Below are 57164 nucleotides of genomic sequence, written 5' to 3'. Positions count from 1 at the left end.
GACCAGATTTCGGGGCCCGACCTTGTCGCGGTACGACTGGTCATTCGGGAACGAGTACCAGTAGGGATCCGACATGGCGTCGAGGTGGTACAGATATCCGAAGAATTCATCGAAGCCATGCAAGGTGGGCAGGAATTTGTTGAGGTCGCCGAGGTGGTTCTTTCCAAACTGCCCGGTCGCATAGCCCTGCGCCTTGAGCGCGGAGGCAATCGTCGCGGCCTTGTCCGGCATGCCGACATCGGCGCCCGCCTGGCCGACCGTCGTCAGGCCCGTGCGGAGCGGAATCTCGCCCGTGATGAACGCGGCGCGACCGGCCGTGCAACTCGCCTCGGCATAATAGTCGGTGAACATCATGCCTTCCGACGCCAGCCGGTCGAGGTTCGGCGTCTTCCCGGACATGATCCCGCGGTGGTAGGCGCCAATGTTGAACCAGCCGACGTCGTCGCCCATGATGACGACGATATTCGGCTTTGCTTCCTGCGCCAGCGCGGGCCCATGTAAAGCAGCATAGACAGTAGACGCTAGCAATCCGATGCAAATTTTTCGCAAGGCACTCATATTTTCATCTCCAGAAACGTTTGAGTGTGCACGATTCCTGCGCATTTGAAGAAATGTGAAACTCAGCGCAATATTGATGAATGTGATGGTGTCGCTTTTCTTGCGGCGTGGGATATTACCACTCGACGAGATTATTTTGATCATAAAGTCGTGTTCAGCCACCTGACATTCCGCTAGGGCATGCCGGGGCGACGCTGGCGGTAAAAGCTGAGAGCCGCGAAGAGTGTGTTGCTCACAAGGGCGAGGATGAGGCAGCGGGGCGTGTTACGCCCTCGCAATGGCCGGTAGCTATTCAGGCCGGCGTCAATCCTGTCGCCACGCTTTGTAGGTAGCCCGTCGGCGTGTGCTTTGCAGAAAGCTGCGGCCAGTCGATCAATGTCCGCGCTGCGGCTCATACCGCATCAGCAGATAGTCGCCGTCTGGGCTATCTCCGCGGCCTGCTATTTGCCAACCATTGCGATGATAGAATGAGACAGCCTGCTCGTTCCTCTCCAGGCATTTCAGGGAGCCTGTTCCCCGAAAGGTACCTTGGGCAGCTTTGAGCAAGGCCTGGCCTATTCTGTGGCCCTGGGCCTCCGGTTCAACGAACAGGCTATGCAGGAAATCATCGGCGAGGTAGATCGCCGCAAAGCCGAGAAGCCGCCCGTTTTCCTCGGCAACCAGTATTTCCTCATCCTCCGTCACGACGTCAAAGTCCTCGAGCCGCCATTCCCGATCGTCCAGCCAAAGCCAGTTTGCTCGACGCGTCGCCAGGAATAGGGCCCGCAGGGATGGACGGTCCGCTTCCTCAAATCGACGGATTTGCACCATCGTCCGATTGGCTGAAAAACGGTTGTTCAAACTTGTCTCGACGTTCTGGGGAACCGGTTGGGGCAGAGTTTGAGCCCAAATCCCAACGACTGCGCCCCTGGGCTAGCCGGCGGGGCCAAGCATGGGACGACTCTGCGCCGTCGCCGGTGGGCTGCCGACGACGCAGAGCTAGATTGCGGGGTGGATTGAAAACGGCTCAATCCACCCGTCATGCTGAGACTAAATGGATCGTTTCGTTCTAGCGGTGCCAGCCGCCGGAATGGAATTCCCAACCGTTTCCACGGACGACCCAGCCCGGCTGACGGAAGTGCCAGCCCGGGCGGTTGCGCTCCCAGCGGCCGCCGACCCAGACGTAATTCCGGCGCTGATGGCTCCAGACCCAATGGCCGGGAACCCAGACATAGCCACGGCGCGGCGGCGGCCGGCGCTCATGGCGCGAGCGCGGCGGGGCGCGGTTCGGGCGGTTGTTGTTATTGTTGGGGCGGTGGTTGTTGTTGCCTGGACGATTGTCCGGGCGCCCTTGCGCTTCGGCATCGACGGGCGCGACCACGGCGGCAACCGGGATCAGGACGCTTGCGGCCAGCAGGCTGCGGAGCAGGGAGCGTCGAGACAGCATTTTTATGGATCCTTTTTGCTTTGGTGGTTCACGTCGTGGGGGCCGTGCCGTGGGATAGAGGTCGGCCGCACGCCGTGCGACTCAACCGCCTCGTTAACACGTCAGGCCAAGATAGCGAGCCGATACAGGCAGGCGAGGGGCCAAAAGTCCCAAAGCGAGGCTTCACGTCCCGAATTCGCGCGGTTGGTCGGCCGGCGATGGCGCTTCGGGGCGCCGCCCGGCCTTATCCGTAGGTATCGACCCTCGTCAGCGGAGGAAGAAGCCGATGACGAAGGCGTTGGCGATGTCGATGAAGAAGGCTGATACCAGCGGCAGGATAATGAACGCCATCGGCGCCGCGCCATGCACCTTGGTGACGGCCGTCATGTTGGCGATTGCCGTTGGCGTCGCGCCGAGGCTGATGCCGCTGAAGCCGGCCGAGATCACCGCCGCCTCATAGTTGCGCCCCATCGCCGGGAAGACGACGAACAGCATGTAGAGCACGGCGGCAATCGTCTGGATGCCGAGAACCAGGACCAGCGACGGGCCGAGGTCGCCAAGCGTCCAGAGCTGCATGCTCATCAGCGACATGGCGAGGAAGACATTCAGCGAAAGGTCGGAAATCACCGCCAGGGAGCGGGTGCGGGTCGGCCAGTTGAGCTGGGGCAGTACGCGCGGGATGGTGTTGGTCAAGACGATCGCCACCAGCAGGCAGGCGACGAACAGCGGCAGGCGAATGCCCAGTTTTTCGAAGATCTCGTCGAGCGTGAAGCCGATCAGCACGGCCACGTTCAACACCAGGATGGTGCGCAGCAGGCTGATATGGCTGAGGTCGTCGGCGTCGGATCCTTCGGTGCTCTTCGGCAGGCCGACCATCGGCTTGCTACCGGTCGGGCCGCTCAAATTGTAGCGGGCGATCAGTAGCTTCGCCACGGGGCCGCCGACGAGGCTGGCGACAACGAGGCCAAGCGTCGCCGAGGCGATGCCGACTTCCATGGCGCTCTGCAGGTCGAACTGGTTGGCGATGATCGGCGCCCAGGCGATCGTCGTGCCATGGCCGCCGATCAGCGACGCCGAGCCGAGCAGGACGGTGATGCCTTCCGGCAATCCGAGGACGGCGACGCTGCCGGCGGCGATCAGGTTCTGGATGACCAGGAAGACCAGCGTCAGCGACAGCAGCACCAGCAGCGGCTTGCCGCCGGAGAGCAGGTCATCCAGCTTGGCATTGAGGCCGATGCCGGTGAAGAAATAGAGCAGCAGCATGTCGCGGGCCGCGAGGTCGAAAGAGATGCTCATATCGAAGACGCGGTAGGCGATCAGCGTGACGAGAGCCGCCAACAGGCCGCCCGTCACCGCTTCCGGGATATTCCAGCGCCGCAGCGGCGCGATCCAGCGGTTGAGACCGGTACCGACGAAGAAAACGACGATGGCGATCGTCAGGCTGAGAAATCCGGGAACGGAAACGGTCGTCACTGTGGCCGGTACCTTTTTACTGCGTCATGCGGGCTTAGGATCGTTCGCTGGCGAGCGCCGGGACGATCGCGGCGGAAGCCGGCCAGAATCATAATTGCCGGCGCGACCGCCGCGCCCACGATAGCAACCATGACGCGATGGAAATAGTATGCCTGCCATGCGGCACGCTGGCCGGCGTCTATCCTCGCTCGCCCCCCTCCGGCGGATGCGCGTCCTTTCGCGAAGGAGCCGCGACGGCAGGGCCGAACGTTCCATCGCGGAAGGCTACGCGGCGTTATTGATCTGCATCATTTGTCACCTACAAGCGGGGAGGGTACAATTCGCCGGCCGCACTGTCTCGTCGGCACCTGCCAAGGGGGACGCATGATTCGTGCTCTGCAATCGACGACGGAAGCGCATACCGGGACATCTGCCGCGTTGATCAAGCCCTCTGAATTCAGCACGAAAACTCTGCCCATTCGCCACCAGTTCGAGGCGTGGCGCCACCTGATGTCGCCGGCGATCGACTTCGATATTCCAGGCGGCCGCGAAAAGGGCTTTGCCGCGGAGCAGACCGTCTGGGACGTCGGCGGATTCGCGCTGACCCGCGCGAAAATGCCTGGCGATGGCCAAATGCGGTTCTGGCAGCACATCAAGAAGGATCCGCTCGATCACTGGTGTTTCGTGTTGGTGAATGACAGCACGGGAACGCCGATAGGCGGTCCGAGCTCCCGCCAGCTGTTTTTTCGCTCGCTTGGCCAGAGATTCGAGGGCTCGGCCAACGATACAAGCGTGCTCAGTCTCTATGCGCCGCGCGAGATGTTCGGCGACGGACTCAGCAGCATTGACGGGGTGTCCGACTCCGTCTCCAACAACGGCATCGGCGCGCTGTTGGGTGACTACTTCACCAGTCTCGAGGCGAGACTGCCCGGGATTGCCGTTGCGGATTTGCCCAAGGTCGTCGAGGCAACGCGCTCGATGATCGCCGCTTGCATCCGACCGAACGCCGAACGTTTGGAAGTCGCCCAGGACGCGATCGCCGCGACGCTGATGGAGCGGGCCCGCACCATCATCCGGCAGAACCTGCGCTCGGTCACGTTTGGCCCGGACAAGCTCGGCCAGACGCTCGGCGTTTCCCGCTCGCGACTGTACCGCATGTTCGAGCCTTTCGGCGGCGTTGCCCGTTATGTGCATCGCCAACGGCTGCTCGCGGCGCATGCGGCGCTCTCCGACGTGACCGACAAGCGCCCAATCATCCAGATCGCCGAGGGCTTCGGTTTCAGCGATGCCTCCGGCTTCAGCCGTTCCTTCAAGCAGGAATTCGGACATAGCCCGAGCGAAGCGCGCCTTGCCGCCGCGGTGGGCCGGCCGATCCCATCCAGAATCGTGCCTATTTTCAGTCCCGCTGCCTCGGATTTCGGGGATGTTCTCCGGCGGCTCTGCGCATGATGGCGCGCCGCGTTTCGCCAGTCGTCGGCGCGGCGCGACGACGCGGCCGCACGGGGCGTTTGGGATGCGACGTACAGGGTTGGGATGCCTCGCTCATCCCTTCGAATTGGCAAGCCGCTAGATTTCCCGAAATGCCTGGTCTGCACCGGGCGACGGGCGCGAGTTCTCAAGGGCCGGTTGTGCCGACAAGGGTCAGTTCAACCTTGACTGCCTGCGGGTCCGGCCTCAGACAAGCGTTAGTTCTGCGCCAGATGGCGTGTTGGTCGCGGGGGGACTGGTTGTCGATTGGGACGCCTTTCCTCGCGCATTTTTTCTTAGGGGTATTTCGTGACGAAACCGGCCGATAGTCGGAAGAGCACGCGCGGTCTGGTGCGCGTCGCGGCTCTTCTCCTTGCCGCGGCGCCGATCCTGGCTGCCTGCCAGAGAGAGACCGAAGCGGAGGCGCCGGAAGTGCGCCCCGTCCGAACCGTCCTCGCCACGCGCGAAAAGACCGGCGAGAAGGTTGTTCTCACCGGTCAGATCGAGGCCCAGAACGAAGCGGCCATGGCGTTCCGCATCGGCGGCCGCATGATCGAGCGGCCGGTCAATGTCGGCGACCGTGTCGAGGCCGGCCAGCTTCTCGCCAGGCTGGATCCCGTCAACGAGTTGAACGCGCTGCGTTCGGCGCAGGCCGCGAATGTCGCTGCCGAGGGCCAGTTGGTCCAGGCGCGCAACGCCTATGGCCGGCAGGAACATCTGCTGCGCAACGGCTTTACCACCCGCGCCAATTACGATCAGGCTCAGCAGGCGCTGCAGACCGCGCAGGCGCAGGTCGACAATACCGAGGCCCAGCTTGAGATCGCGACCGATCGCGTCGCCTTCACGGAATTGAAGGCCGACGTCTCGGGCACGATCACCGCCCGCGGCGCCGAGCCCGGCGAAGTGGTTCAGGCCGGGCAGATGATCGTCCAGCTCGCTCGCCAGGATGGCCGCGACGCCGTCTTCGACGTGCCGGCGCAGTTGCTGCGCACCGCCCCCAGCGATCCGGTGGTCAGCGTTCGCCTGACCGACGATCCGTCGGTCACCGCCGTGGGCCGCGTCCGCGAAATCGCGCCGCAGGCCGATGCGCAGACCCGGAACTTCCCCGTCCGCGTCGGTCTGGACAACCCGCCGGCCGGTCTCCGCCTCGGCTCGACGGTCACCGGCACGATGGTCATGGACTCGGTTCCGGTGATCGCCATTCCGGCGACCGCGCTGACGACCTCCGAGCAGAACCCGGCCGTCTGGATCGTCGATCCGGTCGCCTCGACCGTCTCGCTGCGCAATATCGAGATCGTCCGCCACGACCCGGCGACGGTTGTCGTATCCACCGGCCTGGAGACAGGTGACATCGTCGTCACCGCCGGTGTTCAGGCGCTTCATCCGGGCCAGAAGGTCCGTCTGCTCGGGGCCGCCAAATGAGCGGCCTCAACCTCTCTGCCTGGTCTCTCAACCATCGCTCGTTCATCGTCTACTGGATGATCGCGGTGATGGTTGCGGGCATCGCATCCTTCATAAGCCTTGGCCGCAACGAAGATCCGCCGATCACCATCAAGACGATGATCGTGCATGCCGTCTGGCCCGGCGCGACGATCGACGACACGCTCAACCAGGTCACCGAGCGGCTCGAACGCAAGATCCAGGAAATTCCCGAGGTCGATGACGTTCGCTCGTCGACCAGCGCCGGCAGCACGACGCTGTTCGTCAACCTGCGCCAGGAAGTGACGTCGGCCGAGGTTCCCGATGTCTGGTACGAGGTTCGCAAGGGCATGGGCGACATCCGCCAGACGCTGCCCAGCGGCGTGCTCGGCCCGTTCTTCAATGACTCGTTCGGCGATACGTTCGGTACCATTTACGGCTTCACCGCCGACGGTTTCACCCATCGCGAACTGCGCGATTATGTCGAGGCCGCCCGTTCGCGGCTGCTGCAGGTGCCGGATGTCTCGCAGATCGAGATCATCGGCGCGCAGGACGAGAAGATCTATGTCGAGTTCTCGACCAAGCAGCTCGCAGGGATGGGCATCGACCGCACGGCGCTGCTGAATGCGCTCCGGGCGCAGAACGTTGTCAGTCCGGCAGGCGTGCTCGAGACGGGTGAAGAACGCATCTCGATGCGGGTTTCCGGCGCGTTCGAGAGCGAGCAGGACCTGCTTGGCCTCAACGTCGTCGCCAATGGACGGTTGATCCGCCTGCGCGACATCGCCGAAATCCGTCGCGGCTATTCGAGCCCGCCGCAGCCGCAATTCCGTGTCGACGGCAAGCCGGCGATCGGTCTCGGCATCGCCATGCGCGAAGGCGGCGACATCCTCGCCCTCGGCAACAACCTCCGAAGCGCGATGGCGGAGATCACCGCCAACCTTCCGCTCGGCGTCCAGCCGACGCTGGTGGCCGATCAGGCCGTCGTCGTCGACGAGGCTATCGGCGATTTCACCACCTCGCTCTGGCAGGCGATCGCCATCATCGCGGTGGTGAGCTTCGTCAGCCTCGGCATTCGCGCCGGCACGGTGGTGGCGCTGGCGATCCCGATTTCGCTGGCGATGGTGTTCGCCGTCATGAACATCGTCGGCATCGACCTGCAGCGCATCTCGCTCGGCGCGCTGATCATCGCGCTCAGCCTTCTGGTCGATGACGCGATGACGACCGTCGACTCGATGACATCGAGACTGGCCGCAGGAGAGAGCAAGGAAGACGCGGCGGCCAATACGTTCAAGACGCTGGCGCTCGCCATGCTGACGGGTACGCTCGTCACGGCGGCCGGCTTCGTGCCGATCGGTTTCGCCCAGAGCTCTGCCGGCGAATACACCTTCTCGATCTTCGCCGTCGTCGGCATCGCGCTGGTCGTGTCCTGGCTCGGCGCGGTGATCTTCTCGCCGCTGATCGGCGCCGTGCTGCTCAAGGCGCCGAAGGACAAGCCCGATCCGAACAAGGTCAGCATCATCGTGCGGGTTTTCCGCACGATCCTGCTTACCGCGATGCGGATGCGCTGGATCACGATCGGTTTGACGATCGCGGCCTTTGTCGGCGCGCTGCTGCTGATGCCGCATGTGCCGCGACAGTTCTTCCCGGCCTCGGACCGTACCGAGTTGATGGTCGACCTGCGCCTGCCGCAGAACGCGTCGATCTATCAGAGCGGCGACGTCTCGGCCCGGTTCGACGACATCATGCGCGACGACCCCGATGTCGAGCGCTGGAGCACCTATATCGGTCGCGGCGCGATCCGCTTCTACCTGCCGCTCAATGTCGAGCTGCCGAACGAGTTCTTCGCCCAGGCGGTCGTGATCGCCAAGGACGTCGATGCCAGGCTTCGGCTGGAAAAGCGTCTCGAGACCAAGCTCGCGGAACAGTTCCCGGATTCGGTATCGCGCGTCGCACCGCTTGAACTTGGGCCGCCGGTCGGCTGGCCGGTGCAGTATCGCGTCAGCGGTCCGGATGTCGATCAGGTGCGGGAAATCTCCATGCGCCTGGCCCAGATCGTCTCCGCCAACCCGGACACCAAGCGCGTCAACTTCGACTGGATGGAGCCGGCGCGCATGGTGCGCGTCAAGATCGACCAGGACCAGGCGCGCCTTCTCGGGCTTAGCTCGCAGGCGCTGGCCTCGGCGCTCAACGCCGTCGTGACCGGAACCACGGTGACGCAGGTTCGCGACGATATCTATCTGGTCGATGTCATCGCGCGGGCAACCGACGAACAGCGTGTGTCGCTCGCCAACCTGCAGACGCTGCAGGTGCCGCTGCCCAATGGCCGCACCGTACCGCTGAGCCAGTTCGCGACCTTCGACTTCGGCCAGGAGTATCCGCTGATCTGGCGTCGCGACCGCGTGCCGACTCTCACGGTACAGTCCGACGTTCGCGCCGGCGGTTCGCCGGAGGCGGTGGTGGCCGAGCTGACGGATTCGGTCGAAGCGCTGCGGGCCACTTTGCCGGCGGGCTACAACATTGCCGTCGGCGGCGTCGTCGAGGAAAGCGCCCAGTCGCTGCAATCCGTGATGGCGGTCGTGCCGATTATGCTGTTCCTGATGGTGTCGTTCCTTATGGCGCAGCTGCAAAGCTTCGGCAGGCTCCTGATCGTGCTCTGCGTCGTGCCGATGGGCCTGATCGGTGTGGTGGGCGCGTTGTTCCTGTTCAACCGGCCGCTTGGCTTCGTCGCCATTCTCGGCATCCTCTCCCTGCTCGGCCTGATCGCGAAGAATGCCGTGATCCTGATCGAGCAGATCGAGGCGGAGCGGAAGCGCGGTCTGCCGATCTGGGATGCCGTGGTCGAGGCGACGGTGTCGCGTTTCCGGCCGATCATGCTGACGGCGATTTCGACCGTTCTCGGCATGATCCCGATCGCGGCGACGATCTTCTGGGGCCCGATGGCGTTTGCCATCATGGGCGGCCTGCTCGTCGCGACGATCCTGACGCTGGTGTTCCTGCCGACGCTTTACGTGACCTTCTATCGCGGCAAGGAGGGCGCGCCGGCTCCAACTGCTCCCGCCGCTCCGCTGGCTGCAGCGAAGGCCTGAGTTCCTGCCGGCGCCTTCGGGCGCCGGCAGTTCTGTTTGCTGGCGCCGGCTATCTGTCGGAAGCTTGCTGAACGAAAAAGGCCGCGGTTCTCCGCGGCCTTTTTTCGTTTTGTGCGCGTTGATGCGGTTAGGGAAAAACTTCGGCTGCGGCGGTGGATCTCCCTGAGGAGACCTTTGCAGAGCCCCGCCCTCAACATCCTGAGGAGGCCCTCAGGGCCGTCTCGAAGGACGCAGAGCCGTCGCGCAAACCCAAGCAGATCCTGCCCTTCCGTCGTGCGTCCTTCGAGACGGCTTTCTTCGAAAGCCTCCTCAGGATGTTGGACATGGGGTGCTGCAGAACTGCCTTTCGGCGTTCCGCGCCAAAAACGACGCCCGCTATTTCCGGGCGGCGCTTTCAAAAATCAGGATAGGGGCCGACAGTACCGCGCCCGCTGCCGAACCGAGCACCTGGCCGGCGCCCAGCGTCGTCGTTCCCAACGTGGTTGGGCCGCCGAGGCTTGAATCGCTAACCGACTGGCCCTGGATCAACCGGTCGCCCATCAGCTGCACGACCTCGGGGCTGGTAGCGAACTTGCTGTGATTGAGGCGGTCGCCGTTCTGCAGCGCCGTCAGGTCGAGGATGGTGATACCGGTCGATGTCTCCATCTGCGACAGATACGGCTCCCGGGTGATGTCGACCGCGCCGAGACGCGTCATCCGGCCCGAAAGCAGCCTTGACAGGCGAAGCGCCCGATCGTTCTGCGAGACGAACAGGGTGATGTGCGGCCGCTTCGGCCCCATCTCCAGCACCTGCTTGCGGAAGACATCGATGTCGAGATCGGGCGAGGCAAGGATGAGGTTCGATACCTTGGCCGGGACGCGGCCTTCCTGCAGCGCGATCTGGCGCAGCGCCTCGACGGCGAGCCAGCCGCCCATCGAGTGGGCCATGATGGTGACGTCGGAGACGGCAGGGCTGCTGGCGGCGGCGCGGATGACGGCTGCCAGCTCGCTGCGCGAATAATTGGCGCTCTCGCGGTCGTAATTATAGTCGAATACGCTGCCACGCGACGGCCATGAGAACAGGATCGGCGCCACATTGGCGTCGGTGTCATGGACGATCTGAGCAAAGCGGAAGACGCTGTCGGCGAATTGCGTGTTAAAGCCATGCACGAAGATCAGCACCCGGCGCTTCTTGCCGGAGGTTCGCTTGAACCAGTCCTTCGCCTCGCCGACCTGCATTGGCGTCACCTGGGTGGTGACGAAATCGCGGGCGGGGTCGCCGGGTACTCGGCTCGGCCACTGGATCGAGCCGACCGCGCGCTTGTCGGGGATAGAGACGACGATGTTGCTCAGTGTCAGATCGGGTCCGCGCTCGCCGTTGAAATAGACGCCTGGCGCCTCGGCCGGGGCGCGCGTGGTGGCGACCAGCAGGTCGACCTTTTGCGCGACAGCCGCATTCGCCTTGACGGGCGTCAGCACGCCCTGCGGCCGCGAGGCGCACGCGGAAAGTCCAAGCGCCAATCCGAGGATCAGGACGGCCCTGGAAAAAAGACAGGCAACTGACGACACACGACCCCCGCAACACAGTCTGATCAGAGAGCGCCTTGCTGGACGTTCCGACGTTACTGTTACACGGCGCGTCGAGTGGGGAGAAGCGGGCGCGGGTACCATGCGGCCATTGATCGGCCTTGCGGCGGGCATGACCGAATTTTGCCGGGGTTCGTGGCGGATTTGCCATCGAGGATTGCGCGAGGGAGGCGGTTCCATCGCGACGAAAAAAGCGCGCGGCCCTGGAGCCGCGCGCTGAAGAGTTTTGCCGAAGGGTTCGCGTCTGCCCGATCAGGGCGCAGCGGCCAGGGTCAGCTGCGTCACGCCGACGGCGATATTGATGCCGATCTCGCCCTCGACGGAAACCGGCTGCAGTGCAAAGGCATTGCCCGAGCCTCCGACCAGCGCATTGGCGCCGAGGCCGGGGCCGAAGGCGGCGTCAGCGCTGGCACCGACATACTTGCCGGCAAGCGCGCCAACCGGCGGCGCATTGTTGGTCTGGGTGATAACGCCCCAAATCAGATGACCCTGCTCGATGCCGCCAAGCGCGACGCCGAAGGTTTCGATCTTGCCGGTGTAGCCGGTGGTCGGTCCTGCATCCTGTGCCGGCTTGAACTGGCAGGTCATGGTCTGCTTTTCGACCAGGATCAGGCCGACGCCGCCGGACACATCGCAGGTGAGCGTGCCGACTTTGGTTTCGGACTGCGCCATGGTGGCGGGGGCAAACAGCAGCGACGCGGCAATGGCGAGGCCACCGGCGGGCAAAATGGTGCGGAAGGCAAGGAACGACATGGAAAAGCCTTTGCTAAACGATGGGGTCAATGCAGAGCCGCGACTAGAAATGGACGCCGAGGCTGGTGAATACGCCTTGCTGGGTCATGTCGTAGACGAAGCCGTCTTTCTCGTAATCCGTGTAGAGTACCCGGTATCCGAGCGCGGTCGAGATCGTCTTCGTCCAGTTGTAGCCGACGGCGGCAAAACCCTGAGCCGTGAGATTCGAACCGACGTCGAAGCCGCCGACATCGGCGAGCGCGTTGAGGAACCAGCGCTCGTTGAAATCATAGTGCATGGTGACGCCGACGGTCGGGTCGATCCACTGCTTGGTCCGGTCCTCGTCGAAGGAGAAGGCCGGGTCGGCGGCGTCGAAATCGAGCGACACGTTGAGGCGCTGATAGCGGAAACCGGCCGTCGCACTCACATCGAGATTGGGGATGTTGAGCGGGATCTTGTAGCCGACGATTGCCGAGGCCGTCAGTTGCTTCTGGACGAAGTCGAGATGAGCGCCCCGATCTCCGACCGAGTCATTCTGCCCGACCTCGGTCCACATCAGGTCGGTGGCGATCATCCAGTCGCCATATTCGGCGATGAACGACCCCATCACGGCGCCCTTGAGTTCCTCGATCGCTTCCCACGGCGTGACGTTGACGTTCTGGGGCGGCAGGCCGAGGACGCCGGCATCGCCGCTGACGCCCGCGGCCCAGCCATAAATGGTGGCCTGGAAGCGCCAATCCTGCGTCGGAGCCACGGGCTCGACTGGCACCGGCGCCAGATCCGCAGCAAGGGCCGGAGTGGCTATCGCTGCCAGCACCAGCGGGACATACAGGCAGGATGCTCTCATTTTCCCCTCGTCTTCGTTCTCTACGGAAACAGGCGCAACATCTTTGGTCGCCCGAGACTTCGCTCGAAGGATCCAATCATGCCTGTTTCGCTAACCCCACAGCATCGATCCAGTCAGAATCACTCCTGAATTCAAACGACGCGACTATTCTTATTAACACAGGTTTACCTTGTGAAGACGGCATCGATTGCCGTTTCGGAAAGGCCGATGAAGACGGTCGGATTTCATGTTAGCGTTGCAGGGAAGACAACATTTCGCGGGATGGCGAGCCTTGGTCCGTCGAAGGCTGCTGCGGGAGTGCGCCACGTGCAGCCTGGTCGACGAGGTCTAGAGGGCGTCACGACGAAGGGCCGCGAGCAGGGGCGCGGCGCGGGCCGCTCTATGAGGCTCTGCCGGGGGCATGGATGAATTCGATCGCGGTTAGTCTCGTTGCCTTCGTGGCGATCTTCGGTGGTGTCTTGTGTGGTCTCACAGCTTCGCGGTTGTTGCCGGAGCACCATCTCGGCGCCGAAACGCGCAACGCCGTCGGCGTTTCCATGGCGGTTGTGGGAACCATGTCCGCGCTGGTGATCGGTCTCCTCATATCGACCGCCAGCACGTCCTTTTCCGCCCGCACCAATGCCATCGGCAATCTGTCCGTCGATATCGTTCGCCTGAACCGCTCGCTGGTCCGCTATGGGCCGGACGCCAGCGGCATACGAGACACGATTCGCACCTATGCGCAGGCCAAGGTTGGCGAATTGTCGGCCGGTGTCGATCGGCACGAGATGGGAATGCAGACGTTGGAAATGCTGGAAAGGGTCAGCGATCAGATATTTGACCTTCGTCCGACGACCGACCGGGAACGCCAGATCCAGGCGCAGGCCGTGCAGCTCGTCAACGAAATTCAGGATGCGCGTTGGCTGCTGATCGAGCGGGACACGAGCGCCGTGCCGGGGCCGTTTCTGGTTCTTCTGATCTTCTGGCTGTCCATCCTGTTTGCCAGCTTCGGCCTGTTCGCGCCGCGCAATGTCACGGCAATTCTGGCGCTTTTCCTCTGTTCTGTCGCCGTCGCCGGCGGAATTTTCATGATTCTCGAGTTGGCGTTGCCATCGGAGGGGGTCGTCACGCCCTCGCTTGAGCCGATGCGCGCCGCCATCGCCGAACTCGGTCGCCCCTGATGCGGAATGAAATCGTTGGATCCGCCGGCATTGGGGCGAGGGCGTAGCGCATCGGAGCGGAGGAGCTTCCGCCGGAGGCCATGGCGTCACGCATCCGTCGTGTTTCGTCATGCAGTCCGGTTCGGCTGCCAAAATTTGTTGGTGGTCATCCAAGTTGGAGGTGTTGGTTCAAATCCTGTTGATGAGCGCCCTCGATCTGCCGTTCCCGATATAGCTGGCCAATTACGGGGCATCTTTGCGGATTGACAGCGCCATGCGTTCCCCGCAATCTCATTAGGCCATCAACGATATCCGCGTGCCGGTGCAGGGAAAGCTATCGGCTCGGTGAAACTTCGGGGATGGGCGTCGACAACGAACACGTGTTTTCTCTCTCTCCAGGGGTCGGTTTCATCATGTCCAGTTGGTCTCGTCGTCTCGTCGCGTTGTGCGGCGCCTCCGTTATCGCGCTTGCCAGCCAGGCGGCGCTTGCCAAAGACGTCAACGTCGCGGCGATCTCCGGCTATTTCTCCCAGGGCTTTGGCGTCGCCATCGTCGAGGGCTTGAAGAAGGCCGAGAAGGACCTCGGCGTGAAGGTCAAGCTGGTCGACACCGGCAACCGCGCTCTCGACTATGAAGAGCAGTTCAACAATCTCGCCAAGGGCGGCGAGTACGACATCGTCTTCGTCATGGGCTGGGAGCTCGTCGACGCGCTGCAGAAGACGGCTGAAGCTTATCCGAACACCAAGTTTGTGTTCATCGATGGCGTTCTCGATTCCAAGCATGTCGTCTATGCCAACTTCGCCCAGAACGAGGGCTCGTTCCTCGCCGGCGCTCTCGCCGGTCTGATGGCCGAAAAGGGCAGCGACATCGACGGTCTCGGCGACGGCAAGGCGATCGGCTTCGTCGGCGGCCGCGACATCCCCGTCATCCGCGATTTCATGGTCGGCTATGAGCAGGGCGCCAAGACCGCGGCTCCCGACGTTCGCCTCGACGCCGTCTTCGCCGGCACGTTCGACGATCCGGCCAAGGGCAGCGAGCTGACCATGGCGCTCTATGGCCAGGGTTCGGACATCGTCTACAACGTCGCCGGCCCGACGGGCGAAGGCGTGTTGCAGGCAAGTGCCGCCGCCGGCAAGTACTCGATCGGCGTCGACGTCAACCAGTGCAACGTCGCCCCGGGCCATGTCATGGCCTCGATGCTGAAGAACGCCAACGTCGCCGTATTCGACCTCGTCAAGGACGTCGTCGACGGCAAGACGCTCGAGCCCGGCAGCGTCCATACGGCAAACCTGAAGACCGGTGGCGTCGAGCTGCTGCTCTGCCCCGATGTCGCCGACAAGATCCCGGCTGACGTCAAGGCGAAGCTGGAAGAGCTGAAGGCCGACATCGCCTCCGGCAAGATCAAGGTCGCGACCACCACTCAGTAAGGCGCGTTCCGCCTGGACGCGGCCCTCTCTTTTCGAGGGGAGGGCCGCTGCCGGCGAAACTGGCTTCGGCTTGAGGGTTGCGGTGACGGAACGGACGCATGCCATAAGCGGCGTGCGCGCGCCCGCTTGCCGCCCGTCCGCCGAAACGGCCTCCGTGGTGCGGCCTCGCGGATCTTCCGCCAAGGGCGCACCAGCGCGAAACGGTCCCAAGGACATCTGCCATGTCAGTAACCCCAGCCACGCCCCTGGCGATCGAACTGAAGTCGATCACCAAGCGGTTCGGCGCCTTTGTTGCCAATGAGGACGTGAACCTCGCCGTCGAAAGCGGCAAGATCCACGCGATCATCGGTGAGAACGGAGCCGGCAAGACAACCCTGATGAACGTTCTGTTCGGGCTTTTGCAGCCGGACGAGGGCGAAATCTGGATCGATGGGGAAAAGAAGTCGCTTCCCAACCCGGCCGCGGCGATCGCCGCCGGCATCGGCATGGTCCACCAGCATTTCAAGCTGGTTCCCTCGCTGACGGTGGCGGAAAACGTCTTCCTCGGCATGGAAATCCGCAAGGGCGGCCTGATCGACCACGCCGCGCAGATCAAGAAGACCGCCGAGCTTTCGAAGCAGTTCGGCCTGCAGGTAGATCCCAACGAGCGCGTCGGGCTGCTGTCGGTCGGCATTGAGCAGCGTATCGAGATCCTCAAGGTGCTGGTGCGCGGCGCCCGCATCATCATCCTCGACGAGCCGACCGCCGTCCTGACGCCGCAGGAAAGCCGCGAGCTGTTCCAGACGCTGCGCGGCTTCGTCGCCCAGGGCATGACCGTCATTTTCATCTCGCATCACCTGGAAGAGGTGATGGAGGTTTCCGATACCGTTTCGGTGCTGCGTCTCGGCAAGAATGTCGCCTCGCGCCCAACGGCGGAGCTGACCAAGTCCGATCTCGTCCAACTGATGGTCGGCCGCCTCGTTTCCTTCGACCGCCTGCCGCGGACGCCGACCATCGGCAAGACCGTGCTTGAAGTGGAAGATCTCTGGTGCCGTGACGAACGTCAGTTGCAGGCGCTGCGCGGCGTCTCCTTCGGCGTCAAGGCTGGCGAGATCGTCGGTATCGCGGGCGTTGCTGGCAATGGCCAGACCGAGCTTGCCGAAGTGCTTTCCGGCCTGCGCCCCTCGAGCCATGGCTCGCTCAAGCTCAATGGCCGCACGATCACCGGCCTTTCCGCCCGCGACATCCGCGCTGCCGGAGTCGGTCACGTTCCCGGCGACCGGCTCGTGCGCGGCGTCGATCGCAACGCTTCGATCTCGATGAACCTATTGATGGGCCGCCAGGATCAGAGCCCCTGGTCGACGCATGGCATCATCAATCGACGCTACCTGCTGGAGCAGACGCAGGCGCTGATCAAGCGCTTCGACATCCGCACTCGGGGGCCTGAATCGCCGGCCAAGAGCCTGTCGGGCGGCAACATCCAGAAGATCGTGCTGGCCCGTGAATTCACCGGCAGCGCCGATTGCCTGCTGATCGACCAGCCGACGCGCGGCGTCGACATCGGCGCGCAGGAGCAGATCCATGGCGAGATCATGCGCCAGCGCGATGCCGGCAAGGCGATCTTGCTGATTTCCGTGCAGCTCGACGAACTGATCCGGCTTGCCGACCGCATCCTGGTGATGTTCGGCGGCACCATCATGGGCGAAATCTCCGGCGACCGTGTCGACGAGGAAGAGATCGGCATGCTGATGGCCGGCGTCGTTCCTGAGCCTCGTCCTAACCAAGTGGGGGCCGCATGATGTCGGACCGCTTCGACAGTCTTCTCGGCCAGGGGCTGGCCATCCTGTTTGCCCTCGGCCTCGGCGCTCTGGTCATCCTCACCGTGGATGAGAGCCCGATGAAGGTGCTGGTCACGCTGCTCAATGGCGCGTTCGGCAGCCCCGAGCGCATTGCCGGCACGCTCCTGCAGACGACGCCGATCCTGATCTGCGGCATCGCCGCCTGCATCTCGTTTCGCGGCGGCCTGTTCAATATCGGCATTGAAGGCCAGCTCTTCATGGGCGGCTTCTGGGCCACCTGGGTCGGTTTCTCGTTCAACCTGCCGCCGATCCTGCACATGCTGCTCGCCATGTCGGCGGCGGTGATTGCCGGCATGGCGTGGATCGCGATCCCCGCCTTCTTCCGGGCGCGCTACAAGACCAACGAGGTGGTTTCGACCATCCTCGCCAACTATGTCGCGGTCCTGATCACCTCCTATCTGACCATCAACATCTTCAAGCGCTCCGGCGGCCAGTCCGAGACGCCGCCGATCTTCGAGAGCGCCTATCTGCCAGAACTGTTTTCGTTCTCGCGGCTGAACTGGGGCCTTATCATCGGCCTCGCGCTGGCGATCGGCGTCTATCTGTTCTTCACCCGCACGTCGCGCGGCTATGCCGTCACCGAGATGGGCGCCAACCCGAAATTCGCCGAATATGGCGGCATCGACATCCGCAAGCAGGTCTTCCTGGTCCTGATCGCCTCCGGCGCGGTCGGGGGACTCGCCGGCGGCGTCGAGGCGCTGGGCGTGCATCACCGCTTCATGGAAGGTTTTGCGCCTGGCTTCGGCTTTGACGGTGTCATCGCGGCGCTGCTCGCCAATGGCAACCCGATCGGCACCATCTTCACGGCGCTGTTCTTCGGTGCGCTCAGGAGTGGCTCGCTCCTGCTGGAAGTCGACACCACCGCATCGCGCGAAATCATCACCGTCATCCAGGCGCTGATCATTCTGGCCGTCTCGGCGCAGATCACCATCCGCCGCAAGGCATCGGATTCGACCGCGGGAGAGCGTCGATGGAAGTTCTAGAACGTCTCCTCAACATCTCGCTGGTCATCGCGACAATCCGCACGACGGCGCCGATTCTGCTCGTCGCATTGGGTGGATCCTTCACCACCAAGGCCGGCATCTTCAACATCGGCCTCGAAGGCCAGATGCTGGTCGGCGCCTTCTTCGCCGTGATCGGCACCATCGCCACCGGCTCGCCCTGGCTCGGCGTGCTCTGCGGTGTTGCGGCGGCGCTGACGCTGGCGCTGATCTTCGCGCTGCTGGTCGTCAGCTTCAAGGCGAACGAGGTTGTCGTCGGCCTGGCCCTCAACATTCTGGCGGGCGGTCTCACCGTGTCGCTGATGAAGGCGATTTTTGGCACGCGCGGCTCGATCTTCGGCCATGGCCTGGTCGGCCTGCCGGCGTTGAAGCTGCCAAACGTGAAGGATCTCGGCTGGTTCGGGCAGATGATCTCCGGCTATACGCCTCTGGTCTATGCCGCCTTCATTCTCGTGCCCGTACTGATCCTCTTCTACAACCGCTCGCGGCTCGGCCTCTATATCCGCGTCGTCGGCGAGAAGCCGGAAGCGGCCGAGGCGCTCGGCATCTCGATCACCCGCATCCGCTATATCTCGTCGCTGCTCTGCGGCCTGCTGGCAGGCCTCGCAGGCGCCCATCTGGCGCTCGGCTACACGACGATGTTCACCGAAAACATGTCCTCCGGCCGCGGCTTCATGGCGGTGGCGATCCTGATCTTCTCGAACGGCGATCCGCTGAAGATCCTGCTCGGTTGCCTGCTGTTCGGCTTCTCCGATGCGCTGTCGCTGCGTCTGCAGACGCTGGGCATCTCGTCCTATCTCGTGCTTGCCGTGCCCTATCTGGTCGCGCTGATCGGCCTCTTCGCGCTGTCCTACCGGTCGCGTCCCCGCCTGATCCAGGAGACGCTCGCCAGCATGGGACGCGTTCTTTCCGTCAAGTCCAACACCATCAAACCAGCTACCGCCACGGACGCTTCCAAGCCGTGACGAGGGGATAAAATGGAACGTATCATTCTCGACGTCGACTCCGCGGGCGACGATATTCTTGCAGTGCTCTTCGCGGCGATCTCGCCGTCGATGAAGCTCGAAGGCATCACCACCTGCACGGGTGCCGCCGGTCCGATCGACCAGGTGACCAATGTCGTCCTCAACACGCTGGCGCTCGCCGGCAAGGGCGACGTGCCGGTTGCCAAGGGCGCCTGGCGCCCGATCGTCGGCAATTCCAAGGAAGACATGCAGGCGCCGGTGCATTTCGAGAAGCGTCTCGTGGCGCGCTTCGGCGACCGGCTGAAGACGTTCAACCCGCCGGCACCGACGCCGACGCTGAAGGTCATCGACAAGCACGCGGTCGACTTCATCATCGACACGGCGATGGCCAATCCCGGCGAGATCACGCTGGTCGTCACCGGCCCGATGACCAATGCCGCCATGGCCTTCCTGCAGGAGCCGGCACTCGCCAAGGCGCTGAAGCGCATGGTTCTGCTCGGCGGTAATTTCATCACCCCCGGCAACATCACGCCGCTGTCGGAATACAACATCTGGGCCGATCCCGAGGCAGCGCGCGTCGTGCTGAACCAGGGCGTCGACACCATCTTGGTGCCGCTCGATGTCTGCGAAGACAACCGCGCCGCCGCCAGCATGCTGACCCGCGACGACCTCTATGATCTGAAGGATCAGGGCGATCATCCGGTTCTCCAGATGATCCAGGATTCGTTCCCGATCTATATCGACATCTGGCGCGAGTTCTTCGATCTCGTCGGCTTCCCGATGGACGACATCATCACCGTCGCGCTCGCCTTCGACCCGACGCTCTGCACCATGACCGAGCCGCTGTACTGCGACATCGTGCTCGACGGTCGCGTGGCGCGCGGCCAGACGGTCGCGTATCGCGGTCGCCAGCTGCTTCCCGGCGGCGGTCCGAAGACGACCCGTATCTGCACCGACATCGACGGTCGCCGTTTCATGAAGCTCTTCAAGGAAACGATCGTCCGCTACCAGACGGCCAAGGCGTAAGGGCAAGATCATGACCACCGACATCAACAGCATCCGCCCGACGCCGATCCTGCTGGATTGCGATCCCGGCCATGACGACGCCATCGCGCTCGTGATGGCGCATCGCTCGAAGGCGATCGACCTCATCGGCGTCACCGTCACCTGCGGCAATGCCGAGCCGGAAAAAACCGTCTCGAACACGCTGCGCATCCTGGAATTCATCGGCGCGCAGGACGTGCCGGTCGCGGCTGGCTGCGTGCGCCCGCTGGCGCGTCCGCTGGTGCTCGGCACCGCCGACGGTCCGAGCGGCCTGGAGGGTTCGCCTTACCTGCCGCAGGCGACCAAGAAGGTCGAGCCGATGCATGCGGTCGACTTCATCGCCAAGACCCTGCGCGAGCAGGATGAGCCGCTGCGCATTGTCGCGACCGGCCCGCTCTGCAATCTCGGCCTGTTCGTCCTGAAGTATCCGGAGCTTCTTTCGAAGATCAAGGACATCGTCTGGATGGGCGGTGTGTTCTGGCGCAAGAGCGAATACATCACGCCGACCGAGTTCAATGCCTTCTGCGATCCGGAAGCGCTGAAGATCGTGCTCGACAGCGGCGTGCCGATCACCATGGTCGGCCTCGACGTCACCATGAAGGTGTTGGTCGAGGAAGCCCAGTATCGCGAGTTCGAGAAGATCGACACCGAGCTCGGCCGCGTCGTGCTCGACTGGCTGAAGTTCTACGAGAAGCTGCACCGCGACTCGATGGGTGTTGGCGGCGCGCTGCACGACCCGCTGGCGCTGGCGCTGATCATCGACCCGACGCTGGTCAAGACGCGTCCGGCCCATATCGGCGTCGACCTGACCGGCACCTACACCTTCGGCGCGACGGTCGCCGATTACTGGAACGAGCGCGGCCTGCCGCCGAATGCCCAGGTCTGCGAGGAGGTCGATTCCGACCGTTTCTTCGACCTGCTCTACAGCCTGCTGCGCGACTGATCGCGACGGCGCGCATGGCGCCGCTAGCGCGAAGCGGCCAAGCCTGATCGGGCCGGCCGGCGGATGATCCGCCGGCCGGCCTTTTTGTTTGGGCTCAGGCCGGCGTCGCCAGCAGCCGGTCGATGCGGCGGCCTTCCAGCGCCACCACCTCGAAGCGCCAGCCTTCCCAGGCGAAGCTCTCGCCGACCTCCGGCAGGTGGCCGAGATGCTCGAGCGCGAAGCCGGCCAGCGTCGTGTAGTCGCCGTCGGCCTGCATGTCGCCCGTCTGCAGAGTCCGTTCGACGTCGTCGATCGGCATCCGCCCATCGATCAGCCAGCCGCCATCCTCGCTCTGGGTGGCGTAAGGCTCCTCGTCGCCGGCGAGTTCCGGCATGTCGCCGGCGATCGCGACCAGGATGTCGGTCAGCGTCACGATGCCCTCAAAGGTGCCGTGCTCGTCGACCACGATCGCCATGTGCACCGTCGAGCCCTTGAAGCGCTCGAGCAGCGTCAGCACGGGCATCGTCTCGGTGACATAGATCGGTTCGCGGATGGCGGTCTCGATCGCGAGGTCGTCCTCGTCGCGGCCGACGAGGTCCTTGGCGTGGACGATGCCGAGGATCTGGTCGACATCGCCCCGGCAGACCGGGAAGCGCGAGCGGCCGCTTTCGCGCATCTCGGCCAGGATCGCTTTCGGGTCATCCTCGACATCGAGCCAGATGGCATCGACGCGCGGCACCATGATCGAGCGCACCGGCCGGCCGGCCAGCGACAGCACCTGCTCGATCATCAGGCTTTCCTCGGCGGTGAAGGCGCTTCCGCCGCCACCGGTCGAGACGATCGCCGCAACTTCTTCCGAAGCCTGCGGCGCCGAGTGGCCGCCACGCAGCATCCGCAGCACCGCCATCGAGGTTCGGTCACGCAGATCCGCCGTGGTGACGCGCTTGACGACGTTGCGCCGGCCGAGCTGGTTGGCTGCCTCGATCAGGATCGAGAAGCCGATCGCCGCGTAGAGATAGCCCTTCGGGATGTGGAAGCCGAGGCCTTCGACGATCAGGCTGAAGCCGATCATCAGCAGGAAGCCGAGGCAGAGGATGACCACGGTCGGGTGGCGCGAGACGAAGGCCATCAGCGGCCGGCTCGCCAGCATCATGACGCCGATGGCGACGATGACGGCGATCATCATGATCGACAGGTGCGAGGCCATGCCGACGGCGGTGATCACGCTGTCGAGCGAGAACACCGCATCGAGCACGACGATCTGCACGATCACATGCCAGAACACGGCATGCGCGCCATTGCTCGACTTGGCGCCGTGGTCGCCTTCGAGCCGCTCATGCAGCTCCATCGTGCCCTTGAACAGCAGGAAGGCGCCGCCGACGATCAGGATGACGTCGCGCCAGGAAATGTCGGAGCCGAGCACCGTGAACAGCGGGTAGGTCAGCTTGACGATCCAGGAGATCGAGGCGAGCAGCCCCAGACGCATCACCAGAGCCAACGTCAGGCCGATGACGCGCGCGCGGTTGCGCTGGTGCGGCGGCAACTTGTCGGCGAGGATCGCGATGAAGACGAGATTGTCGATGCCGAGCACGATCTCGAGCACGATCAGGGTTGCAAGTCCGGCCCAGGCAGCCGGATCGGACATCCATTCGAAAATCATTGAGGGGTTCCCGTGACCGGACGGTAGGACCGGTCCTCCTGTTGAGACGGCGAAGCGGCAGGCGCTGTGGCGGTCAGTCTGGCATATGGCCACGACGTCGGTGCGACAGCGCCGGTCCGGTGCAATGAGGGTGGCGACGATCGGTGCGGAAGCTCGGTCCGGGCGGCGTGGCGCGCACGGCGTCGTTCGCGCAAGGGATTGCGCGTGATGCGGTGCGCGAGGCTGCCGCAGGGCGGGCCGGATCGGCCTATGCCGCGGCTGCGGAGGGAGCTTGGCTTGGATCGGGCTGGCCCCCTGGCCCAGAACGGGGAGGGGGCGGTGGTACTATCGGGGTCGTCGGATGGCATCAGCTGACGGAATCCGGCAATCGGGACATGGGTTGGCGCGATCTCTCAAGGGGTGGACGGTTCGTCCGAGACGCGCAGTGTAGGGGCACGCGCGCCAACGGTCCATGCCTATCGCAGTTCATGCCCATCGCGGCCCATTGCGGATCGAGGACCGAGCCTAGAGCCAGCCCTGCGATTTCGCCGCCTGCAACAGGGTCAGCACGACGATCAGCACGGCGAGCACGATCGATCCGGTCGGCGGCCAGGACGAGTTGCGGCGGTTCCTGAACATCGGCTCTCCCGATTGGCCGTGAATCCTTTCCACGGCGCCTCGATGGCGGGACCATGCCACAGGCGGTTGCCATGCGCCAAACGCTGCTATGACGACCTGCCGTTTCGGTACTGCGTACCGGCACCCACAGCTCGCGCAGCAGGCCCGGTCTGATCCTGCGGTTCAACTCTGAGTATGCCGGCTAGACGCCGGCGCAAGCATTGACGTCACAGCGTGGAGAATGTGACAAGGTTTGAACGCAATAGCTCTTGGAGCGGCAGCATGTCTTTCGTAGACATTTTCGCCTGGATCGTTCTGCTCGTCGTGATCGCCACTCTCGTGGCAGTGATTGTCACCTTGGGGCTCATGCCAGGTCGTATAGCGCGAAGGCGCGGCCATCCATGGGCTCAGGCGGTAGCCGTCGGAAGCTGGGCGAGCTTGGTCTTTGGATTTGTCTTCTGGCCCCTGGTGTTGATCTGGGCCTATGTCGACTTCCCGGAAAAGAAGGAGGCGACCAAGTGATCGTCGTCCTTCTCAATGGCTACATCGCTCTCCTTGTCCTTTTCGTCTGGCTCAAGTTCATCCCTTTCAACTTGTTTTGGAAGGTATCGCCGGTCATCGTGATGCTCGCGCTTCTGGTCGGCCTGTTCATTCCGATGGGATGGGGCGCGCCGTCTGGACCGGCGGCGGTGCAGCGCAATTCCGTCCAGGTCATCCCATCGGTGGCTGGCGAAGTCATTGACGTTCCGGTCACCGCCAACACGCCGCTCAAGGCCGGGGATATTCTGTTCCGCATCGACCCCACCGTTTATGAGGCGCAGGTTCGCGGCATCGAAGCTCAGCTCAAGCTGGCGGAGTTGCGGTTCAGCCAGTTCTCCGAGCTCCAAAGCAAGGACGTCGGGCGGGCTTTTGATGTGCAACAGCGCGAGGCCCAGCGGGATCAGCTCCAGGCAGAACTCGACGCTGCCAAATGGAACCTCGACAAGACGACTGTTCGCGCGCCGACCGACGGCTATGTCACCAACCTTGCCCTCCGCAAAGGCGCGCGCGTCAATGGCCAGTCGCCCGTGATGGCCTTCATCGACACGGCCGACACCCTCCTCGGCGCCGAGATTTCGCAGAACAACGCGCGCTACATCGAGGCTGGCCAGCCTGTCGAGGTCACGTTCAAGATGTTTCCCGGCCGGATTTTCTCCGGGAAGGTTGAGACGGTAATCCAGGCCATCGCAACCGGGCAATCGCAGCCCGGCGGGCTTGCCGTGGCGCCATCGGAGATCCTAGCGGCTCCGTTCGTGGTGCGCTTCAAGCTCGATGATCCTTCAATCGGCCTAAGCCTTCCCGCCGGAAGCACGGGCACGGCCGCCATCTACACCGACCATGTCCAGGTGGCGCATGTCATTCGCAAAGTCGTGCTCCGACAGAGCGCAATCCTGAACTACGTCAACCCGTTCTAGGCGGTTGGGGGCGCTCTCGACGTCCCAGCTTGTAAGGATTCGCGCCGGCGTCAGGCGATGACTTTCCTTCAGAACAACGCCGCTTCGAAGCGACAGCGCGATGAAGAGGCCGTAGCCGAACAGCAGCGGCGTTCGGCCTTATTCGACGACGGTCTGGCCAGCCTCTACGGCAAAATGACTACCAAAAGCTGTCTGTCGATCAGCTGTCTGGCGAGTTTATCATGCCATAGTCGTTTAGTTTCAAGGAGTTGTGGTGGTGCTGCAAGAGAGGATTGAGCTGGCCTCTTTTGTGTAGCACCCGTTGATATCTCAGCGCTTTTTCTCCCTCGCGAACATCCTTTGTGTGAAGATCGGGTGTGAGTGTCAAGGGTCCGCGAACGGCCGTGCTTAGGCGGGGAGCGGATTGGCAGGTTTCGGCCGGCCACGCTTGGAAAGCTGCCCTTCACTTGGTCGATGGGTTTCGACGGCAATGCACCCAAAAAACATTTCACGCGTCTGAGAGGATGGCATCGTCCGATGACATCTTACCAATTATCTTTACCCTTGTTTTGGATGAGCTTCTGAGCCTTTGCCGCGAGCATTGCCTTTTTCTGATCGATTAGTTCCGCCAGCGCATCTTCCAGCAGCTCGAAACAATCTAGCAGCGCCTGCGCATCGGCCTCCCCCTGGTGACTTCCGTAGTCGCCCACATGTCGCAGGGCATCTAGGGCGTCTTTGTGCCCCGGCTTCATTGTGTCGAATTCGTCAATTCGTTCTGACAAGTCGAGGGTGTGAACTTTGACTTTCTTCCCTTTGCCCTTCGTCGGCACCTTGAAATGGTCCATCAAGCGCTCCACGAAAATGCGCAGTCTGTTCGCAGCAGCAGCCTTGTCCACCCAATACAGCTCGAAACCCTTTTTCAGTTGCTTCGAACACTCAGACGGAAGATTATGAGAAATGGGAATGATGTTGGGCGCTGGGCGAACGTACCCGCAGACAAGTATGCTCTCCCAAGACTGAGTGTTCCGCTCGTAGTCATCTTGCATCCACGCCTGGCGATCGCCGCCGACCACCACAATTTCTCCGCATGTGGCAACCTCGCACTTCATAAGCGCGACAAAACGTTCAACGGTCCAGTCAGGCTCGGAGTCCTGATGGTCTTGCTCTTCTTTGGAATATTCGGTTTCTTCCCACCTTGGAAAGTCGGGCATCGTCAGTAGTGAGCCGCTTTCACATTGCGGACAGGTCCATTTAGGCAGAGCCGTAAACCCAGCATCCCACAAATCGCGTCTCATTTGCCGTACCCACTAAATCGGAGATGACGCTTGCCGCGCTTCTCGGCCGTCAACCAAATGCTCTGTGACGCGCTGCTCCGCTGAAATGCCCTGCTATCTTGGGTGACTATCGACCAGCGGCGGAGTTTGTCTTCTGCTGGCCAGCATACTTTATGTCGCAGGGGGAGCAATCGTCGTTTGCCCGAGCGGGTTAGCAAGGTCCGAGGCTGGGCTTGGAGCTGGCCAAAAAGAAAACAGACGGTCGAACGTGGGTGGGAGAACCAGCGCTGGTCCTTCTGGCAGGAAGCGTCTGCGGGACTCCATAGGCGGGTATTGGCAGCTCGCTGCAAGGATGTGGCGGCGACCCGCGCTTGCCCGTCCACGGACTCCGTACGCGCCTCTATGCGACTTCCAGTGCTCTGTACACGCTCCCCCGACCGATCCCAAGGGTCTTTGCAATCTCGGTCGGGGTCTTCCCCTCGCCGTGCATCCGCCGCACATCGTCCGCCTTGAGCTTGGCGGAAGGCTTTCTGCCGAGATACTTCCCTTCGGCCTTTGCCTTGGCGATACCTTCTTTCTGGCGTTCCAACATCATCTCCCGCTCGAACTGGGCGAAGCCTGCGAAGATGTTCAGGATCAGCCGGCCCGTCGCGTTGCGAGTGTCGACCGTCTCGCCTCCAAGGTTCAGCACGCGAAGCCCGACGCCTCGCTCTTCGAGTTCCTTCACGATTTCCCAGAGGCCGACTGTGGAGCGGGCCAAGCGGTCAACCTTGGTGACCACGAGGGTGTCGCCTTCTCGGGCGAACGACAGGGCGAGCCCGAGCTGCTCCCGGGGCGCGACGGAGGAGACGTGTTCAGCGAACAGGCGTTCACACCCAATCGCCTCAAGGTCACGTTTCTGGGCCAGTAGGCCAGCTTCCTGTTCCGAGGTCGACGTGCGTGCATATCCGACGAGCATGGTAGTCTCCGATCGTCCAGAAGGGTCTAGACCATTGAGTCGGATTGCGTCCAAAATGTCAACCCCATTCATTTGGACGAATTTTGGGGGGCTTGCGGACACGTCCGCTGGGGCAGGACCTATTGGGCACTCAAAGCAGAGTGGTGCATACGGCAAGCGGTGCCGCGCGACAGCGGTAGGCCTGCTGGCTAAGTCGAGCTTAGAGCTTCTGATCGCCTACGGCGCACTTCATTCAGACGGTCGACGAGAGTGGGGGCTTTGTTGGTCCCCATTCGATTCTGTATGAATCGCAGTTGCTGATCGTCCACGCCATAGATGTAGTGATCAGCATTCTCTACCACAGCCTGATTGATGTTTCGAACCAGTTCGGTTTGTGAGCGGTTCTTGATGTGGTCGGCATAGCCCCGTTCTTTGACCGCCAGGAAAATCTCATAAGGGCCGATAGGGAGGAGAATACAAGAATCCCAGCCCATCATATGATGCGTGTATATCAGCGGGCGATCGGAAGTCAGGAGCGAGAGCCGAGCGTGCTCGACTTTCAGCACTGACCAGTGGAACGATACCATCGCACGGGCGGCTGTTTTGTGATCCATGATCCGTCGCAAAACAGTAAAGGCACCCTTCTCAAAGAGAAGGTCGTCCGAGCTTCTGATGTATTCAAGAACCGATTCCGGGTCTCCAGCGGCTTTCGCCTCCGTGTACTTTTCCTGAAGCTCGGGAACGCCTGCCAGCCAATCCCCCTTTACGTGTTCCTTCACCTTCCGAATGTCTTCAGGCATGCGCGACATGAGACTCGCAAGGAAGCCGGCCCACGCCTCGCGCTGCTTAGCGGTGAAAGTGCTGGCGGCGTGTTGGTCGCGCATGATTTCCAGGGCTTCGGCTGCTCTGCTATCGACCGGAGAGAGGAAGGTGCGCTCAAAGGCTACCGCCTCTTCTTCAGGAAGACCTTCGATGGCATAAAGTCGCTTGATATAGCCGGTGGCGTCGGGGTGCTGTCGCTTGGGTACGACGTTGTCACGGTGCGGTTTGCTGAATTGGCATACACGTTGATCGCTCCCCGCCCACCGCTTGAGATAGAATACGGGCAGGAAGTGATGCTTATTCGGCTGGTTGGTCATGTCGAATCGATACCTACAAGGCCCAACCATATCTGCTTCGACTTGCTGCACTTGGACGGAATGCAATTCAGGTTCCTAGCGGCAAGGTGGCGGAATGCACGCGGCTCGCCCCGTGCTGCCCTCTGGCACGGGGCCGCAGGGGGGGATACCGCTCGCTCTTATCTTCATGCCCTCGGACAAATTCTGGAAACTTTTTGGGTCGCTGACCCCGGGCCTCTTGGGACCCGACGTTGATGACTACGGTCCTCCGGGGCATCGGGCCTGATCTCGGCCTCTCTTTCCCGCAGCCCTGTATGAGGAGGGTCTCATCACTCACTATGCCTGCATCAAGACCTGAGGAGTGATGAGATAGAGCCTACAGCACATGCTGTATCAGAGCCTTAAGAGAGCCTACCTACATACCTAATGAATAGGGGTATAAACTGGGTTAGTATCTAGTCGAGGTAGTTAGTTCGTGTTTGGCAGAGTTCCGCCATTTCCTAGCATCCAGCTGGCTTCTTGCCCTGCCCCCGGGGCAGGTTGCGCAGATCGCCTTCTGGTCCGACTGGAGCGCCTCCAGATCAGCGCCTAGCAGTTCCTCCTGGACGTCTGGGCGGGGTCACGCATGGCCTCTGCACTCCTTCTATCGCTCGGTACAAGCTCCCCCCCCCTGCCAATCCCCAATGCTGTCGACTGAGGTCAGGGCGCGGAGCCAGAGGGTAGGAGGCAAGCTGCAAGCCAGCCGTAGGCGGAGCTGCAGGACGGCGTGGAGAAGGAGCTGCATTCCATCCAGACCAGCGGCGGCAAGGAGACGGGAATGAACGTTGCTCGTCCGCGTTGCCTCTGCACTAGTGGCGCATGGGGAAAAATTCGCGCGCTCTTATCATCATACGGGCTGACAAAATTCTGAAAACCTTTTGGGTCGCTGACCCTGAGACTGTTGGGGCCCGATCTTGACCACGGTCTTCCGGGCATGGGGCCTGATCTCGGCCTCTCTTCCCTCAGCCCTGCATGAGGAGGGTCTCATCACTCACTATACCTGCATCAAGACCTAGGGAGTGATGAGATAGAGCCTACAGCACATGCTGTATCAGAGCCTTAAGAGAGCCTACCTACATACCTAATGAATAGGGGTATAAACTGGGCTAGCACCTAGTGCAGGGTGTTTAGTCGCGGCTTTGGCAGAGCCCCGCCATTCCCGCCCATCTAGTTGGCTTTTTGCTCAATTCCATGCAGGTGGCGCAGAGCGCCTTCAGTTCCGGCTGCCGTCCCGTCCATGATCGCCTCTAGAGCAGCGTCTAGAAGCTCCTCCTGGACGGGCGGGGCGGCGTTCTGCTTGACCTGTCGCATCGCAAGGGGGACATGGCGGACTGCCGTCTGCGCTGTACGGGAGGGCAGCGATGGGGGTAAAGCTGACCGTCGCCAAAGCGCGAGATCGCTTCAGTCTTCCAAGAGAACGATCATCACTTCAGGCCTTCCGCCATTCCAAACGCAGATCACAAGGCACGCGTCACGAACAGCCTCCCGTCCGCTTCGGTTACTTTCTACAGTGCGTTCTCTCGATCAATGCGGCAGACTCTTGGGTGGCCGTAGGCGGAGTTTGTGCAGCGTTGGTAGAGAGGTAGCCGGCGGTCTCTTCATGCCCGTCAGAGGCTCGCTCCGGGCCTTCTAGACGTCCTCTGAATCTGATCTAGGCGGCACCCCTCGGCAGTGTCTTCATGGCCTCGGACTTGGCCTTCAAAAGGCAGTGCCACACTGTCGCGTAGCAGAGCGCGACGCTAAGTCATGCGTTTTCGCCAAACTCGCCTTCAAACGCGCGACCTGCCGTTCGCGAGCAATCGACCAGCTTCCTTTGAGTGTAGTTAAGGCGCGCATACGAAGAAAGCCCGCGCAGGTTTAGCAGGACATAATCTGTGATCCTGTCTACGTCCTTTTTGGCTGCATGCTGAGCGACATAGTTCCGAATGGCGCTGCTCCCCTGCTTAGCAAAGGTAGCGGCCAATTCGCGTGCCTGAATGTCATCCGCTTGCATCGCTTCAGTGACCATGCAGCCAAGCTGTTCTGGGTCGCGCGTATAATGCCGAGCCGCCGCGACCATCAACTCGGTGAGGGCCTCTGCTGGCGGTCGGCCCGCTTTCAGATGCTTCCCAATCGGCAGAAAGTCGGTCACGCAGTAGGATTGCAGGACACGCTCAAATAGTCCCAGCTTGCTGCCATAGGCGGCGTAGAGGCTTGGCGGGTTGATCTCGAGAGCCTGCGTCAGATCGGCGATGCTGACTGCATCATAACCCCGCGCATGAAAAAGCCGTCGTGCGATCTCGATGCCTTGCTCTCGATCGAAAGCGGGCCGGCGTTGTCGGGGGGCTTTGGTAACCATCAGGGTTCCTTTTCTGGCGATTTTTATAGCGGTTCCTACAGCGATCGCAAGAAGCCTAGCCCGACTAATGTAGCGATCGCTATAAACTTCTTGCTCACGCCGATGATGGCCTTTATATAGTGATCGCTACATCAATCCACGAGAGTTAGGAATTCCCATATGTCGTTTGATCAGAAGGTCGCCATCGTAACAGGCGGTACGTCGGGCATCGGTCTCGCCATTGCGCTGGAACTCGCTTCCCAGGGAGCAAAGGTTATCATCACCGGTCGCAGCCAGAATAAGCTCGATGCGGCGTTGAAAACGTTGGGTGGCAGCGCCGAAGGCGTGGTTGCAGAGGTCTCAAGCCTCGTCGATCTCGATCGGCTCTACGCCCATGTGAAGGCTGAACTTGGTCGACTTGATCTCTTGGTCGCCAATGCGGGCGCAGGCGAGATCGTGCCCCTCGCATCGATCTCGGAAGATCACTTTCATCGTGCTTTTGATGGCAATGTGAAAGGCGTGACGTTTTCGGTCCAGAAGGCGCTCCCGCTGATGAGTGAGGGCGGAGCGATCGTCAATATCGGTTCGACTTCTTCCCTGCAGCCCGGTCCCGGCCTAAGCGTCTATGGCGGTACCAAGGCCGCGCTGCGCGCGATGGTCCGGGGTTGGGTCGTTGATATCAAGGGGTCGGGCGTTCGCATCAACATCGTGAGCCCAGGTCCGACAGAGACCGCCTCGCTCTACTCTTTCTTCGGCGACCATGCCGAGGAGGCGCTGGCCTATCTCAACGGTCGCAGCACGATTGGACGCATCGGCCAGCCGGAAGAAATCGCCCGGGCGGTCGCGTTTCTTGGCAGTGACGCTGCGAGCTACATTAACGGCACCGAACTCTTCGTCGACGGCGGCGCTTCGCAGGTCTGATCGGCCGCTTAATCACGAGATTTCGGAGACTTCGCAATGGTACGCTCCACTAGCGACGGCGCCCCCATGGGGCGGCGCACGCTCGCCCTTTGGACAATCCTTGCCGCGCAATTGATGCTGCAAATGGATTTCCTGATCGTCATTGTCGCCCTGCCACAAATCCAGCAAGACCTCGGTTTTGACCCATTGGCATTGTCTTGGGTGCCCAATGCCTTTGGACTGGCTTTCGGCGGGCTCCTGCTCCTGGGGGGCCGACTAGGTGACATACTCGGTCAGGTCCGGGCGTTTCGCACCGGCCTTATCATTTTCGTTCTTGCATCTCTGCTAGGCGGCCTTGCCCAAACGCCGACGATCTTGGTGGCAGCACGGGTTGTGCAGGGAATAGGTGCAGCGCTTGCCGGCCCCAGTGTGCTCGCGCTCGTTATGGTCCTGGCTCGCAACGACGCAGAGCGCGCCAAGGGCATGTCGTTGTTCATCGCCGTCTCGTCAGTCGGCGCTTCGGCCGGCCTGATCTTGGGTGGTCTCTTAACTCAATTCCTGTCGTGGCGCTGGTCGCTTCTGATCAACGTTCCTGTTGGCGCGGTTGTGATCTTTATGATCGGTCGACTCGTCACCGAGACGCGGCCGCGTCGCTCACGCCTTGATGTTGTCGGTGCCATCACCGCCACCCTCGGGTCCGTCGCCCTGGTCTACGGCTTTATCAGCGCGGCGGAGAGCGGCTGGCTAGATGTCACCACCTTGTCCGCTTTCGCGCTGGCGTTGGCCCTGTTCGTCCTGTTCTTCCGGACGGAGAAGAAGCATGCAGCCCCGCTACTCCACCTAGACCTTCTAAGAGATCGTGGCCGTGTCGGCGCGCTTGGCGTCATGGCGCTAATCGTCGGTATGCATTTCTCTGTCGTGTTCCTGCTCGTGCAGTACCTGCAGCAGGTCCTGGGATGGACGCCACTGTTCTCCGGACTGGCTTACCTGCCACTCACGGCGACAGTCTTCATCATCAGCCACTTCGTGCCGAGACTTATGAACGTCTTCGGCGCGCAAGCGCTTCTCGTAACGGGTAGCCTTCTGGTCGCTACAAGCCTCGTCGGGTTTGCGCTGCTCGGTGACCGCAGCGACTACTTTCCAGCAGTTCTGGTGCCTCTGCTCATCCATGCAGCCGGCATTGGACTCGTATTTGCGCCTGGGACTGTCGCGATAATGCATGGCGTCCCAGAGGAGCATGCCGGCACCGCATCCGGCTTGCTGCAAATGGATCAGCAGATTGGTGGCGCGCTCGGCATCGCGGTCATCACCTCAATCTACGCATTCGGCGCAGTACCCGGGCAGTTTGGCTCGGGCTTGCCCGCCGCCTTCATCGGAGCTGCCGTGATCGCGCTTTTCGCCGCGATCCTGGCAATGCGCACTGTCAGCCGACGTCTCCAAGCCCAGAACAGCACTGCTGGCATTCACCCGGCAAGCTGAAGCAGCCCAAGCCGACGCATCATCTCAGAAAGGATCGTCATGTCTACCAACGCCACCCTACAGCCAACCGCCCTCGAACGCCTCGTGATCGAAAGCGAAATCCGCCGCCTTCTCGCCACGTACGTCCACAACCTCGACTTTGGGAAAATCGACGCAAACGCCGACCTGCTGGCGCATGCCAAGCTCAAAGTCATCGATACCTTCGTCAGCGGCCGCGATGACGTGGCGCACTTCCTGAAGACCAACCTTCAATACCATGACGACGACACGCCTCGGACTTGGCATTCGGTGTCGAATGTTCTCATCGAGATCGACACCGTCACCACTGCGCGGTCTGTCAGTTATTTTACTGTCCACCAAGAGTTGTCGGGCCTGCCGTTGCAGCCGATCGTGACCGGGCGATATCTCGATACCTTCGAGTTGCATGAAGGGGCATGGCGTTTTGCGTCGCGCGAGGTCGATCCTCGGCTGTTCGGCGATATCAGTCGCCATGTGGCGACGACAGCTGAAAACATCACGAGCTAGTGACAGCTATGACCAACAAGCGACAGGCACTGGTCACCGGTGCCAACAAGGGTATCGGTCTGGCGATTACCAAGGGGCTTGCGCAGTCCGGCATGTCAGTGTGGTTAGGGACACGTGATCGCTCTCGCGGCCAAGCTGCCATTCAAAACCTTCTGGATGAGGGATTGGATGTCCGCTTGCTAGAGATCGACGTGGTGAATGAAGTCAGCGTCCAGCGGGCGGCGGAGGCAGTTAGTAGGGAGACCGGCGCGCTGCATGTTCTCGTAAACAACGCTGGCATCATCCTTGACCCAACGGCACCGCCTAGCAAAGTCCGGATGGAGGACGCCAAGGCGACCTTTGAAGTCAACCTGTTCGGACCTATCCGGGTCACCCAGGCGTTCATCCCGCTGCTGACTGCGGCGGAGGGAGCGCGAGTCGTGATGATGGGCAGCGGCGTCGGTTCGCTCACGCTCATTGCCGACCCCACTTCCATATACTCGAGCGTAAATCTGCTCGCTTACACCGCTTCGAAGGTTGCCCTTAACGCGGTGACCGTGTCGTTTGCTAAGGAGCTTGCGGCGTTCGGCATAAAGGTGAATGCGGTCGAGCCAGGGCACGTGCAGACGGACCTCAACGACAATACGGGCGTCCTCACGCCTGAGGAGGGTGCTGCCACGGCTATCAAAATGGCGTTGATTGGTCAGGATGGGCCTACTGGTGGCTTCTTTGGAGGTCACGGCAGACAGCCCTGGTGATCCAAGGGAACAGGTCAAGCGGCACCAGTCGCCGTGTCGCTTGCTCATGCGTGCGTTAAGGCACTGACGAAGTTTGGGGGCTTGTGGGCGACCATGAGCCCTCGGCTTCTTTGAGCCCGACGCTCTTGACCGTCGCGAAAGTGCGAGGTCGCCCGGCACCCTCTTTCAGTGCTTTGGCTGGTTCAGCGCGCAGACTCTGGGATCGCTGTAGGCGGGGTTTGTGCTGCATCGGTAGTGGGTAGCTGGCAGTCTGTTCATGCCCGCCAGTGACTCTCCCTGCGCCCGCAACGACTCCTCTGGAGGTGGCTCTAGGCCGCGTACTTCGGCAGCGTCTTGATGGCCTCGTATTTCGCCTTCAACGTCACGTCGCCATAAGCCTCGCCTGCGGTGCGGGCCGCGTGGTCTTGGATGGCATCTGCGATGCGAGGTTGGATGCCGACCTCAATGCACACGGTCTTGAAGCGGTGCCGCCAGCCATGGTTTGGCGCGACCTTGCCTGCGATCACCCCGAGGCCGTTGACCCATTCTCCCACCGAAGCCGCCACGGCATTGGCGGGGTTGACTTTGGGTGATGGCGGAAGGCCTTTGCGGGGGGCGCTGCGGGGCTTCGTCCGGTGGAACAATGGACCGGCTTTGGAAGCCGCGACGAAGGCCAAAAGGCCAAGCTCAACGAGTTGCGGGTGGAGCGGGATGTCGCGGTAGTGACCGCTCTTGACGCTGCCTGCCTCCGGGTTGATGCGTATCACTGGGACGCCATCGCGTTCGGAGAAGTCTTCCTGCCGCAACTGGCATATCTCAGCAATGCGAGCCCCGGTGAAGGCGCAGAGCCACGGTGCCCAGCGCTTTGCAGCAGCGGTCTCTTCGTATTCCTGATCGGGCCTTCGGTACTCGTTCGCCGCCTTTAGGATGTTCAGCGCCTCCTCATCCGTGAAGCCTTTCCCTCGCGTCCTGACGCCCTTGGCCAGCTTGACCTTCACGCCTTCAACGGGATTGAACGGCAGCTTCACGTTATCGACGGCCCACTGGAAGCAGGCCCGCAGCGCGGCGAGGTCGCTGTCTCGCACGGTCTTGGGTGACCTCCCTTCCACGAGGAGGCGGTAGTCTTTCCAAGCGATCAGGTCGGACTTGGTCACGCGGGTCGCATCGTCATGTTTCAGGAAGGCGACGAACTTTGCCACGATGGGTCGCCAACGCTTCTCGGCAGCAGCGCCCTGTCCGCCTGCCTTGAGTATCGCCAGATGCCCATCGATCAGGTCTGTTACCGAGAGCTTTGCGTGGGCTTTGGGCTTGGCCTCCTCGCTGGGCGGGAAGCGCCCGGCTTTGGGGTCGGGGGAGTAGTCGCCGTAGACATTTCGAACTGCGGCCTTGTTGGCGTCGACCACTGCAGCGCGCACGCTGTCCAGGAGGAGGCGACGCCCGTCGTCGTCAACGATCATGCCTTCGCGCGTCAGGACGCTGTCCGCCATCTTCCCAAAGACCGCTTCAAGCAAGGCGTACCAGTCGACGGGAGGCGTGAGGTTGGCGAAGCTCGGGGCGAGCTTGGCGAACTCCGCCTTGGTGTAGAGCAGCGGGACAATGCCAAGTCCTGCCTGATCGACGAAGTGGCGCAGCGCGGTCTTGATCTTATCCGGGGAGCCATCGGCGGCCGTGATCGTGCTTTGCATGCGTTCCGTTTCGCCGACAAGCTCCGTGAGCTTCTCATCCGTATTCCCGGCGACAATGTCGCGATAGACGATGCCTGCCAACGCCTCCGCCCGTCTGTGGGTGAGGGGCTGCGGCCCTTCGCGAACGGCTGACCAGTACCGCAGGACGGTCGCCAAGGCTGCGCTGTGCCGCGCCTTCGCTTCTGCGGGGTCGCGGGTTCGCAGGCTTGCCTCGACGAATTCCCCGACCGTGGTGGAGATCATGTCCAGACCTATAGGAAGATCGATCTTCCGGCCCTTCACCTTGGGCAGGACATCGGCAGGAACTCGCACCTTGAAACGGAGGATGCCGGATGCGGAATGTCGGAGTGGACGAGCCATTGCCAAAGCCAAGTGTGTGAGCCTTCTGTGTGAAGGCGAGGAGTTGGTAAGTGGCTGGTCTATCTCATGTTCTTGAAATTAATCAAGAAAAGGTGGTGCTGCAAGAGAGGATTGAACTCCCCGATTGTTGCCGTTACCCATTGAATTTACAGCATTATTTCGGCCGTAGTCGACGCCGTGTGTACTGGCAGGGTGGCCGTATGGCAAGGCCCTTTGCAGTCCTGACTGTTGGGTGAAGATTGGTATCCTCATCCATGATGATGCGGCTCACCGCTCAGGCGTGGCGGCCAGTGCGCTGATCTAGGGGTAACCTCTACGAGGCCAGCAGCGGCAGCCAACTCTTAACAAGGCGTTAACAATGACAGAGTCACCTTGCGCGACGGTGTTGCATTTCTGTCATAGCGCATGATCCTGCCTTCGGTAATAGTGAGTACAGGAATCGCGAGATGAGGTTCCCGCTGCTTCTGCTGGCGGCCCTGGGGTGGGCGCCAATAAAAAACGGATGTAGCTGAGCGGGCTTTAGGACTGACTTCGTACGGGCTGACGAGAAGGGGTGATCCTGCGGGGTCTACTCGGTAGCGACGAGAAGAATGGCTAAATCTCTTTGTATTACCTTTTTGGAGGTCAGAACATGAACTTTAAGACCCTTCTCCTCGGCTCTGCTGCAGCTATGCTGATGGCTGGCGGCGCTCAGGCGGCGGATCTCACGGTCGCCGAGCCGGTTGACTACGTGAAGGTCTGCGACGCTTTCGGTGCTGGCTTCTTCTACTCGCCGGGCACGGACACCTGCATCAAGATCGGCGGCTACGTCAAGTTCGGTACGTCGTTCGGCGACCGTTCGGGCGACCTCAATCTGGTAGGCAACTTCAACGGCGCCTATCCGGACAGCAACTGGGGCAACTTCTTCACGGAAGTCTCCATGCAGGCAACTGCTTCGTCGGTCACCGAATACGGTAACCTGACCGGCTTCATCGACCTGCGCGCTGCCACCAGCAACTCGCCGGGCAACAGCCAGGGCGCGACGCTCGACCAGTACATCAACAACACGACGAAGTCGGCTTACGTCGATAGCGCCTACCTCGAGCTCGGACCGCTCAAGGCTGGTTACTTCACGTCGCTGTTCGACTTCGGCCGCGGCTACAACGACACCGGCATGTTCGGTTCGGACTCGACCGTCGATCACATCCAGCTGACCTATGCCGTCAACGGCTTCGGTCTGGCGATCTCGGTTGAAGACCAGCGCGACCGTGGCCAGCTCGCTCCGGGCCTCGGCTTCGAGGGTACGGTTGAGACCCAGAATACGCCTGACGTCGTTGGTGCCGTCACCTACGCTTCGGGTATCTTCAGCGCCAAGGTTGCCGCTGCCTACACGAACCAGGCAGTTGAGCGTTCCTTCACCGGCGTTGTCCCGGCTGATGACATCTATGATGGCCAGTCGGGTTGGGCTGTCGGTGGTGGTCTCGAGCTCGCTCTTGACAACGTCTCCGCTGGCGACCGCTTCTTCGTGTCGGCTGCTTACGGCGACAACGCCAACTCGTTCACCGGCATCGCCGGCGGCACGTCGGTGGCTGGCTTCATCGGCCCCGTCCTGAACGACACGGTCGCTGCAGCTCCCGGCACCAGCTGGAGCGCGCTTGCTTCGTACAAGCACGTTTGGACCCCGGCTGTCTGGTCGTCGCTCTCGGGCGGTTACGCCAGCTACGATGGTTCCGACTACCTGGACAACATCAGCTTTGACGCTTGGCGCGTTGGCTTCACGACCGTCTACACGCCGGTCAAGGGTCTCGACCTCGTCGGCGACGTGTTTTACACCGACGTCAATGTTGACGATGACCTCAACGTAGCCAACACCGATGGTAGCGGCTGGAACTTCAACCTGTTCCTGAAGCGCTCCTGGTAATCTGACCTAAGGGTCAGTTATCGAAGGCCCGGCGGAGAAATCCGTCGGGCTTTTTTTGTTTGCGGCAGTGAAGATGAAGAAGTTCGCAACGGTAACTGTGGCTGGTCAGAAGCTTGAACTGGACGCGCCAGGCCTCAAGATCCATCGGAAGGTAGGTCGCGAGCCCTATGTTATCTGGAATGCGCCTCCCCTCGCTCTCGCGGCGGGTTTTCTCCCTAAGTCGGTCCGCCTGCATCCCAACTGGAACGACCCGAGCGATTTTGAACGTATTGCCGCGGCTTGTCGGGACATGCAGCAAAAGGCATTGACGTGGCTTACTGGCGGCGAAGTCCATGCCACAGTGCCAATCCCAGGTTCCTTGGGTGCGCTGGTCGATCTCTACCAGACGGCGAATGACTCGCCCCTTCGTCAGGTCAAGGCAAGCACCGAAGCGACCTATAGGCGCTGGCTGAAGCTGCTCTCACCGTTTGTCGCAACCCCTCTTGCCGAGATTGATCGTGTCCTGCTCATGGAATGGTTCACGGAACTGGGCACCCCGGTCGCTGCGGATGCTTCCCCGCGTGACCGTCGCGCGAGTTCGGGGATCCAAATACTCAGGTTACTGTTTCGGTTTGGTGCCGGGGCCAATGTTGATCCATGTGTGCACCTCTTCGAGCTGGCGATGGATCGCGAGTTCGACATGAAAGTCGCACGGCGCGAGCCGATGACTTATGAGCTGGCGTCACGCTTTATTGACTACGCGTTATCTGTCGGAGAGGCGCGGATAGCCTTGGCCCAAGCTTGTCAGTCGGAGCTTGGCCTCCGTCAGGCCGAAGTTATCGGGGAGTGGACCCCTATTGGGAATGCGAGCGAGGTTGGCCCGGGCGATATCATTTTTCAGCGCCAGCGTTGGGGGGGCGGGCTCACTTTCGAAATGCTCGACGGGCAGCGCTTAGTCCGAGGGAGTGACGAGGCGGAACTGATTGGTGACTTAAGGGAGTGTCCGCTCGTGGAGCTCTGTCTTCTGGCGATAGCCGAACGAAGAGGCCCTTTCGTCGTAAGAGGCGACGGTCGCCCGTTCGACCGTTTTACCTTCTCAAGACATTGGCGGGCAGTCGCTACGGCAGCAGGTATTCCTCCTGATGTGTGGAACATGGATAGTCGCAGGACTGCCGGTGGATGCTAGCGTGCCGGAACCGGGCAGGTAACCCAGGTCACCGCCAAGGGGCGGCGATCCGCTGAACGCGTCCCATCACAAACTGTCGTGGCCTCGTCGCCAGAGGCCGGCATGAGTTCGGTTTTGTTTTTCCCAGAGAAATGTGAGCCTGCACCTCGACGCGCGTCGAAACGTATCTCCCCCCATGCCGCCCCTCGGGCCCCATACAGCGGGGCACGATTGGCTCGGTGGTTGTATGAGCTCTTCATGGGTCGTCGGGCGCACCCATGGCGATGATGCGGCGCTGGCCGACGAGCGCGCATCGGCCGCAGATCGACACCCCAAGTAGCAGCCCGAACGTCTTCTCCCGAGGTCGCCGAACCACGTCATGCGAGGGGCATACGGAAAACCCCTCTGAAATACCCGTCGCAAAGCCTAGGCAATCCCGTCCCTCCGAGGCATCAATCATCACGTACGTAAAACACTTGATTTTGGTATGAGTTGCCGTCTAGGTTCTGGTCACAGCACGGACGCCACCGTGCCCCGGCAAGGAACCTAGCATGACCAAGCGTGTCGCCCTCTACCTCCGCGTCTCGACCTCCGGCCAGACGGTCGAGAACCAGCGCCGCGAGCTTGAGGCTGTCGCCCAGCGCCATGGCTGGCAGGTGGGCGCTACCTTCGAGGATGCCGGCATCTCGGGAGCCAAGGGGCGGGACAAGCGCCCAGGACTTGATGCCATGATGAAGGCAGTGGCTCGCCGCGAGATCGACATCATCGCCGCTTGGAGCGTGGACCGCCTCGGCCGCTCGTTGACCGACCTTCTTACCTTCCTGGGCGAGCTTCATGCCAAGAGTGTCGACCTCTACCTGCACCAGCAGGGCCTCGACACGTCGACGCCAGCGGGCAAGGCGATGTTCCAGATGATGGGCGTGTTCGCCGAGTTCGAGCGCGAGATGATCCGCGAGCGGGTCAACGCTGGCCTCTCCCGCGCCAAGGCCAACGGCGCCAAGCTGGGCCGCCCCGCCAAGGGAACGGAGAAGGACCGGAAGAAGGCGGCCGAATGGGCCAGCGTTCATGCCGCCGTGCTAGAGGCGAGAGCAGCCGGCAAGGGCAAGGTGAAGATCGCCAAGGAATTCCGTATCGGTGTCAGCACGGTCGATAGGATCGTGAGAGAGGCGGCTTCGGCCCCATGATTTTGCCGGCAGATCAGATCCACCATCCACTGGAGGCGCGACAGGTCGCGGGGAGGCATCTCGCTTTCGGTGCCGCTTCGTCCTCGGGATCCAGAACTTGGCGTGGAGTTCACAGCTCGTGACATGTCGCATGCCGACAAGTTCACGGTGGGCATCATGGCCATTGTCGCTCACAAGGAGCGTGAGGCCATCTCCCAGCGCACAAGGAGGCCCTCGGAGCGGTGAAGCCGCGAGGCGTGAAGCTCGACAACCCGAATGGTGCGAGCCATCTCCTTTGCCCAGGCAATGAGGTCGTTGCGGCGCTTAGGGAGGGCGCACAGAGGCCCATGCGGACGCGCTGGCAGGACGATAGCGGCGCTGCGGGAACGCAGCGTGACCAGCGCTAACGGCCTCGCAAAGGCCCTCAACGATGCCCATATCGCGACACCTCGAGGGGGCGCTGGACGGCCCGTAGCGTGCTGAACGTGATGGCGCGGCTGTAGTGCAACGTGCGACACGCCTATCCGTATCAAAGGCTAGACTTGAGGCGCTCATCAGTTCCAAGGGTTCCAAGGAATGCATCAAACCGCCCCAGCCTACGCAAGGCCACAAGAGAGGGTCCACCGCTTCCTTCTGCGCCCCGAACATCCGAGGGGGTGCAGCCGAAATGAAACTTGAAGGTTCGAGAAAACGTTGATGCGTCGTGAAAGCCGAAGCCCGATGCAATCACACTGATAGGTCTTGGATCTCCGGCTTCCAGAGCGTGACGAACGGCTTCCACCCGCTGTCCCCGGAGGTACGCGTCCACGCCCCCTAGTCCATCAAACAGGCGATAGAGACTGGATCGGGAAATGTGGAACGCGCGACACAGGTCCGACGTGCTCAAGGCGGGAGATGTGACGTTCGCCGCTATGTACTCTTGGATCCGCGCGAGCAGTATCGCATCCACAGTGGGACGTGCCAGTTCAAGTCGTTCGCGGGAGGGCGACAGGCCGAGAAGCATCATTGCCTTCAACGCATCCCGTAGCGCGACCGGATCCGCATGGAGCCCCTCTTGGAGCCGGGTCTGGAGTGTGAGGACGAAATCAATCAACAGTCCTTGGACGCCATGACCCTCAATCGGTGCCTTAACGGCATCCAAAACCCCAGGGGTCTCACGGAAGATGTCGCGCGGGACGAACATGCTGACGACATGCGTATCCGCACCGGAGCCCATGAACGACCGCCCCAGTGATGAGACCGCCATCTGGCGCGATTGATAGGCATTCCCGATGGCGTCACGAATAGGCATCATGAGAGACCAATGGTCCGCAGCGGGTCGCTGGACATTACTCCAGGTCCGGGTATGTCCTTGGCCAGGCATAGTCATCGAAGCGATGCTGATGCCGCCCACGTCCCATGCTTGCAAGGTGGCGGCAAAGCCTGGCTTCTCGCCTTCATCTCGCGGTCGAGAAACATCGATGGTCTGCTCCATCGCGCCGTGCCACGCATCAAACTGAAGCCCGATAGGCTCGGCGCCAGTTGAAAAGCGGAATGACTCGATCTGGGCTTGGGGGGGGCTATCAGGCTTTGACCGTGGGCCTGGACGGCTGGCATTATGCGGCACTTGCTAGTCTCCCCGCCCCACTCGTCGCAGGCGCGTGCTAGGCGAGCCTTTGAGTCAGGCCCGTCTTCACCAAGTCGGCACCTTCTCGCATACAATGAAGTCGACGCTCTCGGCTAGGCCAAGAGCGCCGCTAGGTTGCCACCGGCTAAGACGTGCGGCTACGAAAGCCAGCTTACCGGCGGCAGCGAGCAGTGTAGATGTTGCCGTTTCGATCACGATACTGGCAATCTCCGTTCCGCAGGTTGCGTACCAGGACGCCACCAAGCGCGCCGGCACCCGCACCGATCACCGCGCCTCGGCCGCCGCCCGCGATGCCACCGATCACTGCACCAGCGCCTGTGCCAACGGCCAGATCCCGTTCTGTAGTCGTGCACCCGCTCAGTGCACCGATAGCTACGATGGCGACAATGACTTTCAACATCTGAACTGGCCCAGCTTTCATGAGAGCGTTTAAACAGTGAATTCCTAATCATAGGCAGCTTTAGGTGGCAAGTGGCAACGCCAGGTAGCAACGCTACGTCGGGGAAAGTGCCCAGCTTCCTTCCGTCGAGTGCTCGTGCTGCGTGCGCATGATCCTCACGCAACCTATCAGCTAGCACTGCCCTGCTTGATCCCGAGATATTGCCGCTTGTATTGGCGTGAGCACCGGAGTTGCCACAGGCCGAGGCAGGCATCGCGTCTTCGGCAACACGCGGAGCCCGTCGCCTCGGGCGTGGAGTTCGCCGTGGGTATCATGGCTATGGTCGCTCAGAAGGAGCGCGAGGCCATCTCTCAGCGCACGAAGGAGGCCCTTGCAGCGGCCAAGGCGCGAGGCGTGAAGCTCGGCAATCCGAACGGCGCGATCCATCTCCGGGCCTCGGCAATCACGCTGCCGCTGCTGCGCTCAGGGAGGGCGCACAGGACCGCGCGGACGGGCTGGCAGGGACGATAGCAGCGCTGCGGGAACGCGGCGTGGCCAGAGCCAACGGGCTCGCAAAGGCCCTCAACGAAGCCTACATCGCGACAGCTCGCGGGGGACGCGGGACGGCCCGTAGCGTGTTGAATGTGACGGCGTGGCCGTAGTCGCGGGGGTGTGCGCATCTTTGCGCAGACTCCCTACGTTTACCCGCAGGACGGCCAGAGGTACCCGCGCGACGTCGAGCGCTGGCGGATGAAGTGGGGTCACTCCCCACTTAAGGTCCGTGGCCTCTCCCTTATCAGCGCGAGCGGGCCGCTCCTCAGATCTGAGGGATGGGGGTGCTCAAATTTGAGCAAGCCCTCTACGTCCGCACAGCGGATGTCTCCAATTTTGGAGATACCCTTGCCCTCCCAGCGCCCTGAGCGCGGATGGTCGTCTTCACCCGTGATGGTGAGGTGTTCGCCGACAGCCGCGACGTGGCCGCTATTTCCAGCGGCGCCGTCCTTCGGGACATTGGCGCGCTGACATCGACCACTTCCTCACGTGCCCTCAATCTTGAGGAGACATGGCCAAGCGTGCCCCAACTCGACACGACCACCGCCCCCGTTGCACTCCCAGCCCGCTATGCGCGGCAGGTCGTCTTCTCCCGCCATGGCGAGGTGTTCACCAAGTGCCGTGACGTGGCAGAGTACTTCGGGAAGCTCATGCGTACTTACTCCACGACATCGACTTGATGGTCTCGGACGCACCCGAGGCATCATCCAATTTTGGGTTGTCCAGTATTCTGAGGCTTGGTCGCATGTGTCCCCAGTTTTGGGGAGACATGGGCGAGCGCGGCGATGCTGCGTGGTGGGCGCCCCCGCCGTTTCTTCACGAAGTATGGCCTGTCGAATAACCGTTACCTCACGGTGCCCGGCATTGGCCGTTTGATCCGGGGAGATGGTGGCCCTTGGCTGATATCATCGCGTTCAAGGGAGCTCTCTAACAAATTGTTTGAGTGGTCCCGGCAGCCGCGTCGCCTTCGGCCGCAGTCTTCCTGACCCGCAAGGGCGTGAAACTGCTGCTCATGGCCTCGACGAAGCCGCAGGCCGAGGAGTTCCGCGCGTGGCTGGCGGGTGGTGTTGTCCCGACCATCGCGGACCCAAGCGGCTATCCCCTGAACGGGGCCGCTCGGGAGACGGCTCACGCCGATATGCGGACCGCGCTGCGGATGCCTGAGGCGATTGGGGACCACCTATGGACCCTTGAATAGGGACCACTCTAGGAGGGGGCACGATAGATGAGAGGAGGGGGATTGATGGAGGTGGTCTTCTCCATGAGCTTCCCCTCCGATGGACTATCCGAGATACATTAAAGAGGAGACCTCCGATTACCCACCACCAATAGACCACTGAATACCCCCCACCCTAGGAGAGGGAAGATAGGGGGAGGAGAGGAGGGAATGATGGTGGACTATGCCCGATAGATGGACCTCAAGTGGACCTCTCCCATTGACTATCAGTGACACCGAGAGGGAACGCCGCCGACATTCATCCACCGATGGTCCCCACGGATGAGCATTCGTCGTCCGCGGCTGCGCTCGTCCCCCTGTCGCTGTTCTTTTGCTCATGGCGTATCGGGCACGCCCTCGACAGCCCCCAGGACACACGTCATATGCACCCGCTAGGACCTTCCGGCAGCACTCCGAGGGTCCGTTTCCGATGCGGCCACCGCAGGAACCTCATGACGCCTGAACGACACCGCTGGTTTGATAATTGGCTCGGCGCACAAGGCCCCACGCTGCGCCAGCTTGTTGCCGAGATCACGGCAACTGTCGATCAGCACGAGCGATTAGCGGGAAGCCGCACGCGTCAACGCCGCGAGAGCGATCTGCGGCACCACCTCGCCGCCGTGGAAACAACTGTCGCGAACCTTGCCTATGCCGTGGTCATGCCCCCGGACACCGGCCGTGTGGCCATCCTCACCGGTAACGGCAGGAAGGGCGGAACGCGCTATGATAACCCCGCCCTCGGCAAGCCCTTCCGGGGACTCCTGAGCCGCCTTGGTGACCTTGGGGTGGTGCGGTGGGTGAACTCTCCGCAACGCCGTGAGGCGTCTTCTCTGGCCCCCACAGAGTCGTTCTCGCGGACGGTGCGGGCAGCGGGGATTGATCTGGCTGACTTCTGTCGTCAGGCTGAGGAGGAGTTGGTCATCTTGTCCCGCAAGACTCGTCAACGCGTCAGCGACGGAGTGGTGACTGCCCGGACGCTGGTAGATTACGACGATACGGCCGAGTCCATCGCCATCCGGGATACCGTGCGCGGCCTGAACGCCTTCCTTGGAGAGGCCGACATCACCTTCGTCGACGATGGCAATGGTCCTGTCGACTCGCATAGCCGCGCCATGGCCCGTTACTTCACGCTGGTGGACGGTGACGGAGAGCCCCGGTTCGACCGTAATGGGCGGCTCTTCGGCGGCTTCTGGCAGAACCTCAGGACGGACCGGAGGCAGGGGATACGGATCGAGGGGGAGTCGGTCACCAATCTCGACTTCTCCTCCATGTTCCCTCGGCTGGCCTATGCGTCTGCCGGGGCGACCGCGCCGGATGGCGACCTCTATTCCATGTCCGGCCTGGAGGGGCACCGCAGGGCTGTGAAGATGGCGGTGAACTGCCTTCTCATGGACGACTTTCACCGCTCCACATGGCCCTCGGAACTGGTGACGAGCACAGATGATGGTGATGCAACGGCCATCCTACCGCCCGGCTGGACCGTCAAGCGGACCAAGGACGCCATCCTCCATAAACACCCGGCGCTTCGTCCATGCTTCGGCGTAGGCCTCGGCCTGACGCTCATGCACACCGAGAGCCAGATCCTCGTTCGTGTGCTGGAGGAGATGAAGGCGAAGAAGCTGGTTGCTCTTGGCCTCCATGACGGCCTTCTCGTTGCCCGCTCACGGGCTCATGAAGCGAGGCTGATGATGGAGGTGGCATCTCGCGAGGTCACGTCCACGGGCATCCCGGTCACCGTGCAGGCGTGACCCTCTCCGCCCCCTCCTACCACCTATAAGACCCGTAAGATCCCGACTCCCTGACAGCTGCGCACACGCCGGGGAAAGCTCACGAATCGGGCAGGTGGGCATGCACTAGTCCATCGCAGGGATCATCGCTTCATGCTGATGCAATGATCCCGCCGACTCCCGCCCGGTGATCAGCGCGCTCGGGCAAGGGTTGCGGGCATGCGCCTCGGGGCTCAGAGGAGCTCGCAGAGTGGTATGGCGGGCTTTTCTGGTGCGCACCCACGCCCCGCAGCTAACGAGTCCTAAGGTGTCTCCTGACGCCTCCCAGACGCTAACGCTGATGATGGGCAGGCCGGGCAGCCCTTGAGGGTGGTTCATCCCACTTACAGGCGACCGGGTGCATCCTTTGGAGCGGCGGCGGTGGGGGCTTCCAGCGCGTATTCTGGGAACGCCTCAAGCGCTGCCGCCTTCGTTGCCAGCGAGACGGTGCCGTACTTGCGGCCTTGGGTGGCTTGAGCGTGCCCACAGATGGCGTCCGCAACCTTCTCCGTCATCCCGCCGTCGAGGGCGATGGCTTTGAATGTGTGTCGCCATGAGTGCGATGGCGAGATCTCAGGGTCATTCACGCCGATTGCGCGCACCCACTCTCCCAATCGCCCGCGCGATGTATCGATACCTCGCCTTATAGCGTCAGCGTCGTTGCCCGTGACATTGACGAAGAGGTGACCCGCTTTTGCGTTCCGGACGAAGTCAAGCAGGCCCTCAGCGACGAGGCAGCGATGGATGGGAGTTCTGCGACCCTTGCCCGTCTTCACAGTGCCTGCACTGCCACGGACATGGAAAAAGGGGATGCCGTCTTCGCTGCTGAAGTCCTCTTTTCGCAACTGGATCGCCTCGCCGGGCCTTACGCCAGAGTAGGCACAGATCCATGGCACCCAGCGAATAGTGTTCAGGAGAGCATCCCCCCGGCCTCCCGGCTCAGCGTAGATGGTCCTCGTGGTGTTGAGGATCGTCCGACACTCGGGCGGATGGAAGTCTCGGCCCTCACGGTCCCGGTCCTCCTCAGTGCCCCTCCGCTCGCGTCGCAGGCCCGCCAGTGGGTTTGCTTTCAACCAGCTGCGCTTGTGAGCGAAGGTAAACATGCGCTTCACGGCTGCAAGATCAACCTTGCTCGCGGATGTCGCTGAGATACCCGCTGCAACGCGATGGTCCGCAAACAGCGTTGCATCGCCGGGAGTGACCGTCTCCATGCCACGGCTTTCGATGAAGGCGTCGAAGGCCTTGATGGCTGGCTCCCAGCGCCGGACCGTGGACGAAGCAGGAGTGATAGTTGCTTTGAACTTCGCCCAGACATCGAGGATGTTGAGGCCGAGGCTGGCAGGATTTGCAGAAGCGCTTCCGGGCGGTGTAGGCGCTGGGGACCGCAAGGGTGCAAGTGCAGCACCTGGGTCCGGGAAACGCGCTGCCTCCGGGTCAGGCCGGAAGTCCCCCTCGCTGAACCGCTTCATGAGTTCGCCGCGTTGAACGAGAGCGCGGTCGATCTCCTCGATCAGGGCAGTCCTGGACTCGGGATGCGCCACGATGTGGAGCTTCGCCAACTCGAGATCGACTTGCGGGCCGACCCACTGCTCCAGCTTGCCCTTGGCGCGGGCTTCGGCGTGCAATCTGAGGGCATGCCTCCAGATGCCGACTTCTCCCGGCTCGTTACTGAGCTCTTCCAGATTGTCGTTGTAGACCGTGCCCGCGATAGCCACGACCTGCCGCCGACTGAGTCGCATCGGACCGGCCACAACGGCTTGGAGATGGGCTGACAGGGCAGCGGAAGCGGCTGTGTAGCGTGTCTTCGCTTCGCTCGGTTCGCGGGTGCGCAGCGATGCCTTGGTGATGTCTCCAACCCGCACGGCGACATGCTCATCGCCGACCGGCAGCATCGCGGTCGTGCCCTTCACCTGCGGCAGTAGGGCGCGCGGGACACGCTTGCGGAGATAGAAAATTCCGGAGTCGGGATCACGCCACGGGCGGGCCATCTGAAGCACCATAGTGTACCGTTCCTGTGTCCAAGTGGAACGGCCGAACCCCTTGTGGGGCAATAACTTATGTAAAATCAAGGGGATGAGTGGTGCTGCAAGAGAGGATTGAACTCTCGACCTCACCATTACCAATGGTGTGCTCTACCACTGAGCTACTGCAGCGCCGGCGGGTGAATTTCCCGGACGGCGGTTTACTGCCACAGTGGGGCGGTGGGATCAAGCGCCTCGCGCTCCACTTCCCAGCCTTTCGTGCTGGAAACGCGAATTCGACCAAATAAGTGCCAAAAACGGCCCGCCGGACCAAAGTCATCCACAGGCACACGCGCCGCTTCGAGCCCAAAGCCGTCGAAACACCGATTTGAGTTTTCGTATTGGAGTGTGTCCTTGGGGCGTGCCGGCCGCACGTGGTTTCGGGCTGGCCGCCCCCGACTTCTGCCGACATTGGCGACGCTCGATCCTTGATTATCGTTCGTATGCCGGGATCTCGCGAAGTTCCACATCGTTGCGAGCCCCGCCTCAGGCTTCGATATGCTGGCAACCAGCCACGAAACGCGATCGAAACGAGCCGATTGCGTCTCAAAAACAGACTAGGCGGAAATGGCTTTGAACGAAGCGGGTGTCGCGGCCTATATGAACGCTAGACCTCTCTTTTGATGTCGTTTGCATTGCGACCAGATCCAAGTCCGAGCTGCCATGACCCGTGACCCTGCCAACAAGACGCCACTTCCGACGAACGCCAGCGTGGCGGTCGAAACAGCATCTGTGCCGACCTTGGCCCCAGAGCCTGACAGCGCGACCCAAAGGGCGGAAGGTCTGGAAGCGGCCGAGCCGAACGCGGCTCACAAGGCCTCTGTCGCCCGCGCCGCAAAGGCGCGCGAGGATCGGCTTGCGGCGGCGCTGCGCACCAATCTTTCCCGCCGCAAGGCCGCCGCCAAGGCCTCTCGCGAGGGCGAATAGCGCCTCGCACAAGGGTGAATAGCGCGATCCCGCCAAATCACACCGCCCCGCCTCCGGCTTTTCCTTGTATCGGCCTCATTCCTGCATTAGAGCGACAGACCATTCGGGGTGGGGCACATCTTCACGGATCGCCGCCGCTCGCTCCCTTCGCTTCGGAAAGGCTTGGCTGCTCATGGACAGAATCCGCATCGTCGGTGGCGCTCGTCTGAACGGCACAATTCCGATCTCCGGCGCCAAGAACGCCGCGCTGCCGTTGATGATCGCCAGCCTGCTGACCGACGAGACGCTGACGCTGGCCAACCTGCCGCGCCTCGCCGACGTCGCGCAGCTGAAGCGCATCCTAGGCAATCACGGCGTCGACATGACGGTGTCCGGCAAGCGCCTCGGCGAAGCCGAGCTTTCCGGCGAGACGGTGCATCTGACCGCCCGCACCATCGTCGACACCACCGCGCCCTATGAGCTGGTCTCCGCCATGCGCGCGAGCTTCTGGGTCATCGGCCCGCTGCTGGCGCGCGAAGGTTTTGCAAAAGTGTCGCTGCCGGGCGGTTGCGCCATTGGCACGCGTCCCGTCGACCTCTTCCTCGAGGCGCTGCAGACCATGGGAGCCGAGATCGATATCGAGGGCGGCTATGTGATTGCCCGGGCACCAAACGGCTTGAAGGGCGCCCGCGTCGTCTTCCCGAAGGTGACGGTCGGCGCGACGCATGTGACGCTGATGGCGGCGACGCTCGCCAAGGGTGAGACGATCATCGAGAACGCCGCGCGCGAGCCGGAAGTGGTCGACCTGGCCGAGTGCCTGATCAAGATGGGCGCCAAGATTTCGGGCGCCGGCACTTCGACGATCCGCATCGAGGGCGTCAGTCGCCTGAATGGCGCGCGCCATTCGGTCATGCCGGACCGTATCGAAGCCGGCACCTATGCCATGGCCGTCACCATGACTGGTGGCAATGTTCTGCTGGAAGGTGCGCGTGCCGACAGCCTGCTCCGGCCGATCGAGATCCTGCGCGAAGTCGGCGCCGAGATCACCGAGACCAATGAAGGTCTGCGCGTCTATCGCAATGGCGCCGATCTGCAGCCGGTCAATATTTCGACCGAGCCGTTCCCGGGCTTCCCGACCGACCTGCAGGCGCAGCTGATGGCGCTGGTGACGCGGGCCGAGGGCACCTCGGTGATTCGCGAGACGATCTTCGAGAACCGCTTCATGCACGTCCAGGAACTCGCCCGCTTCGGCGCCGAGATCCATCTCGATGGCCAGAAGGCGACCGTCGTCGGCGTGCCGCGGCTGAAGGGGGCGCCGGTGATGGCGACCGATCTGCGCGCCTCGGTGTCGCTGGTGATCGCCGGCCTCGTTGCCGAAGGCGAGACGATCGTCAACCGCGTCTATCATCTGGATCGCGGCTTCGAGCGGCTTGAGGACAAGCTGTCGCGCTGCGGCGCGACGATCGAGCGGATTACCGGCTGAGCCCGGCGCGAATCGCGATTGGGAGTGGCGTGGTGCAATTGACCTGTTGCGCTGGGGCCACACACTCCCTACCTGTCGGTTCAAGTAAACAGGCCGACAGGTGTTCTCATGGATCAGCTTAAACTCGCCGCGTTCGACGCAGAAGACCTCGCCGTCGTATCCGCTCATGTTCAGGATGCGGTACTGAAGGTTGGCGACATCGCCTTCATTCCGAAGGAGAAACGTTTTGCCGGCGTCATCAATCGTTTCGTCTGGGAAAAGCAGCCGGAAGGCAATGCGCGCAAGAAGAACTGGGAGCGTCGTCGTTCCGGGTTCCATTTTGACCGCGTACTCGCTGTTCGTTCGACCGGCATAGATCGCAGCCGACCCGACGCCGTGCTCGACCTTCTCGCCATCGGCTTTGAGGCGAGCGATGAACCGGCCGGCACCATCACGCTGATCTTCGCTGGCGGCGGCGCCATCGCGCTCGATGTCGAATGCATCGAGGCGGCGGTCCGCGATCTCGGTCCGGCCTGGGCTACCCAGTGCTGCCCCGAGCATAGCCTGGACGAGAAGATCGCCTGAGTGGATTGCGCGGCCCAAAAGGCTGCGCAAGACCCGGATCGCGCCTGCGGCCTTTCCTGCCCGCCCGAACCGCGCTAGAGACGTCGCTCGCATTTGAGGAGCCGACGTCTTGGCCATTCGCCTGTCCCAAACCGATCTCGATTTCGAAGCGCGCTTCCGGGCGCTGCTCGCCGCCAAGCGCGAGGTGTCGGAAGACGTCGACGCCACCGTGCGCGGTATTCTCGCCGATGTGCGGGCGCGCGGCGATGCGGCCGTGCTCGACTATACGGCGCGCTTCGATCGTCTGGAGCTGACCGCCGGCGCGATGCGCATCTCGGACGCTGAGTTCGAGGCGGCCGACAAGCTCGTCGACGACCGCACACGCGCCGCCCTCGTCCTGGCGCGCGATCGGATCCAGTCGCACCACGCCCGCCAGAAGCCGGTCGATGATCGCTACACCGATGCGCTCGGCGTCGAGCTCGGTTCGCGCTGGACGGCGATCGAGGCGGTCGGGCTGTATGTTCCGGGCGGCACCGCTTCCTATCCAAGCTCCGTGCTGATGAACGCCGTGCCGGCCAAGGTCGCCGGTGTCGATCGGCTGGTCATGGTCGTGCCGACGCCGGACGGCGTCATCAATCCGCTGGTGCTGGTCGCGGCCCGCCTTGCCGGCGTCGACGAGCTTTACCGCATCGGCGGCGCGCAGGCTGTCGCGGCGCTCGCCTATGGCACGGACACGATCCGGGCTGTCTACAAGATCGTTGGCCCCGGAAACGCCTATGTCGCGGCGGCGAAGCGCCAGGTGTTCGGCACGGTCGGCATCGACATGATCGCGGGTCCGTCGGAAGTGCTCGTCATCGCCGATGGCGACAATGATCCGGATTGGATCGCCGCGGATCTGCTGGCCCAGGCCGAGCATGATACCGCCGCGCAGTCGATCCTGATGACCGACGATCCGAAGCTGGCCGATGCGGTCGAACTGGCGGTTGAGCGGCAATTGAAGACCTTGCCGCGCGGAGAAACTGCCGCGGCGAGCTGGCGCGATTTCGGCGCCATCATCGTCGTTGCCTCGCTCGATGATGCCGTGCCGCTGTCCGACCGCATGGCGCCGGAGCATCTCGAAATCGCTGTGGCCGATCCCGAGCCGCTGGTTCAGAAGGTCCGCAATGCCGGCGCCATCTTTGTCGGCCGCACGACGCCGGAAGTGATCGGCGACTATGTCGGCGGCTCCAACCATGTGCTGCCGACGGCACGTTCGGCCCGCTTCTCGTCGGGGCTGTCGGTGCTCGATTTCATGAAGCGCACGTCGATCCTGCGTACCGGGCCGGAGCAGCTTCGCGTGCTCGGTCCGGCGGCGATCGCGCTGGCCGAAGCCGAGGGGCTTGGCGCGCATGCGCGCTCGGTGGCGATCCGGCTCAATCTGTAGCAGGATCGAGCCGCTGATCGATGAACGCGGAACCCGACATGGCCCAATCGCCCGAGCCCGAGATTGTCGGCAAGCTCGTTGCCGTTGATCTCGACGGCGCGACGCTCGGTCGTGCTTCCGCCGATGTCGATCACGAGCGCCAGATCGCCATCTACGATCTGGTCGAGGACAATCGCTTCACGCTGCCGGATCATCCTTCCGGCGGCTATCGGCTGCATCTGGCCATTCTGGAAAACCGGCTGGTCTTCGATGTACGGGACCAGAACGACGCGCCGCTGATCCTGCATGCGCTGTCGCTGACACCGCTGCGCAAGATCGTTCGCGATTATTTTCTCATCTGCGACAGCTATTACGCGGCGATCCGCACGGCGACGCCGAGCCAGATCGAGACAATCGACATGGGCCGGCGCGGCGTGCATGACGACGGCTCGCATCTGTTGATGCATCGGCTGGCCGGCAAGATCCTCGTCGATTTCGAGACGGCGCGACGGCTGTTTACGCTGGTCTGCGCGCTGCACTGGAAAGGCTGAGCCTTGGTCGAAGCCGATGCTCCGGGCGTGTTCCAGCCCCGCGATGCGCGGCCCCCGGCCTCGGTTCTGTTCGTTTGCGGCATGAATGCGATCCGCTCGCCGATGGCGGCGGCGATCACGGCGCAGCTGTTTCCCCGTCTCTATGTCGCCTCGGCCGGCGTGCGCAAAGGCGAGCGCGATTCGTTCGTCACCGTGGTGATGGAGGAAAGCGGCCTCGATCTGGCGCGGCATCGGCCTCACGCGATCGAGGAACTCGAAGATACGAATTTCGATCTGGTGGTGACACTGTCGCCGCAGGCGCATCACCGCGCGCTGGAGCTGACGCGCACCATGGCCGTGACGGTCGAGTACTGGCCGACCCCCGATCCGACGCTGGTCGAAGGCACGCGCGAGCAGATCCTCGATGCCTATCGCGACGTGCGCGACCAATTGCGCCGGCACATCAAGGATCGTTTCGGCTGGGTCCCGCTTCCGGGCGGGTAGGGGAGGCCGGGCAGCGTCGCGACGACCGGGCAGGGCGCTCGCGCACTGTTTCCTTGAACGGCCAATTCGGCTACGTTCCGCCGCTCCGCCGCAAGCCGCGCGGCTTCAGCCATGCCGCCTCGCGGCGTCCTCAGACCCATCGACCGGACGGAAGAATGACAGGCACTCCCAAACTCCTGCTGGCCTCGGGCAGCCCGCGACGGCTGCAGCTTCTTGCCCAGGCAGGCCTGGAGCCGGACAGTCTCCTGCCAACCTCCGTCGATGAGAGCCCGCTGAAGAACGAGTTGCCGCGCAGTCTCGCCAAGCGGCTCGCCCGCAGCAAGGCGGACGCGGCGCGCGCCATGGCGGCGCGTACGCCCGAATTCGCCGATGCCTACATCCTCGCCGCCGACACGGTCGTCGCGGTGGGGCGGCGCGTCCTGCCCAAGGCCGAGTTCCACGACCAGGCGGCGGAATGCATCCGCATGCTTTCCGGTCGCTCGCACCGGGTCTACACGGCCGTCTGCCTGCTGACGCCGAATGGCGCGGTCCGCCAGCGCCTTGTCGAGAGCAAGGTGCGCTTCAAACGCCTTGGCCGGCAGGAAATCGAGACCTATCTCGGTTCAGGCGAATGGCGCGACAAGGCCGGCGGCTATGCGATCCAGGGTCTTGCCGGCACCTTTGTCGTCAAGCTGGTCGGTTCCTACAGCTCGGTCGTCGGCCTGCCGCTCTACGAGACGATCGCGATGCTGGACGGAGAGGGTTTCCCCGTCCGCAAGGGCTGGCTCGGGCCGGCCTGAGGAGGGATAGACGATGACTGCACCCAAAAAGCCCGCCGGGCGGAAGCTCGTGGCCGACACGCCGGCGGTTGCCGAAATTCTGCCGCTGCGCGCGCCACGTCCTTGCGCCAATTGCAGCAAGGATACGGTTCGCGCCTTCTATCCGTTCTGTTCGAAGCGCTGCAAGGATGTCGACCTGCATCGCTGGCTGTCTGGGGCTTATGCCATTCCGGTCATCGAGCGCGACGCTGGCAGCAGCGAAGACGACTGAGCCGGCGTCGGTTTCGCGCCGGCTTGGCTCCGTCTCCCGGTAGCCCCTCGCGCTTCGCCGCGTCGAGTTGTTCACAGGCTGCATTCTTCCGTATTCGGCCTCTGGACACGTTTGGGACCGTCGCCTATAAGGCAGCTGTCTTCGCGATTGAGCCACCTCTTCGGCGCCAATCGCTGGGCCCAGATAGCTCAGTTGGTAGAGCAGCGGATTGAAAATCCGCGTGTCCGTGGTTCGAATCCGCGTCTGGGCACCACCATCTCTTTGAAATTGCAGAGAGATTTACGACGGCCAAAATGGCCTGATGCCGTGTAGACACTTTCATCCGTGATTTGTAGACGTTTTTGTTCGCGCGCTGTTCCGCTTTTCCATCTTCCGGACGACGCCCTTTAGCTTCGACGACAGGTCCGCCTCGCTCGAATAGTGGTCGGCCATTGACGCTGTCTTTTGGCCCAGCATGTCAGCGATTGTGCGCGAGTCGAAACCGGCTTCCCTAAGCTCCGTCGCCACCGAATGGCGGAGCCCATGGAAGGTCAGGCCCTCGCCAACTTTGCCGGCCACCTCGAGCGCCCCGATCATCTTGAAGAAGCTCGCGCGAAAGCCCGATTCCGTCCACGGCTTGCCGCGCGAGTTGGCGCACAGCGTGATTGGTGTCGGTTCGCCAGCCGCCGCTATGGCTGCATCAATGACCGCCTTGAGCGGCCCGGCTACGGGGATGCCGATCTGCACGCTGGCTTTGCTGGTGATGAGGCGGATCGAATAGCCGTCAAAAGCTGTCGGCGGCATCTTCAGGATATCGCCCTGCCGCATCCCCGTCCACCGGGCGATGGCGATCGGAAGAAGCAACTGCGGTGGGGCAATGTTCATCACCGTGTCCCGCTCGGCGCGCGTCCACGGTCGGTTGACCTTCGGCGCGTCGGTCCGGCGGCGAATGCGTTTGATGCCCTTCACGGCGTTCACCTTCACGACACCGAGTTCGATCCCGTATTCCAGGACGACAGACAGCACGGATAGGCAATAGTTGGCGAAACGCCGCTTCCGGTCGGCATAGACCTTGTCGCGGAGCCGGACGACAAAAGGCCCATCTATCGCACTCAACGGGGTTTTACCGATCACCGACAGGTAGTTGAGAACCCCATTGTAGTCGTTGCGAGTACGAGGCTTGTTTTCTCGGAAGTAGTGGCTGCCTCGGTAGGCAGTCATTAGGTGGCCGAGGGTGCCTTTTTGTGGCGACGGCTCGGGCTGTAGTGTCGCCTCGGCGCGGTCCAACTCATCCTTGAACGCAGTGGTGCCAGGCTCTGAAAGCAGCCGCACACCGGTCTTGCGATGGTAGTAGTACGTGATTTGGCTGATAGGGTGCGTGTACTTCTTAACGCCTCGCATTCTTATCACCACCATTGCCTAACCCCGCCAGCCAGTCCTCCGCCATGGGGAGCGAGCCTTTCATGCGCTCGATCCAGTGGTCAAGGTCGGTCACGTCATACCGATACCCGTCCCGCCCAGCGTACAGCGAGATTGGTCGCACAGGGCACGACACGCGCCATTTGACGATGGACGGCGCACCGCAGTAAGCGGCGGCCTCCATGGCTGTCAGCAAGCGGCGTGCGGGCCTGTCGAGCGTCTTCCGAAGCGAAGTGCCCATCACCCCGCCTCCTTGACCGGAATGCCGGCCGATTTGGCGATCAGGGCGCGCATCTCAGCAACAACCTCTTGGCGGTCGGGTATGGGCCCGGGGCGCTGTTCGATCAGGCGGACTAGATCGTCCGCGAGGCCAGCAAAACCCCCGGCCTTTCCAGCTTTGGCGGGGAAGGCCGGGATTGGCGCCCAAAGTGTCGGTTCCCAACTTGCCCCCTCCACCAGCCAACACTTCGCCTCGACGCTAAACTCGCCAATCTTGACGCGCCAATCGCCGGGAGCAAACTCGGCGGCGAGAAGCAGTTTCGTGTCCGTCGGCGGGAGCGGCGTTTCGGTGGATTGCCACCTCGACGTGAGGCTGACGCCAAATGCATCCACCAAGAACTCGTTCGCCATGTCGCGGTAATATGCCTCGGCCGCTTCCTTAGCCTCGGCCTCCGTCTCGCAATCTCGTTCAAGGAGAGGGCCTTGGAAGTATGGCTGCCCCAGCTCATCCGTGCCGTACACGAATTCGCCCAGCAGAGTGTGCGCGACGTAGCAGGTTGACTCGTCGTCCTCGATATCCCGCCATTTCAGCGGCTTGATTGCGAGATCCATGCTCATGTCCCCTCCTTTGCCACAGCCGGCGGGACGGGGAGGGTGAGGATCGGTGAAACGCGCTTGACCCAGTTCGCCCATGCGGCGTCCATGCCCGCCTTGCGGCAACTGCATCCGAAGTCGTCATCGTCATAGTATTCGCTGAAACAATAGCCCCATCGCCAGCCGAGACCTTCGACGAAGGTCACCCGGTATGAGCCGAACGGGGTGTACGCGCTGGCGTCGCCGTCACGGTCCATGGTCCAGTCGAGAGGCTGGATCAGGTGGCTCACGTCACTCGTCTGCTCACTCATGCTCCGCCTCCGCCATCTGCTGGATACGGGCGCGGAGGGCCGCCGCGATGACCTTGGCGGCGCGCTCTTCCATCTCATGACGGCCAATATGCGGCCGATACATCTGCTCCACCTTTTGCGCCAACTCCTCCAACTCGATCGCTATGCCGGCGCGGAGAACTGCCTCGGCCTGAAATGTGTAGAGCTGCCAGTGTATGTCGTTGCCCTGATCGTAGCGCGCAATCGCCCGCGCCCCAGCCTCTACGGCTCGTTCTTTCGCGCTATTCATGGGGGTGCTCCAATAGCTGGGCCACGCCGCTCGGTAGCCAGACCTTGGTGGATCGTGGGAGCATGGCGTCGTGCATCCATTCGGTGGTGCTGTGACAGCGGGTGCACGTGATGCGCTCGGTCAGGGCGCCTGTTGAAACGCGAGCGTCCCAACTCAGGCTATCGCCGTACCAAGTGGTGCATACTGGGCATGCGCGGTCATGAAAATGACCGGCCATCCATGCCTTGTGCATCCTCGCCTGGCTGAGATCCCTGAGCCAGCGCCAGAAAGTCCGGGTTGGCCGGTTCCGCGGATCCATCAC

Annotated in this window: 51 protein-coding genes and 2 tRNA genes (1 of these 53 running past the window's edge); 32 read left to right on the top strand and 21 right to left on the bottom strand. The window is 62.4% G+C overall.

The features are described from left to right. From OSH12_RS18615 to gltS, 4 genes are all read right to left on the bottom strand, one after another. A protein-coding gene (locus tag OSH12_RS18615; protein ID WP_266345322.1) for an arylsulfatase crosses the window boundary here: on the bottom strand, positions 1-558 show its beginning. The gene continues 1122 nt to the left of window position 1, outside the view; the window shows 558 of its 1680 coding nt (coding positions 1-558); it begins with the start codon at positions 556-558; the stop codon falls past the left edge of the window. Positions 559-930: 372 nt separating this feature from the next. Further along, positions 931-1398 (bottom strand): GNAT family N-acetyltransferase, encoded by a 468-nt coding sequence (locus tag OSH12_RS18610; RefSeq protein ID WP_266345108.1) that lies wholly within the window; start codon positions 1396-1398, stop codon positions 931-933. Between the two features lie 208 nt (positions 1399-1606). After that, positions 1607-1984 carry a hypothetical protein gene (locus tag OSH12_RS18605; RefSeq protein ID WP_266345106.1) on the bottom strand — a complete coding sequence of 126 codons (378 nt, stop codon included), beginning with the start codon at positions 1982-1984 and terminating at the stop codon, positions 1607-1609. Positions 1985-2230: 246 nt separating this feature from the next. After that, the gene (gene gltS / locus OSH12_RS18600) at positions 2231-3436 is read right to left on the bottom strand and encodes a sodium/glutamate symporter (protein ID WP_266345105.1); all 1206 of its coding nucleotides are present in this window, start codon (positions 3434-3436) and stop codon (positions 2231-2233) included. 363 nt (positions 3437-3799) lie between these two features. On the opposite strand from gltS, the gene OSH12_RS18595 reads away from it, so the two are divergent. The 3 genes from OSH12_RS18595 (at position 3800) to OSH12_RS18585 (ending at position 9387) form a co-directional block, all read left to right on the top strand. After that, on the top strand, positions 3800-4864 hold the full coding sequence (locus tag OSH12_RS18595; protein ID WP_266345104.1) for a helix-turn-helix domain-containing protein: 1065 nt from the start codon (positions 3800-3802) through the stop codon (positions 4862-4864). A 327-nt stretch (positions 4865-5191) separates the two neighbouring features. Next, entirely contained in the window at positions 5192-6304 is a 1113-nt protein-coding gene (locus tag OSH12_RS18590) for an efflux RND transporter periplasmic adaptor subunit (protein WP_266345103.1), read from the top strand. Next, a complete protein-coding gene (locus OSH12_RS18585) occupies positions 6301-9387 on the top strand; it encodes an efflux RND transporter permease subunit (RefSeq protein ID WP_266345102.1) in 3087 nt (1028 codons plus the stop codon). The genes OSH12_RS18590 and OSH12_RS18585 overlap by 4 nt, the downstream gene beginning before the upstream one ends. 375 nt (positions 9388-9762) lie before the next feature. On the opposite strand, the gene OSH12_RS18580 is transcribed toward OSH12_RS18585, so the two are convergent. The 3 genes from OSH12_RS18580 to OSH12_RS18570 form a co-directional block, all read right to left on the bottom strand. Continuing rightward, positions 9763-10845, bottom strand: a complete 1083-nt coding sequence (locus tag OSH12_RS18580; protein WP_266345100.1) for an alpha/beta hydrolase — start codon at positions 10843-10845, stop codon at positions 9763-9765. Between the two features lie 360 nt (positions 10846-11205). After that, positions 11206-11706, bottom strand: a complete 501-nt coding sequence (locus OSH12_RS18575) for a DUF992 domain-containing protein (RefSeq protein ID WP_266345099.1) — start codon at positions 11704-11706, stop codon at positions 11206-11208. Positions 11707-11749: 43 nt separating this feature from the next. Continuing rightward, positions 11750-12532 (bottom strand): hypothetical protein, encoded by a 783-nt coding sequence (locus OSH12_RS18570; protein WP_266345098.1) that lies wholly within the window; start codon positions 12530-12532, stop codon positions 11750-11752. 404 nt (positions 12533-12936) lie between these two features. Between OSH12_RS18570 and OSH12_RS18565 the strand changes: the two genes are divergently transcribed. The 7 genes from OSH12_RS18565 to OSH12_RS18535 all read left to right on the top strand — a co-directional run bounded on the left by OSH12_RS18565 (position 12937) and on the right by OSH12_RS18535 (position 20889). Further along, the gene (locus OSH12_RS18565) at positions 12937-13692 is read left to right on the top strand and encodes a bestrophin-like domain (RefSeq protein ID WP_266345097.1); all 756 of its coding nucleotides are present in this window, start codon (positions 12937-12939) and stop codon (positions 13690-13692) included. A 392-nt stretch (positions 13693-14084) separates the two neighbouring features. Then, positions 14085-15098 carry a BMP family lipoprotein gene (locus OSH12_RS18560; RefSeq protein WP_266345096.1) on the top strand — a complete coding sequence of 338 codons (1014 nt, stop codon included), beginning with the start codon at positions 14085-14087 and terminating at the stop codon, positions 15096-15098. A gap of 221 nt (positions 15099-15319) precedes the next feature. Then, entirely contained in the window at positions 15320-16876 is a 1557-nt protein-coding gene (locus tag OSH12_RS18555) for an ABC transporter ATP-binding protein (RefSeq protein WP_266345095.1), read from the top strand. Further along, positions 16876-17919, top strand: a complete 1044-nt coding sequence (locus OSH12_RS18550; protein WP_266345321.1) for an ABC transporter permease — start codon at positions 16876-16878, stop codon at positions 17917-17919. Before OSH12_RS18555 ends, OSH12_RS18550 begins: the two co-directional genes overlap by 1 nt. Then, complete coding sequence (locus OSH12_RS18545; RefSeq protein WP_266345094.1) at positions 17907-18902, top strand: ABC transporter permease; 996 nt, start codon at positions 17907-17909, stop codon at positions 18900-18902. The genes OSH12_RS18550 and OSH12_RS18545 overlap by 13 nt, the downstream gene beginning before the upstream one ends. Before the next feature lie 12 nt (positions 18903-18914). Next, positions 18915-19928: a nucleoside hydrolase gene (locus OSH12_RS18540; protein WP_266345093.1), complete on the top strand. Its 1014-nt coding sequence runs from the start codon at positions 18915-18917 to the stop codon at positions 19926-19928. Between the two features lie 10 nt (positions 19929-19938). After that, entirely contained in the window at positions 19939-20889 is a 951-nt protein-coding gene (locus tag OSH12_RS18535; RefSeq protein ID WP_266345092.1) for a nucleoside hydrolase, read from the top strand. Between the two features lie 94 nt (positions 20890-20983). On the opposite strand, the gene OSH12_RS18530 is transcribed toward OSH12_RS18535, so the two are convergent. Next, positions 20984-22528, bottom strand: a complete 1545-nt coding sequence (locus tag OSH12_RS18530) for a TerC family protein (protein ID WP_266345091.1) — start codon at positions 22526-22528, stop codon at positions 20984-20986. An 879-nt stretch (positions 22529-23407) separates the two neighbouring features. Between OSH12_RS18530 and OSH12_RS18525 the strand changes: the two genes are divergently transcribed. Next, entirely contained in the window at positions 23408-23647 is a 240-nt protein-coding gene (locus tag OSH12_RS18525; protein ID WP_266345090.1) for a DUF3302 domain-containing protein, read from the top strand. Next, positions 23644-24579, top strand: coding sequence for an HlyD family secretion protein (locus OSH12_RS18520; RefSeq protein ID WP_266345320.1), 936 nt, complete (start codon positions 23644-23646; stop codon positions 24577-24579). Before OSH12_RS18525 ends, OSH12_RS18520 begins: the two co-directional genes overlap by 4 nt. 524 nt (positions 24580-25103) lie before the next feature. Here the strand turns inward: OSH12_RS18520 and OSH12_RS18515 are convergent. The 4 genes from OSH12_RS18515 to OSH12_RS18500 form a co-directional block, all read right to left on the bottom strand. After that, positions 25104-25853, bottom strand: a complete 750-nt coding sequence (locus OSH12_RS18515; RefSeq protein ID WP_266345089.1) for a DUF4145 domain-containing protein — start codon at positions 25851-25853, stop codon at positions 25104-25106. Between the two features lie 379 nt (positions 25854-26232). Next, a complete protein-coding gene (locus OSH12_RS18510; RefSeq protein ID WP_266345088.1) occupies positions 26233-26790 on the bottom strand; it encodes a recombinase family protein in 558 nt (185 codons plus the stop codon). A gap of 188 nt (positions 26791-26978) precedes the next feature. Then, positions 26979-27908, bottom strand: a complete 930-nt coding sequence (locus tag OSH12_RS18505; RefSeq protein ID WP_266345087.1) for a DUF4238 domain-containing protein — start codon at positions 27906-27908, stop codon at positions 26979-26981. 1762 nt (positions 27909-29670) lie between these two features. After that, positions 29671-30264 carry a TetR/AcrR family transcriptional regulator gene (locus OSH12_RS18500; RefSeq protein ID WP_266345086.1) on the bottom strand — a complete coding sequence of 198 codons (594 nt, stop codon included), beginning with the start codon at positions 30262-30264 and terminating at the stop codon, positions 29671-29673. A gap of 159 nt (positions 30265-30423) precedes the next feature. Between OSH12_RS18500 and OSH12_RS18495 the strand changes: the two genes are divergently transcribed. From OSH12_RS18495 to OSH12_RS18480, 4 genes are read left to right on the top strand one after another with little or no spacing between them, the layout of a single operon-like run. Next, complete coding sequence (locus OSH12_RS18495) at positions 30424-31164, top strand: SDR family NAD(P)-dependent oxidoreductase (protein ID WP_266345085.1); 741 nt, start codon at positions 30424-30426, stop codon at positions 31162-31164. 36 nt (positions 31165-31200) lie between these two features. Next, entirely contained in the window at positions 31201-32622 is a 1422-nt protein-coding gene (locus tag OSH12_RS18490; protein ID WP_266345084.1) for an MFS transporter, read from the top strand. Between the two features lie 39 nt (positions 32623-32661). Next, a complete protein-coding gene (locus OSH12_RS18485; RefSeq protein WP_266345083.1) occupies positions 32662-33147 on the top strand; it encodes a nuclear transport factor 2 family protein in 486 nt (161 codons plus the stop codon). A gap of 8 nt (positions 33148-33155) precedes the next feature. Further along, positions 33156-33884 (top strand): SDR family NAD(P)-dependent oxidoreductase, encoded by a 729-nt coding sequence (locus tag OSH12_RS18480; protein WP_266345082.1) that lies wholly within the window; start codon positions 33156-33158, stop codon positions 33882-33884. 308 nt (positions 33885-34192) lie between these two features. Here OSH12_RS18480 and OSH12_RS18475 read toward each other — a convergent pair whose 3' ends face one another. Next, positions 34193-35908, bottom strand: coding sequence for a DUF6538 domain-containing protein (locus OSH12_RS18475; protein WP_266345081.1), 1716 nt, complete (start codon positions 35906-35908; stop codon positions 34193-34195). Positions 35909-36539: 631 nt separating this feature from the next. Here OSH12_RS18475 and OSH12_RS18470 point away from each other — a divergent pair. The 3 genes from OSH12_RS18470 to OSH12_RS18460 all read left to right on the top strand — a co-directional run bounded on the left by OSH12_RS18470 (position 36540) and on the right by OSH12_RS18460 (position 40136). Next, a complete protein-coding gene (locus tag OSH12_RS18470) occupies positions 36540-37808 on the top strand; it encodes a porin (protein ID WP_266345080.1) in 1269 nt (422 codons plus the stop codon). 73 nt (positions 37809-37881) lie between these two features. Further along, positions 37882-38973, top strand: coding sequence for a hypothetical protein (locus tag OSH12_RS18465; RefSeq protein ID WP_266345079.1), 1092 nt, complete (start codon positions 37882-37884; stop codon positions 38971-38973). Between the two features lie 530 nt (positions 38974-39503). After that, on the top strand, positions 39504-40136 hold the full coding sequence (locus OSH12_RS18460) for a recombinase family protein (protein WP_266345078.1): 633 nt from the start codon (positions 39504-39506) through the stop codon (positions 40134-40136). 508 nt (positions 40137-40644) lie between these two features. On the opposite strand, the gene OSH12_RS18455 is transcribed toward OSH12_RS18460, so the two are convergent. Both OSH12_RS18455 and OSH12_RS18450 read right to left on the bottom strand, forming a co-directional pair. Continuing rightward, a complete protein-coding gene (locus OSH12_RS18455) occupies positions 40645-41589 on the bottom strand; it encodes an AraC family transcriptional regulator (protein ID WP_266345077.1) in 945 nt (314 codons plus the stop codon). Between the two features lie 304 nt (positions 41590-41893). After that, the gene (locus OSH12_RS18450; RefSeq protein ID WP_266345076.1) at positions 41894-42142 is read right to left on the bottom strand and encodes a hypothetical protein; all 249 of its coding nucleotides are present in this window, start codon (positions 42140-42142) and stop codon (positions 41894-41896) included. Between the two features lie 312 nt (positions 42143-42454). On the opposite strand from OSH12_RS18450, the gene OSH12_RS18445 reads away from it, so the two are divergent. From OSH12_RS18445 to OSH12_RS18435, 4 genes are all read left to right on the top strand, one after another. Then, entirely contained in the window at positions 42455-42652 is a 198-nt protein-coding gene (locus OSH12_RS18445) for a hypothetical protein (protein ID WP_266345319.1), read from the top strand. Between the two features lie 395 nt (positions 42653-43047). Continuing rightward, entirely contained in the window at positions 43048-43353 is a 306-nt protein-coding gene (locus OSH12_RS18440; protein WP_266345075.1) for a hypothetical protein, read from the top strand. 263 nt (positions 43354-43616) lie between these two features. Next, positions 43617-43871 (top strand): BRO-N domain-containing protein, encoded by a 255-nt coding sequence (locus OSH12_RS26270; RefSeq protein ID WP_380224852.1) that lies wholly within the window; start codon positions 43617-43619, stop codon positions 43869-43871. 470 nt (positions 43872-44341) lie between these two features. Continuing rightward, the gene (locus OSH12_RS18435) at positions 44342-45637 is read left to right on the top strand and encodes a hypothetical protein (protein ID WP_266345074.1); all 1296 of its coding nucleotides are present in this window, start codon (positions 44342-44344) and stop codon (positions 45635-45637) included. A 362-nt stretch (positions 45638-45999) separates the two neighbouring features. Here OSH12_RS18435 and OSH12_RS18430 read toward each other — a convergent pair whose 3' ends face one another. Both OSH12_RS18430 and OSH12_RS18425 read right to left on the bottom strand, forming a co-directional pair. Beyond that, positions 46000-47655: a site-specific integrase gene (locus OSH12_RS18430; RefSeq protein WP_266345073.1), complete on the bottom strand. Its 1656-nt coding sequence runs from the start codon at positions 47653-47655 to the stop codon at positions 46000-46002. Positions 47656-47733: 78 nt separating this feature from the next. Continuing rightward, positions 47734-47808: transfer RNA gene (locus OSH12_RS18425), tRNA-Thr, on the bottom strand. Positions 47809-48339: 531 nt separating this feature from the next. On the opposite strand from OSH12_RS18425, the gene OSH12_RS18420 reads away from it, so the two are divergent. From OSH12_RS18420 to OSH12_RS18380, 9 genes are all read left to right on the top strand, one after another. Continuing rightward, entirely contained in the window at positions 48340-48603 is a 264-nt protein-coding gene (locus OSH12_RS18420) for a hypothetical protein (protein WP_266345072.1), read from the top strand. A 172-nt stretch (positions 48604-48775) separates the two neighbouring features. Further along, positions 48776-50065 carry a UDP-N-acetylglucosamine 1-carboxyvinyltransferase gene (gene murA, locus OSH12_RS18415; protein WP_266345071.1) on the top strand — a complete coding sequence of 430 codons (1290 nt, stop codon included), beginning with the start codon at positions 48776-48778 and terminating at the stop codon, positions 50063-50065. Between the two features lie 108 nt (positions 50066-50173). Then, positions 50174-50629 carry a DUF2948 family protein gene (locus tag OSH12_RS18410; protein WP_266345070.1) on the top strand — a complete coding sequence of 152 codons (456 nt, stop codon included), beginning with the start codon at positions 50174-50176 and terminating at the stop codon, positions 50627-50629. A 109-nt stretch (positions 50630-50738) separates the two neighbouring features. Then, positions 50739-52031 carry a histidinol dehydrogenase gene (gene hisD, locus OSH12_RS18405; RefSeq protein ID WP_266345069.1) on the top strand — a complete coding sequence of 431 codons (1293 nt, stop codon included), beginning with the start codon at positions 50739-50741 and terminating at the stop codon, positions 52029-52031. Positions 52032-52069: 38 nt separating this feature from the next. After that, a complete protein-coding gene (locus tag OSH12_RS18400) occupies positions 52070-52561 on the top strand; it encodes a UPF0262 family protein (RefSeq protein ID WP_266345068.1) in 492 nt (163 codons plus the stop codon). Between the two features lie 3 nt (positions 52562-52564). Further along, positions 52565-53044 (top strand): arsenate-mycothiol transferase ArsC, encoded by a 480-nt coding sequence (locus OSH12_RS18395; protein ID WP_266345067.1) that lies wholly within the window; start codon positions 52565-52567, stop codon positions 53042-53044. A 155-nt stretch (positions 53045-53199) separates the two neighbouring features. Further along, complete coding sequence (locus tag OSH12_RS18390) at positions 53200-53823, top strand: Maf-like protein (protein WP_266345066.1); 624 nt, start codon at positions 53200-53202, stop codon at positions 53821-53823. A gap of 13 nt (positions 53824-53836) precedes the next feature. Then, entirely contained in the window at positions 53837-54073 is a 237-nt protein-coding gene (gene yacG, locus OSH12_RS18385; RefSeq protein ID WP_266345065.1) for a DNA gyrase inhibitor YacG, read from the top strand. Between the two features lie 177 nt (positions 54074-54250). Continuing rightward, positions 54251-54326: transfer RNA gene (locus OSH12_RS18380), tRNA-Phe, on the top strand. Between the two features lie 65 nt (positions 54327-54391). On the opposite strand, the gene OSH12_RS18375 is transcribed toward OSH12_RS18380, so the two are convergent. The 4 genes from OSH12_RS18375 to OSH12_RS18360 form a co-directional block, all read right to left on the bottom strand. Next, positions 54392-55453: a tyrosine-type recombinase/integrase gene (locus tag OSH12_RS18375; protein WP_266345064.1), complete on the bottom strand. Its 1062-nt coding sequence runs from the start codon at positions 55451-55453 to the stop codon at positions 54392-54394. 258 nt (positions 55454-55711) lie between these two features. After that, positions 55712-56308: a hypothetical protein gene (locus OSH12_RS18370; RefSeq protein ID WP_266345063.1), complete on the bottom strand. Its 597-nt coding sequence runs from the start codon at positions 56306-56308 to the stop codon at positions 55712-55714. Beyond that, complete coding sequence (locus tag OSH12_RS18365; protein WP_266345062.1) at positions 56305-56595, bottom strand: hypothetical protein; 291 nt, start codon at positions 56593-56595, stop codon at positions 56305-56307. The genes OSH12_RS18370 and OSH12_RS18365 overlap by 4 nt, the downstream gene beginning before the upstream one ends. Beyond that, positions 56588-56863 (bottom strand): hypothetical protein, encoded by a 276-nt coding sequence (locus OSH12_RS18360; protein ID WP_266345061.1) that lies wholly within the window; start codon positions 56861-56863, stop codon positions 56588-56590. The genes OSH12_RS18365 and OSH12_RS18360 overlap by 8 nt, the downstream gene beginning before the upstream one ends. Positions 56864-57164: the final 301 nt, after the last annotated feature.

The organism is Kaistia terrae (assembly GCF_026344005.1).
GTDB classification, from domain to species: Bacteria; Pseudomonadota; Alphaproteobacteria; order Rhizobiales; family Kaistiaceae; genus Kaistia; species Kaistia terrae.
The sequence above is the reverse complement of the archived record's forward strand: the minus strand, read 5'-3'. Positions and strand labels throughout refer to the sequence as shown.

Coding starts and splice junctions, on each gene's coding strand:
- OSH12_RS18605 (WP_266345106.1), bottom strand. CDS start 1,984: ATGCTGTCTCGACGCTCCCTGCTCCGCAGCCTGCTGGCCGCAAGCGTC.
- OSH12_RS18595 (WP_266345104.1), top strand. CDS start 3,800: ATGATTCGTGCTCTGCAATCGACGACGGAAGCGCATACCGGGACATCT.
- OSH12_RS18585 (WP_266345102.1), top strand. CDS start 6,301: ATGAGCGGCCTCAACCTCTCTGCCTGGTCTCTCAACCATCGCTCGTTC.
- OSH12_RS18575 (WP_266345099.1), bottom strand. CDS start 11,706: ATGTCGTTCCTTGCCTTCCGCACCATTTTGCCCGCCGGTGGCCTCGCC.
- OSH12_RS18570 (WP_266345098.1), bottom strand. CDS start 12,532: ATGAGAGCATCCTGCCTGTATGTCCCGCTGGTGCTGGCAGCGATAGCC.
- OSH12_RS18565 (WP_266345097.1), top strand. CDS start 12,937: ATGAATTCGATCGCGGTTAGTCTCGTTGCCTTCGTGGCGATCTTCGGT.
- OSH12_RS18560 (WP_266345096.1), top strand. CDS start 14,085: ATGTCCAGTTGGTCTCGTCGTCTCGTCGCGTTGTGCGGCGCCTCCGTT.
- OSH12_RS18555 (WP_266345095.1), top strand. CDS start 15,320: ATGTCAGTAACCCCAGCCACGCCCCTGGCGATCGAACTGAAGTCGATC.
- OSH12_RS18550 (WP_266345321.1), top strand. CDS start 16,876: ATGTCGGACCGCTTCGACAGTCTTCTCGGCCAGGGGCTGGCCATCCTG.
- OSH12_RS18545 (WP_266345094.1), top strand. CDS start 17,907: ATGGAAGTTCTAGAACGTCTCCTCAACATCTCGCTGGTCATCGCGACA.
- OSH12_RS18540 (WP_266345093.1), top strand. CDS start 18,915: ATGGAACGTATCATTCTCGACGTCGACTCCGCGGGCGACGATATTCTT.
- OSH12_RS18535 (WP_266345092.1), top strand. CDS start 19,939: ATGACCACCGACATCAACAGCATCCGCCCGACGCCGATCCTGCTGGAT.
- OSH12_RS18530 (WP_266345091.1), bottom strand. CDS start 22,528: ATGATTTTCGAATGGATGTCCGATCCGGCTGCCTGGGCCGGACTTGCA.
- OSH12_RS18525 (WP_266345090.1), top strand. CDS start 23,408: ATGTCTTTCGTAGACATTTTCGCCTGGATCGTTCTGCTCGTCGTGATC.
- OSH12_RS18515 (WP_266345089.1), bottom strand. CDS start 25,853: ATGAGACGCGATTTGTGGGATGCTGGGTTTACGGCTCTGCCTAAATGG.
- OSH12_RS18510 (WP_266345088.1), bottom strand. CDS start 26,790: ATGCTCGTCGGATATGCACGCACGTCGACCTCGGAACAGGAAGCTGGC.
- OSH12_RS18505 (WP_266345087.1), bottom strand. CDS start 27,908: ATGACCAACCAGCCGAATAAGCATCACTTCCTGCCCGTATTCTATCTC.
- OSH12_RS18500 (WP_266345086.1), bottom strand. CDS start 30,264: ATGGTTACCAAAGCCCCCCGACAACGCCGGCCCGCTTTCGATCGAGAG.
- OSH12_RS18495 (WP_266345085.1), top strand. CDS start 30,424: ATGTCGTTTGATCAGAAGGTCGCCATCGTAACAGGCGGTACGTCGGGC.
- OSH12_RS18490 (WP_266345084.1), top strand. CDS start 31,201: ATGGTACGCTCCACTAGCGACGGCGCCCCCATGGGGCGGCGCACGCTC.
- OSH12_RS18485 (WP_266345083.1), top strand. CDS start 32,662: ATGTCTACCAACGCCACCCTACAGCCAACCGCCCTCGAACGCCTCGTG.
- OSH12_RS18480 (WP_266345082.1), top strand. CDS start 33,156: ATGACCAACAAGCGACAGGCACTGGTCACCGGTGCCAACAAGGGTATC.
- OSH12_RS18475 (WP_266345081.1), bottom strand. CDS start 35,908: ATGGCTCGTCCACTCCGACATTCCGCATCCGGCATCCTCCGTTTCAAG.
- OSH12_RS18470 (WP_266345080.1), top strand. CDS start 36,540: ATGAACTTTAAGACCCTTCTCCTCGGCTCTGCTGCAGCTATGCTGATG.
- OSH12_RS18465 (WP_266345079.1), top strand. CDS start 37,882: ATGAAGAAGTTCGCAACGGTAACTGTGGCTGGTCAGAAGCTTGAACTG.
- OSH12_RS18460 (WP_266345078.1), top strand. CDS start 39,504: ATGACCAAGCGTGTCGCCCTCTACCTCCGCGTCTCGACCTCCGGCCAG.
- OSH12_RS18455 (WP_266345077.1), bottom strand. CDS start 41,589: ATGGAGCAGACCATCGATGTTTCTCGACCGCGAGATGAAGGCGAGAAG.
- OSH12_RS18450 (WP_266345076.1), bottom strand. CDS start 42,142: ATGTTGAAAGTCATTGTCGCCATCGTAGCTATCGGTGCACTGAGCGGG.
- OSH12_RS18445 (WP_266345319.1), top strand. CDS start 42,455: ATGGCTATGGTCGCTCAGAAGGAGCGCGAGGCCATCTCTCAGCGCACG.
- OSH12_RS18440 (WP_266345075.1), top strand. CDS start 43,048: ATGGTCGTCTTCACCCGTGATGGTGAGGTGTTCGCCGACAGCCGCGAC.
- OSH12_RS18435 (WP_266345074.1), top strand. CDS start 44,342: ATGACGCCTGAACGACACCGCTGGTTTGATAATTGGCTCGGCGCACAA.
- OSH12_RS18430 (WP_266345073.1), bottom strand. CDS start 47,655: ATGGTGCTTCAGATGGCCCGCCCGTGGCGTGATCCCGACTCCGGAATT.
- OSH12_RS18420 (WP_266345072.1), top strand. CDS start 48,340: ATGACCCGTGACCCTGCCAACAAGACGCCACTTCCGACGAACGCCAGC.
- murA (WP_266345071.1), top strand. CDS start 48,776: ATGGACAGAATCCGCATCGTCGGTGGCGCTCGTCTGAACGGCACAATT.
- OSH12_RS18410 (WP_266345070.1), top strand. CDS start 50,174: ATGGATCAGCTTAAACTCGCCGCGTTCGACGCAGAAGACCTCGCCGTC.
- OSH12_RS18400 (WP_266345068.1), top strand. CDS start 52,070: ATGGCCCAATCGCCCGAGCCCGAGATTGTCGGCAAGCTCGTTGCCGTT.
- OSH12_RS18390 (WP_266345066.1), top strand. CDS start 53,200: ATGACAGGCACTCCCAAACTCCTGCTGGCCTCGGGCAGCCCGCGACGG.
- yacG (WP_266345065.1), top strand. CDS start 53,837: ATGACTGCACCCAAAAAGCCCGCCGGGCGGAAGCTCGTGGCCGACACG.
- OSH12_RS18375 (WP_266345064.1), bottom strand. CDS start 55,453: ATGCGAGGCGTTAAGAAGTACACGCACCCTATCAGCCAAATCACGTAC.
- OSH12_RS18370 (WP_266345063.1), bottom strand. CDS start 56,308: ATGAGCATGGATCTCGCAATCAAGCCGCTGAAATGGCGGGATATCGAG.
- OSH12_RS18365 (WP_266345062.1), bottom strand. CDS start 56,595: ATGAGTGAGCAGACGAGTGACGTGAGCCACCTGATCCAGCCTCTCGAC.
- OSH12_RS18360 (WP_266345061.1), bottom strand. CDS start 56,863: ATGAATAGCGCGAAAGAACGAGCCGTAGAGGCTGGGGCGCGGGCGATT.